Annotated in this window: 50 protein-coding genes (2 of these 50 running past the window's edge); 25 read left to right on the forward strand and 25 right to left on the reverse strand. The window is 58.9% G+C overall.

Annotated features, from left to right (window positions below):
* Window positions 1-904, forward strand: partial view of a universal stress protein UspE gene (gene uspE, locus G5367_RS01040; RefSeq protein WP_245096637.1) — the 3' portion only. It extends 44 nt beyond the left edge of the window; 904 of the gene's 948 nt are visible here — the last part of the coding sequence; its start codon lies beyond the left edge, outside the window; its stop codon occupies window positions 902-904.
* A 74-nt stretch (window positions 905-978) separates the two neighbouring features.
* On the forward strand, window positions 979-1887 hold the full coding sequence (gene ttcA / locus G5367_RS01045; protein WP_005336634.1) for a tRNA 2-thiocytidine(32) synthetase TtcA: 909 nt from the start codon (window positions 979-981) through the stop codon (window positions 1885-1887).
* A gap of 102 nt (window positions 1888-1989) precedes the next feature.
* Here ttcA and G5367_RS01050 read toward each other — a convergent pair whose 3' ends face one another.
* Window positions 1990-2676: a DUF2987 domain-containing protein gene (locus G5367_RS01050; RefSeq protein WP_421243583.1), complete on the reverse strand. Its 687-nt coding sequence runs from the start codon at window positions 2674-2676 to the stop codon at window positions 1990-1992.
* Window positions 2677-2692: 16 nt separating this feature from the next.
* Window positions 2693-3430 carry a hypothetical protein gene (locus G5367_RS01055; protein ID WP_421243584.1) on the reverse strand — a complete coding sequence of 246 codons (738 nt, stop codon included), beginning with the start codon at window positions 3428-3430 and terminating at the stop codon, window positions 2693-2695.
* Between the two features lie 201 nt (window positions 3431-3631).
* Here G5367_RS01055 and potA point away from each other — a divergent pair, with 201 nt between their 5' ends.
* The 4 genes from potA to G5367_RS01075 all read left to right on the forward strand — a co-directional run bounded on the left by potA (window position 3632) and on the right by G5367_RS01075 (window position 7525).
* Window positions 3632-4735 carry a spermidine/putrescine ABC transporter ATP-binding protein PotA gene (gene potA / locus G5367_RS01060; RefSeq protein ID WP_203119152.1) on the forward strand — a complete coding sequence of 368 codons (1104 nt, stop codon included), beginning with the start codon at window positions 3632-3634 and terminating at the stop codon, window positions 4733-4735.
* Window positions 4722-5609, forward strand: a complete 888-nt coding sequence (gene potB, locus G5367_RS01065; RefSeq protein ID WP_019446371.1) for a spermidine/putrescine ABC transporter permease PotB — start codon at window positions 4722-4724, stop codon at window positions 5607-5609. The genes potA and potB overlap by 14 nt, the downstream gene beginning before the upstream one ends.
* Window positions 5606-6376, forward strand: a complete 771-nt coding sequence (gene potC / locus G5367_RS01070; RefSeq protein ID WP_005345410.1) for a spermidine/putrescine ABC transporter permease PotC — start codon at window positions 5606-5608, stop codon at window positions 6374-6376. The genes potB and potC overlap by 4 nt, the downstream gene beginning before the upstream one ends.
* 81 nt (window positions 6377-6457) lie before the next feature.
* Entirely contained in the window at window positions 6458-7525 is a 1068-nt protein-coding gene (locus tag G5367_RS01075) for an extracellular solute-binding protein (RefSeq protein WP_421243585.1), read from the forward strand.
* 215 nt (window positions 7526-7740) lie between these two features.
* Here the strand turns inward: G5367_RS01075 and G5367_RS01080 are convergent, their stop codons facing one another.
* Window positions 7741-8886 carry a hypothetical protein gene (locus G5367_RS01080; protein WP_421243586.1) on the reverse strand — a complete coding sequence of 382 codons (1146 nt, stop codon included), beginning with the start codon at window positions 8884-8886 and terminating at the stop codon, window positions 7741-7743.
* Window positions 8887-9352: 466 nt separating this feature from the next.
* Here G5367_RS01080 and G5367_RS01085 point away from each other — a divergent pair, with 466 nt between their 5' ends.
* The 7 genes from G5367_RS01085 (at window position 9353) to G5367_RS01115 (ending at window position 16083) form a co-directional block, all read left to right on the forward strand.
* The gene (locus G5367_RS01085; RefSeq protein ID WP_421243587.1) at window positions 9353-9970 is read left to right on the forward strand and encodes a glutathione S-transferase family protein; all 618 of its coding nucleotides are present in this window, start codon (window positions 9353-9355) and stop codon (window positions 9968-9970) included.
* 207 nt (window positions 9971-10177) lie between these two features.
* On the forward strand, window positions 10178-10597 hold the full coding sequence (gene rbsD, locus G5367_RS01090; protein ID WP_144713133.1) for a D-ribose pyranase: 420 nt from the start codon (window positions 10178-10180) through the stop codon (window positions 10595-10597).
* A 35-nt stretch (window positions 10598-10632) separates the two neighbouring features.
* Window positions 10633-12162, forward strand: a complete 1530-nt coding sequence (rbsA, locus tag G5367_RS01095) for a ribose ABC transporter ATP-binding protein RbsA (protein ID WP_421243588.1) — start codon at window positions 10633-10635, stop codon at window positions 12160-12162.
* The gene (gene rbsC, locus G5367_RS01100) at window positions 12159-13127 is read left to right on the forward strand and encodes a ribose ABC transporter permease (protein ID WP_041207818.1); all 969 of its coding nucleotides are present in this window, start codon (window positions 12159-12161) and stop codon (window positions 13125-13127) included. Before rbsA ends, rbsC begins: the two co-directional genes overlap by 4 nt.
* Window positions 13128-13162: 35 nt before the next feature.
* Window positions 13163-14038, forward strand: a complete 876-nt coding sequence (rbsB, locus tag G5367_RS01105; RefSeq protein WP_041207819.1) for a ribose ABC transporter substrate-binding protein RbsB — start codon at window positions 13163-13165, stop codon at window positions 14036-14038.
* Between the two features lie 108 nt (window positions 14039-14146).
* Window positions 14147-15079 carry a ribokinase gene (gene rbsK, locus G5367_RS01110; RefSeq protein ID WP_320654700.1) on the forward strand — a complete coding sequence of 311 codons (933 nt, stop codon included), beginning with the start codon at window positions 14147-14149 and terminating at the stop codon, window positions 15077-15079.
* Complete coding sequence (locus tag G5367_RS01115; RefSeq protein WP_421243589.1) at window positions 15079-16083, forward strand: substrate-binding domain-containing protein; 1005 nt, start codon at window positions 15079-15081, stop codon at window positions 16081-16083. Before rbsK ends, G5367_RS01115 begins: the two co-directional genes overlap by 1 nt.
* Before the next feature lie 87 nt (window positions 16084-16170).
* Here the strand turns inward: G5367_RS01115 and G5367_RS01120 are convergent, their stop codons facing one another.
* From G5367_RS01120 to G5367_RS01185, 14 genes are all read right to left on the reverse strand, one after another.
* Complete coding sequence (locus G5367_RS01120) at window positions 16171-17820, reverse strand: diguanylate cyclase domain-containing protein (RefSeq protein WP_421243784.1); 1650 nt, start codon at window positions 17818-17820, stop codon at window positions 16171-16173.
* Entirely contained in the window at window positions 17820-18296 is a 477-nt protein-coding gene (locus G5367_RS01125; protein WP_421243590.1) for a hypothetical protein, read from the reverse strand. The genes G5367_RS01120 and G5367_RS01125 overlap by 1 nt, the downstream gene beginning before the upstream one ends.
* Window positions 18297-18387: 91 nt before the next feature.
* The gene (cobB, locus tag G5367_RS01130; protein ID WP_005351956.1) at window positions 18388-19161 is read right to left on the reverse strand and encodes a Sir2 family NAD+-dependent deacetylase; all 774 of its coding nucleotides are present in this window, start codon (window positions 19159-19161) and stop codon (window positions 18388-18390) included.
* Window positions 19162-19221: 60 nt separating this feature from the next.
* Window positions 19222-19863: a GNAT family N-acetyltransferase gene (locus tag G5367_RS01135; protein WP_421243591.1), complete on the reverse strand. Its 642-nt coding sequence runs from the start codon at window positions 19861-19863 to the stop codon at window positions 19222-19224.
* 3 nt (window positions 19864-19866) lie between these two features.
* Entirely contained in the window at window positions 19867-21111 is a 1245-nt protein-coding gene (locus tag G5367_RS01140; protein ID WP_421243592.1) for a response regulator, read from the reverse strand.
* On the reverse strand, window positions 21098-25087 hold the full coding sequence (locus G5367_RS01145) for a response regulator (protein ID WP_421293787.1): 3990 nt from the start codon (window positions 25085-25087) through the stop codon (window positions 21098-21100). The genes G5367_RS01140 and G5367_RS01145 overlap by 14 nt, the downstream gene beginning before the upstream one ends.
* 15 nt (window positions 25088-25102) lie before the next feature.
* Window positions 25103-25399, reverse strand: a complete 297-nt coding sequence (gene ihfA, locus G5367_RS01150; protein WP_005300715.1) for an integration host factor subunit alpha — start codon at window positions 25397-25399, stop codon at window positions 25103-25105.
* 3 nt (window positions 25400-25402) lie between these two features.
* Window positions 25403-27790, reverse strand: coding sequence for a phenylalanine--tRNA ligase subunit beta (gene pheT / locus G5367_RS01155; protein WP_421243594.1), 2388 nt, complete (start codon window positions 27788-27790; stop codon window positions 25403-25405).
* A gap of 12 nt (window positions 27791-27802) precedes the next feature.
* Window positions 27803-28786, reverse strand: a complete 984-nt coding sequence (pheS, locus tag G5367_RS01160) for a phenylalanine--tRNA ligase subunit alpha (protein ID WP_139459358.1) — start codon at window positions 28784-28786, stop codon at window positions 27803-27805.
* 365 nt (window positions 28787-29151) lie between these two features.
* Window positions 29152-29508 (reverse strand): 50S ribosomal protein L20, encoded by a 357-nt coding sequence (rplT, locus tag G5367_RS01165; protein WP_005300683.1) that lies wholly within the window; start codon window positions 29506-29508, stop codon window positions 29152-29154.
* Window positions 29509-29523: 15 nt separating this feature from the next.
* On the reverse strand, window positions 29524-29721 hold the full coding sequence (gene rpmI, locus G5367_RS01170) for a 50S ribosomal protein L35 (protein ID WP_005300673.1): 198 nt from the start codon (window positions 29719-29721) through the stop codon (window positions 29524-29526).
* An 86-nt stretch (window positions 29722-29807) separates the two neighbouring features.
* Complete coding sequence (gene infC / locus G5367_RS01175) at window positions 29808-30338, reverse strand: translation initiation factor IF-3 (RefSeq protein WP_196783562.1); 531 nt, start codon at window positions 30336-30338, stop codon at window positions 29808-29810.
* 21 nt (window positions 30339-30359) lie between these two features.
* Window positions 30360-32288 (reverse strand): threonine--tRNA ligase, encoded by a 1929-nt coding sequence (gene thrS, locus G5367_RS01180; protein WP_005336690.1) that lies wholly within the window; start codon window positions 32286-32288, stop codon window positions 30360-30362.
* A 233-nt stretch (window positions 32289-32521) separates the two neighbouring features.
* Complete coding sequence (locus G5367_RS01185; protein WP_421243595.1) at window positions 32522-33109, reverse strand: tetratricopeptide repeat protein; 588 nt, start codon at window positions 33107-33109, stop codon at window positions 32522-32524.
* 173 nt (window positions 33110-33282) lie between these two features.
* On the opposite strand from G5367_RS01185, the gene G5367_RS01190 reads away from it, so the two are divergent.
* Window positions 33283-34338 (forward strand): PA0069 family radical SAM protein, encoded by a 1056-nt coding sequence (locus G5367_RS01190; protein ID WP_421243596.1) that lies wholly within the window; start codon window positions 33283-33285, stop codon window positions 34336-34338.
* 33 nt (window positions 34339-34371) lie between these two features.
* Here the strand turns inward: G5367_RS01190 and G5367_RS01195 are convergent, their stop codons facing one another.
* A complete protein-coding gene (locus tag G5367_RS01195) occupies window positions 34372-34527 on the reverse strand; it encodes a hypothetical protein (protein ID WP_185227164.1) in 156 nt (51 codons plus the stop codon).
* Between the two features lie 297 nt (window positions 34528-34824).
* On the opposite strand from G5367_RS01195, the gene G5367_RS01200 reads away from it, so the two are divergent.
* Window positions 34825-36222, forward strand: a complete 1398-nt coding sequence (locus G5367_RS01200) for an alpha-amylase family protein (RefSeq protein WP_421243597.1) — start codon at window positions 34825-34827, stop codon at window positions 36220-36222.
* Between the two features lie 110 nt (window positions 36223-36332).
* On the opposite strand, the gene gyrA is transcribed toward G5367_RS01200, so the two are convergent.
* Complete coding sequence (gene gyrA, locus G5367_RS01205; protein ID WP_216978758.1) at window positions 36333-39080, reverse strand: DNA topoisomerase (ATP-hydrolyzing) subunit A; 2748 nt, start codon at window positions 39078-39080, stop codon at window positions 36333-36335.
* A 198-nt stretch (window positions 39081-39278) separates the two neighbouring features.
* Between gyrA and ubiG the strand changes: the two genes are divergently transcribed.
* From ubiG to yfaE, 5 genes are all read left to right on the forward strand, one after another.
* Window positions 39279-39995: a bifunctional 2-polyprenyl-6-hydroxyphenol methylase/3-demethylubiquinol 3-O-methyltransferase UbiG gene (gene ubiG / locus G5367_RS01210; RefSeq protein WP_042053701.1), complete on the forward strand. Its 717-nt coding sequence runs from the start codon at window positions 39279-39281 to the stop codon at window positions 39993-39995.
* Window positions 39995-40690, forward strand: a complete 696-nt coding sequence (locus G5367_RS01215) for an HAD family hydrolase (RefSeq protein ID WP_113739506.1) — start codon at window positions 39995-39997, stop codon at window positions 40688-40690. Before ubiG ends, G5367_RS01215 begins: the two co-directional genes overlap by 1 nt.
* Window positions 40691-41311: 621 nt before the next feature.
* Window positions 41312-43579 carry a class 1a ribonucleoside-diphosphate reductase subunit alpha gene (nrdA, locus tag G5367_RS01220; RefSeq protein ID WP_323908400.1) on the forward strand — a complete coding sequence of 756 codons (2268 nt, stop codon included), beginning with the start codon at window positions 41312-41314 and terminating at the stop codon, window positions 43577-43579.
* 80 nt (window positions 43580-43659) lie between these two features.
* Complete coding sequence (nrdB, locus tag G5367_RS01225; protein WP_005336708.1) at window positions 43660-44793, forward strand: class Ia ribonucleoside-diphosphate reductase subunit beta; 1134 nt, start codon at window positions 43660-43662, stop codon at window positions 44791-44793.
* A complete protein-coding gene (gene yfaE / locus G5367_RS01230; protein ID WP_421243598.1) occupies window positions 44790-45113 on the forward strand; it encodes a class I ribonucleotide reductase maintenance protein YfaE in 324 nt (107 codons plus the stop codon). Before nrdB ends, yfaE begins: the two co-directional genes overlap by 4 nt.
* 130 nt (window positions 45114-45243) lie before the next feature.
* On the opposite strand, the gene mltA is transcribed toward yfaE, so the two are convergent.
* Window positions 45244-46395, reverse strand: coding sequence for a murein transglycosylase A (mltA, locus tag G5367_RS01235; protein ID WP_421243599.1), 1152 nt, complete (start codon window positions 46393-46395; stop codon window positions 45244-45246).
* Between the two features lie 150 nt (window positions 46396-46545).
* Between mltA and G5367_RS01240 the strand changes: the two genes are divergently transcribed.
* A complete protein-coding gene (locus G5367_RS01240) occupies window positions 46546-46797 on the forward strand; it encodes a DUF1289 domain-containing protein (RefSeq protein ID WP_421243600.1) in 252 nt (83 codons plus the stop codon).
* 105 nt (window positions 46798-46902) lie between these two features.
* Here the strand turns inward: G5367_RS01240 and fruA are convergent, their stop codons facing one another.
* The 3 genes from fruA to fruB are packed head-to-tail and all read right to left on the reverse strand — an operon-like array spanning window position 46903 to window position 50713.
* Window positions 46903-48627: a PTS fructose transporter subunit IIBC gene (gene fruA / locus G5367_RS01245; RefSeq protein WP_421243601.1), complete on the reverse strand. Its 1725-nt coding sequence runs from the start codon at window positions 48625-48627 to the stop codon at window positions 46903-46905.
* A complete protein-coding gene (pfkB, locus tag G5367_RS01250) occupies window positions 48624-49613 on the reverse strand; it encodes a 1-phosphofructokinase (RefSeq protein WP_421243602.1) in 990 nt (329 codons plus the stop codon). Before pfkB ends, fruA begins: the two co-directional genes overlap by 4 nt.
* On the reverse strand, window positions 49613-50713 hold the full coding sequence (gene fruB / locus G5367_RS01255; RefSeq protein WP_421243603.1) for a fused PTS fructose transporter subunit IIA/HPr protein: 1101 nt from the start codon (window positions 50711-50713) through the stop codon (window positions 49613-49615). Before fruB ends, pfkB begins: the two co-directional genes overlap by 1 nt.
* Before the next feature lie 296 nt (window positions 50714-51009).
* Between fruB and cra the strand changes: the two genes are divergently transcribed.
* The 3 genes from cra (at window position 51010) to G5367_RS01270 (ending at window position 54363) form a co-directional block, all read left to right on the forward strand.
* Window positions 51010-51996: a catabolite repressor/activator gene (cra, locus tag G5367_RS01260; protein WP_421243604.1), complete on the forward strand. Its 987-nt coding sequence runs from the start codon at window positions 51010-51012 to the stop codon at window positions 51994-51996.
* Window positions 51997-52562: 566 nt separating this feature from the next.
* The gene (locus G5367_RS01265; protein ID WP_421243605.1) at window positions 52563-53756 is read left to right on the forward strand and encodes an aromatic amino acid transport family protein; all 1194 of its coding nucleotides are present in this window, start codon (window positions 52563-52565) and stop codon (window positions 53754-53756) included.
* Between the two features lie 220 nt (window positions 53757-53976).
* The gene (locus G5367_RS01270; protein ID WP_216978747.1) at window positions 53977-54363 is read left to right on the forward strand and encodes an MAPEG family protein; all 387 of its coding nucleotides are present in this window, start codon (window positions 53977-53979) and stop codon (window positions 54361-54363) included.
* A 113-nt stretch (window positions 54364-54476) separates the two neighbouring features.
* Here G5367_RS01270 and G5367_RS01275 read toward each other — a convergent pair whose 3' ends face one another.
* Entirely contained in the window at window positions 54477-55880 is a 1404-nt protein-coding gene (locus G5367_RS01275) for a DEAD/DEAH box helicase (protein ID WP_421243606.1), read from the reverse strand.
* Between the two features lie 348 nt (window positions 55881-56228).
* On the opposite strand from G5367_RS01275, the gene G5367_RS01280 reads away from it, so the two are divergent.
* Window positions 56229-57071, forward strand: coding sequence for a substrate-binding periplasmic protein (locus G5367_RS01280; protein WP_421243607.1), 843 nt, complete (start codon window positions 56229-56231; stop codon window positions 57069-57071).
* Window positions 57072-57182: 111 nt separating this feature from the next.
* Here G5367_RS01280 and aroC read toward each other — a convergent pair whose 3' ends face one another.
* Window positions 57183-57671: the 3' portion of a chorismate synthase gene (aroC, locus tag G5367_RS01285; protein WP_421243608.1), read on the reverse strand. Its footprint extends 600 nt past the window's final position; only the last 489 of its 1089 coding nucleotides appear in the window; the start codon falls outside the window, past its right edge — the gene reads right to left on this strand; the stop codon is at window positions 57183-57185.

A 57671-nucleotide genomic window follows, 5' to 3' on the forward strand; every position in this document is an offset into this window, starting at 1 on the left:
GGAGCGTCAAATCGCCCTCGAACGGGCAGTCAAAGTCGCCGAGCTGGACGAAAACGCCCATCTGACCCTGCTGCTCACCATCTATGACTTCTCGTATGAAATGACCGCCATGCTCTCGGTGGACGAGCGGCAAGAGATGCGTGATGGCGTCATTTCACAGCGACGTGAGTGGCTGGACGAAATCCTGACCCCCTATCGGGCACAGGGGATCGAATGCGAAGTGAAAGTGGTCTGGCACAATCGTCCTTTCGAGTGCGTCATTCAGGAAGTGCTGGAGCAGCGACACGATCTGGTGGTCAAAGCCACTCACCATCACAGCTTCCTGCAAACCTTCATCTTTACCCCCACCGACTGGCACCTGCTGCGCAAATGCCCCTGTCCGGTGCTGCTGGTCAAGGAGGGTCACTGGAAACGGGGCGGCAACATCATCGCCGCCATCAACTGCTCAAGCGACGATCCGGATCAGAAAGTGCTCAACGAACGGATCACCCAGGAGGGAAGCGACATCGCCGAGCTGCTGGGCTCCAATCTCTATCTGGTCAACACCTACCCGGGCACCCCGGTCAACGTGGCCATCGAGCTGCCAGAGTTTGATCCCAACGCCTACAACGAAGCGATCCGCAAGCACCACGAAAGCCTGCTGCTAAGCCATGCCGACAAGTTCGGGATCGGTCATCTCTGGACTCGGGTAGCAGAGGGGCTACCGGAAGAGGTGTTGCCGGATATGGCCGAAGAGCTCAAGGCGACCCTGATGATCATGGGCTGCGTCGGCCGTACCGGGCTTTCTGCTGCTCTGCTCGGCAATACTGCCGAACATGTGATTGACCGCCTCTCCTGCGACATCCTGATCCTCAAACCGGCGGACTACAGCTGCCCGGTCGACAGTCGTCGCAATCAATCATAAGGTGCCTGGCACCTTGCCCTCCCCCGGGACATGGCTATAATAACGCGCTTATTTGTGTCCCGGGTTTTACGAGCATGCTAGAAGAGCTGAACGCCAAAGAAAAATACAGTTTTAACAAACTGCAGAAGCGCCTGCGGCGCAACGTGGGTCAGGCCATTGCCGACTTCAACATGATTGAAGAGGGCGACAAGGTCATGGTCTGCCTCTCCGGCGGCAAGGACAGCTTCGGTATGCTCGACATACTGATGAGCCTCAAAGCCAGCGCCCCCATCCATTTCGATCTGGTTGCCGTCAACCTGGATCAGAAGCAGCCCGGCTTCCCCGAGCATGTGCTGCCCGAGTATCTGGATTCTCTCGGTATCGAGTACAAGATCGTCGAGGAAGATACCTACTCCATCGTCAAGGAGAAGGTACCGGAAGGCAAAACCACCTGCTCTCTCTGCTCACGGCTGCGCCGCGGTATTCTCTACCGCACCGCCCAGGAGCTGGGTTGCACCAAGATTGCCCTTGGCCACCACCGCGACGACATCCTCGAGACCCTGTTCCTCAACATGTTCTACGGTGGCAAGCTCAAGTCCATGCCGCCCAAGCTGGTGAGCGACGATGGCAAGAACGTGGTGATCCGCCCGCTGGCCTACTGCAAAGAGAAGGATCTGATCCGCTACGCCGACGTCAAAGCCTTCCCTATCATTCCGTGCAACCTGTGCGGCTCGCAGGAGAACCTGCAGCGTCAGGCCATCAAACAGATGATGCAGGATTGGGATCGCCGCTTCCCGGGTCGTATCGAGACCATGTTCACCGCCATTCAGGACGTGATCCCGAGCCACCTGCTCGACCACAAGCTGTTTGACTTCAAGAGCATCAACCGCGACTCCGGCATCATCGATGGTGGCGACAAGGCGTTTGATCCGCCCGAGATGCCAAAGGCGCCGCTGCTGGACATCGACGAGATGGACATGCTGGATGTGATTGAAGTGCGCTAAGCCGCGCTCACAGGGCAAACGCCACGCAATAAAAAAGGAGCGATGATCGCTCCTTTTTGCTTTCTGGATTGGCCTTTCACTGCGGTGACAGCGCGACCGATCTCACCCTTTATGCAGCCAGGGGGTCAGCCGCAACACGTCACCCTGCAGGCGCAGTTGCCCGGTCGCGAACGCGGCCAGTTGCTCATTGCTCAGCAGCAGGTGGCCTTCCTGCCAGAGCAGCGCCTCCTGACGGGCACCATCAATCAGATAAGCAGTGCCGCTCTGCTGCACCAGGGTAATGCGTACCCCTTCCATCTTCGGCAGGAAGTGCTTGCCGACCATGCCCGCCATCTTGTCGAGCAGCGACTGCATCTGCAGCTGACGGGCCGCCAGCTCGGCAACCGGCAGCTCGGGCCCGTTCGGCGCATCGGCCATCACCTGTACCGTCATATCGCAAGTGGCGTGCTCTTCTTTCAGGCCAACGGTCACGATCCCCTTGTCGAGGTTGAGATCCTCATCAAAAGGCAGGCGCAGTTCGCTATCGACCGTTACCTCGCCCGCCACTTCCTTGCTGTCGGTTGCAACCCGGGCAAAGGTGAGGCCACAGCGCTGACCATTTTGCGGATCGGTCAGATAAAACCCCAGTCTGGCGTGACCAAACTCCCCTTTAGCAAAGGTCTTCATCTGGCTGTAGAAGGTGCTGTATTGCAGATCCAGCACCGGCTCAGCCAGCGCCAGCCCTGGCAGCAAGAGCGTGCCCAGCAGACTCTGGCGCACAGCCTTGGTCACTCCATATCGACGGGTCATTCAACGTCCTTTTGCATCATGCATTGAAATGGTTGGGGCCTTCTGTCACCTCGTTAACCTCTACCCCCACCCCGCAGAGATCCCGATAGAGGATCCCCTTGCAGTTGAAATAGAGCGGTGCCACCCAGATAAGCCCCAACCCCATGGGGATCAGAGCCAGGAAGAAGAGCGCGGTCATCACGCCGTGGAACAGCACAATGCTGGGCCAGCCGCGTGCAAAGAGCTTGAGAGAGACCAGAATGGCCTGGGGCGGCGTCAGGCCACGCTCCAGCACCAGTGGGACGGTAAAGAGCAGCCCCATGCCGATCAGGGCCGAGGGAATGAAAGAGAGCACGGCGGGCAAACCCAGCAGATCGAATAGCGGGCCAAACAGGCTGGTGAGCAGACTGCCAAGCAGGCTCAACATGCCGAGGCGTACAAAGTGGCGGAAGAAGTCGAACACCTGGTTGGCACGGGCACACACCCCGACCGACTGTTGCAACCCCAGCATATCGAGGGAGCTGGTCATGGGGGCCATCACCACCGTCATCAGCAGGCTCAGCACCATGGCCACATTCATCTGGTTGTCATCCCCCAGATAGGGCAACAGCAGCACATTGCTAAGCAGGATCCAGATCGCCGTCACCCCGACAATCGCCAGCAGCAGGCCAAATCCGGTACGGCGGGTCTGTTGCCATCCCTCCTGGATGACCCCTTTCAGATCAAGGCGGTAGCCCTGGTTCAGAGACTGCTCAAGGGAGCCGCCAATACGCATTTTATTACTCAATTGACTATCCAATATCGAAAACGACCAAATCAGGTGGCACATTATAGCGATTTGGTCTGCTATTCGTAGCCGTTTTTCCTGCGCACTTGCGGCTAATTCGGGCCAAAAAGCCTTTAATTTCATGTGTCGGCTGCATAGAATGCGGCCCTCTTTCAACACGATGGCCACTGGCTGGGGTGAGACTGGCGGATGATGAACAATCCACAGGTAATTGTCGCGCTGAACAAGATCAGCAAAAAATACGATGGCAAGGTGATCCTGAGTGACCTTGACCTTGAAATCTATGACGGTGAATTTCTTACCCTGCTGGGCCCTTCCGGCTGTGGCAAGACCACCCTGCTGCGCCTGCTGGCCGGGCTTGAATCGGTCGATGGTGGCACCATCCATCTGGCCGGTGACGAGATCACCCATATCCCCGCCGAACACAGGCACATCAACACCGTGTTCCAGAGCTATGCGCTCTTCCCCCATATGACGGTGTTTGAAAACGTCGCCTTTGGCCTCGAGATGCAGAAAGTACCGGCCAGCGAGATCCGCCAGCGGGTTGAGGAGACCCTCGCCATGGTGCAGCTCACCGAGCTGGCCAACCGCCGCCCGGATCAGCTCTCCGGCGGCCAGCAGCAACGGGTCGCCATCGCCCGCGCCGTGGTCAACAAGCCCCGCCTGCTGCTACTCGACGAATCCCTCTCGGCGCTCGACTACAAGCTGCGCAAGCAGATGCAGAGCGAGCTCAAGGCGCTACAGCGTCGCCTTGGCATCACCTTTGTCTTCGTCACCCATGATCAGGAAGAGGCGCTCACCATGTCTGATCGCATCCTGGTGATGGAGGGCGGCAAGATCATCCAGCGCGGCACCCCGCGCGATATCTACGAATCGCCAGCCAACCTGTTCGTGGCCCGCTTTATCGGCGAGATCAATGTGATGGATGGCAAGCTGATCAGCCAGCGCGAACCCGGTATCTGGCAGGCCGAGGTGGAGGGGCGCGAATGCCTGCTCCATACCACCCTGCCATTCCAGCCAGACGACAAGGTACTGGTGCTGCTGCGCCCGGAAGATCTGCGCATCCTCGATCAGGATGACGATCAGAGCAGTGCGCTGCGGGGCAATATCCGCGAGCGCAACTACAAGGGGGCGACGCTGGATTCGGTGATCGAGCTCGAAAGCGGCAAACAACTGCTTATCTCCGAGTTCTTCGACGAGGATGACCCCGATTTTGACTACCGTCTGGGTCAGGAGGTGGCGATCCACTGGGTTGACAGCTGGGAGGTGGTGCTGCCCTATGAGCCTCACTAATCTGCGGGTAGCGCACAGCTTTGCCCACAATGGCTTTCGCAACGGGGCCATCGCGCTGATCCTGGGCTGGCTGACGCTGTTTGTCTTCCTGCCCAACCTGATGATCATCGGTGTCAGCTTCCTCACGCGCGATGAGTCCGAGCTTATCGCGCCGCTCTTTACCCTGAGCAACTATGGCCGCCTGCTAGACCCCCTCTATTTCGAGGTGCTGCTCCACTCCCTCTGGCTGGCGCTGCTCGCCACCGCCATCTGCTTGCTGGTGGGTTACCCCTTTGCCTGGCTGCTGGCCCATCTGCCAGCGCGTATCCGCCCGCTGCTGCTGTTTCTGGTGGTGGTGCCGTTCTGGACCAACTCCCTGATCCGCACCTATGCGCTGAAAGTGCTGCTCGGCACCCGGGGGCTGATCAATGGCTGGCTGCTGGATCTGGGGCTTATCGAGCGGCCGCTGCAGATGATGTATACCGAGGTGGCCGTCATCATCGGGCTGGTCTATGTGCTGCTCCCCTTTATGGTGCTGCCGCTTTACTCCAGCATCGAGAAGCTGGATGGCCGTTTACTGGAGGCGGCACGGGATCTTGGCGCCAACGGCTGGCAGCGGCTGGTGCGGATCATCTTGCCCCTCACCCTGCCCGGCATCATCGCCGGTTGTCTGCTGGTGTTCCTGCCCGCCATGGGGATGTTCTACGTCTCCGACTTGCTGGGGGGCGCCAAGCACCTGCTGATCGGCAACCTGATCAAGACCCAGTTCCTCAACAGCCGTGACTGGCCCTTTGGCGCCGCCATCAGCGTGATGCTGACGGTGCTGATGGCGCTCTTGGTCTACTGCTACTGGCGGGCAGGCAAGCTATTGAGCAAGAAGGGGGAGCTGGCATGATGCGCGCACTGAAAGCCCTCTTTCTGCTACTGGTGTTTGGCTATCTCTATGTGCCCATCGGGGTGCTGATCGCCAACTCCTTCAACCTGTCGAAATATGGCATCGACTGGCGCGGCTTTACCCTTGGCTGGTATGAGAAGCTGTTTGCCAGCGCAAGCCTGATGCAGGCGGCCCAGCACTCCCTGACCATCGCCGCCCTCACCGCCACCGCAGCGACCCTGATCGGCACCCTCACCGCCGTGGCGCTGTTTCGCTACCGCTTTCGCGGCAAGCAGTACGTCAGCGGCATGCTGTTTGTGGTGATGATGTCCCCCGATATCGTGATGGCCATTTCGCTCTTGACCCTGTTTGTGGCCACCGGCATTGCGCTGGGCTTCTGGTCGCTGCTGATCGCCCACATCACCTTCTGCCTGCCGTTCGTGGTGATCACCGTCTACTCGCGGCTGTGTGGCTTCGATGTGCGGATGCTGGAGGCGGCGCGGGATCTGGGGGCTGGCGAGTGGATCATCCTGCGCCGCATCATACTGCCGCTGGCCCTGCCGGCGGTGATGGCGGGCTGGCTGCTCTCCTTTACCCTGTCGCTGGATGACGTGGTGGTGAGCTCCTTTGTTACCGGCCCGGCGTACGAGATCCTGCCGCTCAAGATCTACTCCATGGTCAAGGTGGGGGTCTCCCCCGAGGTCAACGCCCTGGCCACCCTGATGCTGGTCGCCTCCCTCGGGATGGTGCTGCTGGCGCAACTGTTACTGCGTAAACGGCAGGGTTGACCCTGCCCGTTTCGTCCCCGCCACCTTTGGCGAACTCTGTCACGGTGGGCCGCAAGGCCCCATAACCCCAAGGAGTTGTTGATGACAATCCAACACAAGGCCGGCGCCCTGCTGGCAGCCGCCCTCACCCTCACCACCCCGCTGCTGAGCCAGAGCGCTCACGCGGCCGACGACAAGGTGGTCTACTTCTACAACTGGTCGGAATATGTGCCGGACGGCCTGCTGGAGCAGTTCCAGCAAGAGACCGGTATCAAGGTGATCTACTCCACCTACGAAGCCAACGAGACCCTCTACGCCAAGCTGAAAACCCATGGTGACGGCTATGACGTAGTAGTGCCCAGCACCTACTTCATCTCGAAAATGGCCAAAGAGGGGATGTTGCAGCCGCTGGATCGCGCCCAGCTGCCCAACTTCAAGCATCTCGACTCCACCCTGCTCAACCACGAGTACGACCCGGACAACCGCTACTCCATCCCCTATATCTGGGGCGCAACCGGGATCGGCACCAACACCGACATCATCGAGCAACCGGTTACCAGCTGGAAGCAGCTCTGGGCACCGGAGTGGAAAGAGAGCTTGCTGCTGATGGACGATGCCCGCGAGGTGTTCCATATCGCGCTGGTGCAGCTGGGCTACAGCCCCAACACCCGGGACAAGGCGCAAATTGCCGAAGCGTTCGAATACCTGAAAAAGCTGATGCCCAACGTCAAGGCGTTCAACTCCGACAACCCGGCCGACCCCTTTATCGCCGGTGAGGTCAATATCGGCATGCTGTGGAACGGCTCGGCCTACGGCGCCCAGCGCGAATACCCCTCCATCCAGATGACCTACCCCGAAGAAGGCGCCGTGCTCTGGATGGATAACCTCGCCATCCCGGCCAAGGCCAAGCATGTGAAAGAGGCCCACGCCCTGATCAACTTCCTGATGCGCCCCGATGTAGCCGCCAAGGTGGCCGAGGCGATTGGCTACCCCACCCCGGTCAAAGATGCCATTCCCCTGCTCACCCCAGCGTTTCGCAACAACCCCATGGTCTTCCCGAGCGACGAGATCAAACGCAAGGGGGAGTTCCAGTCCGATGTAGGGGATGCCTCCCGCCTCTACGAGCAGTACTTCCTGCAACTGAAAGCCATGGTGGCCAAGGCGGGTTAAGTGGCGGTTAATCGGCCCTTATGGGCTTAATGGATTAAGGGGGCAATATTTGCCCCCTTCTCTTTTTAGCCATCAGCACCGAGAGGCATGGGAAACTCGGTGTATTTATTTAGAATAAGTGCCGATAATGTCTAAGCCACGAATATCATACTGTTCCTTCTGTAATACTGAAAATCTACTTGCTGAATAATAAATTCTATTTGCCAAAGCGGCCTCTAACTAAAAATATAAAATGAATATATTAAAGATAGAATGAATGGGGTTACCAATCTATTTAATATAATTATTTTGGTGACATACCCGAACACTACTAATCTACGTGGAGACTCGCTGGGATATCTTTTAAAGAAAGCACTTAATATTTTCTTTCTGACCAAAGCAGTTATTACCTTTGATGGAAAAAGGACAATAAAAACTCCTGGCATCGCTTTAGACAAAAAAGATGTTAGATTACTTAACGACTCGGGGAAACAAAATATGCATACCGAAGTAAATGTGACAATATATATTAATAAGGATGATACCATCGTCGATATGGCTTCTTTTTTTGAACTTTCATCAACCATCTTCCCCATGAGAACCTGGTATTTTTCAGGCTCATCTCTCTTTATTTCTTCTAATTTAAAAAGGTTGTTGTTATCAACTTCAGGCATGGGCAGCTGAATTATTATCACCAACCAAGAAAATAGTATGGCTGAAATTGAAACCAATAGCACGAATGCGTTAAAATACTTCGAAGAAGATGGATTTATCGCTATATCATAAATTACATTAATTTGAATAAAAAACGACCCAGCCAATAAGCTAAAAAATAACAACATTAATACCACGACAAACGAAGTCAACAAAAACAATGTAAACCCATGCCAATAAACATGTTTTTCCATAGGTCGATTTGGTAGCCATTCAAAATATCCATCTACAAATCTAAGAGAGTAATACTTTCGTGTTATAGCATCTGGGGATAATTTTTTAATACATTCATTTATCAATGCATTCAAGTAATTTTGATAAGCGCTATAGACAGCAGATATAGGTGAAGTAATCGCAGCTAGTAACAGTAGGAGTTCTTTATACTCGCTCAGATTTTTAAATCCATAACCCAAAAACTCAAATTCAGAATCATTGATGTTTTGAGCGACAAATAATGACACCATCAACAAAGAATATATTAATCCGAGTCTAAAGACTAATTGAGCAATCGCTTTTGACTTAACCGTCAACTCGTTTATATAGTTCTCACCAAAGTATTGATTAAACACTTTATCATCACTAATTAATCTTGAAAAATCTTCAATCTTACGAGATATTGGTGATTTCCATCTAACCTGGCGTAACTTTGTAAGTTCTGTTTCGTTCATATTAAAAAACTTCCTCGGTGATATTTTTATCATTGACATATAAAAACATGATATCAATCAAATAATATTGGCTATCGCACAAATTTCAGCCCCCTGCGTACTGCTTGGCAACCAATTTGAGAAGAGAAATAGCTATCACGTATACCTCGGTAGTTTTTGGAAGGATCAAAACCAGATAAATAGGTTATCAAATGATAACTATCTTAGTGAGTAAAAATTTATCTATCGCGTAAATTTTCCCTGATTTATTCATAGGGTTCTACAAAGTTGAAAGAGAAGGTTAAGGTATGGGCAAACGACAAGTTGGTCAGAAACGATTAATTCTGTACTTTTTCATCACCCCTTAGGGGTGTAGATTGGTCGGGGGCAAGCGTTGCCCCCTCTCTTTTTTCATGACTGCCCGTGGTGCTGTGCGAAGCAATCTTTCGCCGATATCGCGGGTGGCCTGAGCCAATCAGGAGTATTCATGTCCGATCTGACCCTCTTCTTCGCCCCCGGCTCCTGCGCCGTGGCGGTCCAAATCGCACTGCTGGAAACCGGCGCCCCATTTACTGCCCGCCAGCTCAATCTGGCTGCCGGTGAGCAGCGTTCGCCCGAATACCTCGCCATCAACCCCAAAGGGCGGGTGCCTGCCCTTGTCACCGAGCAGGGCACCCTGACCGAGACCCCGGCCCTGCTGCTCTATGTGGCGCAGCGCTTCCCCAATGCCAAACTGGCGCCGCTGGACAACCCGTTCCTGCTGGCCCGCATGCAGGAGGTCAACAGCTTCCTCGCCTCCACTGTGCATGTCTCCCACGCCCACGGTCGCCGTGGCAGCCGCTGGGCCGATGACGAACAGGCCATTGCCGCCATGCAGCAGAAAGTCGCCAGCAATATGCGTGACGGCTTTGCCCAGATTGAGCAGCACTATCTGGCTGGCCCCTGGGTACTGGGTGAGCAGTTCAGCGTGGCGGACATCTATCTGTTCGTGGTCGCGGGCTGGCTGAAAAGCGATGGGGTCGAGATCAGTGAATTCCCCAAAGTGGCCGATCATTATCGCCGGATGCTGAGCCGTCCGGCCGTGAACAAAGCCCTCTCCAACTAAGTAAAAAATCAATAGAAAGGGTGCCGAGGCTCTGCTGGCACCCTTCTTTCTCTCTCCTCCCCCTCCTTTGAGATCGTTTTCACATTTCCGTGGTTTTGCCATGGCTCTTCCATCCTAAAAAGCCTATCTTTGCGCCATAACGCAACCGGTTGCGTAACCGGTTGCCTGATAAGAAACTGCGATGGCGAAAGCCTGATGAGGTGCTGTATGAAACGAGGCGTACTGCTCAATGCTCCCCTGAGTGCTCTGGTGGCACAGATGGGCCACACCGACGAGATCACCGTCTGCGATGCGGGGCTGCCCATTCCGGCAGGGCCGGAGCGGATCGATCTGGCGTTGATGGCGGGCACCCCCAGCCTCGAAACCGTGCTGACTGCCCTGCTCACCGATCTGGTGGTGGAGAAGGTGATCATGGCAACCGAGATCAAGCAGATCAGCCCCGCCGCCCATCAGGCGCTGGTCGATCAGCTCGAGGCCCACGCAGCCGCCCAGGGCAAACCCATCGCCATCGAATACTGCCTGCACGAGGAGTTCAAAACCCGCTCCCGCCAGAGCAAGGCAATCGTGCGCAGCGGCGAGGTGACTCCCTACGCCAACCTGATCCTCTGCGCCGGTGTGGCGTTCTGAATCCTTCAAAGAAGGCCTCTTCAAGGAAGCTGCAAATGAGCACAACCTCCCCCCTCTCCCCCATTCTGGAGCTGACCGGGATCGTCAAGACCTTCCCCGGTGTGCGCGCCCTCGACGAAGCGGGTCTGCGGGTCTATCCGGGCCAGGTGATGGCCCTGCTCGGTGAAAATGGCGCCGGTAAATCCACCCTGATGAAGGTGCTGACCGGCATCTATCAGGCCGATGCGGGCAGCGTCAGCTATCGCGGTCAACCGGTTCACTTCAAGGGGCCGCGCGACTCTCAGGATCAGGGGATCAGCATCATCCACCAGGAGCTGAACCTGCTGCCGGAGTTGTCGATTGCCGCCAACATCTTCCTCGGTCGCGAACCGCGCACCCGTTTTGGCAGCATCGACCACAAACAGCTGCGCGAACGGGCGAGCGGTCTGCTGGCGCGACTTGGCGTCAAGCATGGCCCGGATACCCGGCTCGGGGATCTCTCCATCGGCGAACAGCAGATGGTGGAGATCGCCAAGGCGCTGTCGTTCGATGCCAGCGTCATCATCATGGACGAGCCGACCGATGCGCTGACCGATACCGAGACCGAGCAGCTGTTCAAGGTTATCCGCGAGTTGCGTGAGCAAGGTTGCGGCATCGTCTATATCTCCCACCGCCTCAAGGAGATCTTCGAGATCTGCGATCGGGTCACCGTGCTGCGCGATGGCAAGTGGATTGGCGAGAAGGCGGTGAGCGACCTGGATGAAGACAGGATCATCGAAATGATGGTGGGTCGCCGTCTGGAAGAGCAGTACCCTCGCCTTGAACGCGAACTCGGCCCCGTCAGCCTGCAGGTGAAGGATCTGGCCGGTCCCGGTGTGCGCGGGGTGAGTTTCTCCCTGCGTCAGGGGGAAATTCTGGGCTTTAGCGGCCTGATGGGCTCCGGCCGCACCGAACTGATGAAGCTTATCTACGGCGCCAGCCCCATCAGCGCCGGTGAAGTGGCAGTGGACAGTCATGCTCTGGTGCCCAAAAGCCCAGCCGATGGTCTGGCCGCCGGCATCGCCTATATCTCCGAAGATCGCAAAGGTGATGGGCTGGTGCTGGAGCTGTCGGTGCGCGAAAACATGAGTCTCTGCGCCCTCGACGAGTTCATCAGCAACGGCAAGATCGACGGCAAGGCCGAACGGCAGGCGGTGAGCGACTATGTGCGCCTCTTCAACATCAAGACCCCGAGTCAGGATCAGCTGATAAAACTGCTCTCCGGCGGCAACCAGCAGAAGGTGGCCATCGCCAAGGGGCTGCTGACCCGGCCCAAGGTGCTGATCCTCGACGAGCCGACCCGCGGCGTCGACGTGGGGGCGAAAAAGGAAATTTATCAGCTGATCAACCAGTTCAAGAAAGAGGGGATGAGCATCATTCTGGTCTCCTCCGAGATGCCGGAAGTGCTCGGCATGAGCGATCGCATCATGGTGATGCACGAAGGGCGCATCAGCGCAGAGTTCAACACCCGCGATGCCAATCAGGAGAAGCTGATGGCGGCGGCAGTCGGTAAACAGTGGCAAGCAGAGCAAGAGGCAGCACAATGACAACCCAAACCCTTCCCCGCCGCGGCATCATGAACAAGGCCTGGTGGATCGAGAACAAATCCCTGGTCGCACTGCTGGTGCTGATTGGTGTCGTCTCCGCGCTCAATCCCAACTTCTTCAGCGTCGACAACCTGCTCAACATCCTGCGCCAGACCTCGGTCAACGCCATCATGGCGGTCGGCATGACGCTGGTTATCCTCACCGCCGGTATCGATCTGTCGGTCGGCTCTGTGCTGGCCCTGTGCGGCGCGCTGGCGGCCACTATGGTGGCGATGGAGCTGCCCATCTGGCTGGTGGTGCCCCTCACTCTGGGTGCCGGCGCCCTGCTTGGCGGCGTCAGCGGCCTCATCATTGCCAAGGGCAAGGTGCAAGCCTTTATCGCCACCCTGGTCACCATGACCGCCCTGCGCGGCATCACCATGGTCTATACCGAGGGTCGCCCCATCTCCACCGGTTTCAGTGATGGCGCCGACCACTTCGCCTGGCTCGGTACCGGCTATCTGCTCGGTCTGCCGGTGCCCATCTGGCTGATGGCCATCGTCTTTCTGCTCGCCTGGTTCATGCTCAACCACACCCGCCTCGGTCGCTACATCTACGCGCTGGGCGGCAATGAATCGGCCACCCGTCTCTCAGGCATCAATGTGGATCGGGTGAAGCTGGCGGTGTATGGTCTGTGCGGCGCGCTCTCGGCACTGGCAGGGCTTATCGTCACCTCCCGTCTCTCCTCTGCCCAGCCGACCGCCGGCATGGGTTACGAGCTGGACGCCATCGCCGCCGTGGTACTGGGTGGTACCAGCCTGATGGGTGGCAAGGGCCGCATCATGGGCACCCTGATTGGTGCGCTGATCATCGGCTTCCTGAACAACGCCCTCAACCTGCTCGATGTCAGCTCCTATTACCAGATGATCGCCAAGGCCAGCGTGATCTTGCTTGCCGTGATGGTCGACAACAAAAGTACCCGATAACAACGTAAAACACGCCACACACAAGGAATGAAATGATGAAAAAGCTCAATACCCTGCTCGCTGCCGCCATCATGTCCGTGCTGGGCACCGCCCAGGCTGCTGACCATACCCTGGCGATGGTGGTCTCCACCCTCAATAACCCCTTCTTCGTCACCATGAAGGAGGGTGCCGAAGCCAAAGCCAAGGAGCTTGGCTACGAGCTGGTGGTGCTGGACTCCCAGAATGACCCGGCCAAAGAGCTCTCCAACATGGAAGATCTCACCGTGCGCAAGGTCAACGCCATCCTGATCAACCCGACCGACTCCGAAGCGGTGGGCAACGCCATCCGTCTGGCCAACCGCGCCAACATCCCGGTACTGACTCTGGACCGCGGCGCCGCGCAGGGTGAGGTCAAGGCCCATATCGCCTCCGACAACGTGGCGGGCGGCAAGCTGGCCGGTGACTTCATCACCGAAAAACTGGGTACCGGTGCCAAGGTCATTCAGCTGGAAGGGATTGCCGGCACCTCCGCCGCTCGTGACCGTGGCGAAGGTTTTGCCCTGGCCGTGGCAGCCAACAAGCTGCAGGTGCTGGCTTCCCAGCCGGCCGACTTTGACCGCACCAAGGGTCTGAACGTCATGGAAAACCTACTGGCGGCCCACCCGACCGTTCAAGCTGTGTTCGCCCAGAACGACGAGATGGCGCTGGGTGCCATCCGTGCGGTGCAGGCCGCCGGCAAAGAGGTGATGATCGTCGGCTTCGACGGCACTGACGATGGCAAAGCCGCCGTTGCCAAGGGTAAACTGGCCGCCACCGTGGCCCAGCAACCGGCCCTGATCGGTGCCATCGGTGTCGAGACTGCCGACAAGGTGCTGAAAGGTCAGCCGGTCGAGAAATCCATTCCGGTACCGCTGCAAGTGGTCAGCAAGTAAGTTCTCGAGGGGAGGTTCGCCTCCCCTTTTCCCCTCAATTGCGGTGCCTCCCGGCTTGAGCTCACTCAGTTATTGTGTTCAAGCCAAGATGCATCAGGAGTAGTCAACATGAATCGTCTCGTCGTTCTGGGCAGTGTCAATGCAGACCATGTGCTGCGCGTTCCCCACTTTCCTCGCCCGGGTGAAACCCTGACCGGCCACAGCTATCAGGTGGTGCCCGGTGGCAAGGGGGCTAATCAGGCAGTCGCTGCCGCCCGCCTTGGCGCCCCCGTCTCCTTTATCGCCCGCATCGGTGATGACGCCATCGGCCACCAGATGAAGAGCGGTTTTGCCAAAGACGGTATCGATGTGAGCGCCGTCGAACTCGATCCCAAGCTCCCGACCGGGATCGCCATCATCTATGTGAGCGATGAGGGGGAGAACAGCATAGGTATCTCCGCCGAAGCGAACGGGGCCATCACCCCTGCCGTGGTGAAAAACCACGAAGCGATGATCGCTGACGCCCACACCCTGCTGTTGCAGCTGGAAGTGCCGCTCGAGAGCGTCCACGAAGCTGCACGCCTGGCTCGCGCCCACGGCACCCGGGTGGTGCTCAACCCCGCCCCTGCCCGTCCGCTCTCAAGCGAACTGTTGGCACTGGTCGACCTTATCACCCCCAACCAGACCGAGGCCGAGCTGTTGACCGGCATCAAAGTCACCGACGAAGCGAGCGCCCGCGAGGCGGCTGCCCGTTTCCACCAGATGGGCATTGCGGACGTGATGATCACCCTGGGCGCGCAAGGGGTTTACTGCAGCAACGCCCAGCAACAACAGCTGATCTCGGGCTTTCGGGTCAAGGCGGTGGATACCACTGCCGCGGGCGATACCTTCAACGGCGCCCTGCTGGCGGCGGAACTGGCCGGTGCCGATTTCCACAGCGCGGTTCGCTTTGCCCACGGGGCTGCGGCGCTCTCCGTCACCCGATTCGGCGCCCAGAGTTCTATCCCGAGCAAGCAGGAGGTCGACACCTTCCTGCTTGAGCAGACTGCGCAGGGGCACTGATGGCCAATATCAAGGAGGTGGCGGCGCTGGCGGGGGTGTCGACCACCACCGTCTCCCATGTCATCAACGAGACCCGCTTTGTGGCCGAGGAGACCCGCGAGCGGGTCTTTGCGGCCATGCGTGAGCTCAACTATGCCCCGAGTCTGGTGGCCCGCAGCCTCAAGGTGAAGGAGACCAACAGTATCGGCATGCTGGTCACCACCTCCAGCAACCCCTTCTTTGCCGAGGTGGTGCGCGGGGTTGAGCGTTACTGCTTCGAGCAGGGCTACAACCTGATGCTGGGCAACACCGAGGGGCAAGCCGAGACGGCCCTCTCCTACCTCAAGATGATGCTGCGCAAGCGGGTCGATGGCCTGCTGATCATGTGCAGCGAAGGACAGCAAGAGGTGTTCAACCAGCTCGACTGGCTCAAGAGCCTGCCTGTGGTGGTAATGGATTGGGGGCTGGTCAGCGAGGATGTGGATCTTATCGCCGACAACTCCTTCCACGGCGGTTATCTCGCAACCCGCCATCTGATTGAGCTCGGCCACATCGCCATCGGTTGCATCACTGGCCCCCACAGCCGCGCCCCCGCCAACCAGCGGCAGGCAGGCTTCGAGCAGGCGCTGCAGGAGGCCGGGCTCACTGTCAATCCTGACTGGATCCAGGAGGGGGACTTTGACTGCGCCAGCGGCCATCAGGCGATGACCCGTCTGCTGGCATTACCCGAGCGGCCCACCGCCCTCTTTGTCTGCAACGACATGATGGCGATGGGGGTCATCAGTGCCGCTCATCAGGCGGGTCTGGTGATCCCGCGCGACCTCTCCATTGTCGGATACGACAATGTGGCGCTGGCCGAATTCATGTCGCCGCCGCTCACCACCGTCAATCAGCCCAAAGAGGAGCTGGGGCGCCTCGCCGTCACCCGCCTGCTGGCGCGGATCAACGGCGAAGCGGTGGAGAATCACCTGATCACCGTCGACCCGGACCTGGTGATCAGGCAATCCTGCGCCCCTCGCACCTGACGTTCAGGGGCAATAAACGAAACAAGGCGACCCCGAGGTCGCCTTGTGTCATTTTGTCTCTTGCCAGTGCAATACCGCTTTTTGCCCTCAGGCCAGCGACCGGGTCTCCCTGGCTGCCAGCACTTGCAGTGGCACCAGCCCCAATCGTCTGGCCAGAGGTTGCAATAACCCACCATCTTCATCACCCTGCGGCAGCCAGTAGCGGACAGGCCAGCCAGCTGCCAGCTGCGCCGAGGTGGTGCTGCCAATCTCTCTGAGCGCCAGAGTGCAACCCTGCTGGCGCAATCCCGCCAGCAAGGCACCATCCGGCTGCAGCGTCGGTACCAGCAACACCAGCGGCGTACGGGAAGCCTCCGGCAAATAGGCCTGTAGATGGGTCAGCTGGGCCTGATTGTCGAGCGGGACCAGCAGTGCCCGGCCATCGGCATACTGCGCCTCGTGCGCTTGCAGCACACGGGCCAACACGGGCCCAAGCACACCGCACTCCTGCAGCCAGCGCATGTGGCAAGGCACTCCCTGCTCACGCCACTCAAGCGCCAATTGCCACATCTCGTTGCCCTGTCCGTCCGTCAGCGCCTGCAATGCCACTCGCAGCGGCGCTGGCTCGCGCCCCGCCAACCACTCTCGCAGCTGATGAAGCTGCTGCTGACTCAACTGCAACTGCTGCAGCATGGCGGGCTCAAACCAGCGGATCGCCCCCTCCTGGCTACGCTTGGCCTGGTTGAGGGCCAGGATGGCCTGATCCAGCAACCGGGCGGCATCCTGTTGCTGCGCCTTGGCGACCCCGAGCCGACAGGCCAGATCGAAGCTGCACTCCCGGGTCACGAACTCGAAATGGAGCAGATCCACCAGCTCATGAATGGCGGTTTCCAGCGCATCATTCGCCTTGGTCAGCACCACGGCAAATTCATCTCCGCCGAGCCGGTAAGCGTGGCTGCCATGGGCCTGCTGCAGCTTGTTGGCCACCATCTGCAACAGCCGATCACCGACCTGATAACCCAGCAGATCATTGACCTGCTTGAAGCGCTTGAGATCGAGCACCACCAAAGCGCTCACCTCGCCAGCATGCAGATCGCGAGAGAGCTGCTCCTGCAGGGCACGGCGGTTGCCAAGCTGGGTCAGGGGATCGAGCAAGGCAAGCCGGCGGTTCGCCAGATTGGCGCGAATGAGGGCAGCGACCAGAGCGCCACCGGTCAGTAGCAGGATCAGTTGCCAGATCTGCAGCCAGAACAGGCTGTTGCGGATTTGGCTGACCGAATGCTCCCGCTCCTGGCCGGAGAGGATCTGATCCCCTATCTGTTCGATGAGACGGGTCTGGCTGGCGATCGCCTCCTGCAAGCGGGCAAGCTCAGCCCCCTCGCGCAGCGCACCGGCCTCCATCTGGGGTTCGAGCTGCTTGATCTGCTCGAACAGGGTGGCCAGCACCTTGCCGAGCCCGTGCCGCTGGCGCATCTCGGCGGTCTCGCTACTGATGAGGAAGATGTCGAGCCGGTTCCACAGCAGATCGTAATCGAGGCTCAGGGTCTCCATCGTCACTCTGCCAGCCCGATAGAGCTGCAGCTCGTAGAGGAAACGCTGGGATTCGAGCATCACCTGGCTGATGTTCCAGTGAACATTGCGGTAGAAAGTATCGACCAGCTGCTCCTGCCGATGCTGCAGATAGAGGCTGCTGCCCGACGAGAGCAGAAACAGCAGCGACACCGCAACCAACAGCAGTTTGTGGCGGGACAGCCCCATCAATCGACGATCTCGATGCGGGTCACCTGCCACACCATGCAGTTATGAATGGCAGGCACGTCCAGCTTGGGATAGGTGGTGAACGGGATGAGCAGCCAGAGCGGCCCTTTGTTGCGCCGGGTCAGCGGTTTGCCGTCCTCCTGACGCACCAGGGTCAGCGGCACGCCGTCGAACAGGGCCAGATACACCACCTGCTGATAGCCGTTGAGGGCCGAGACGGCGATCTTGCGAGCATCCGGGATCCCTTGCGCCGCCAGCACGGCTGACAGGGTCGGCCCGCGATAGTGGTGGGCGCCCTGAGTCCAGGGGGTAGTGGTGGTGAATTCGGTCTGTGGCAAGGCGGAGAGAGCCGCCTCATCGAGGTTCACCTGCTGGCCATCTGGCAGTATCAGGGTCATCAGGGGGATGGAGGCCGATGCACTGGCACTGGCCAGCACCAGGAGAAAAAAAGCGATCCATTGCTTGACTGCGGTCATGGTAATTTGCGCCAACTGCGTCCCATTTTTTAAATGGTTGCCAGTGTGGCGATTTCACCGAACCATTGCAACTGTCCCGTCGCACAGTAGCTCAGGGACCGCGCATCTCCATCCAGTTGTGCCCCTCGACTTGCCTCGGTTGATGAATGCCGCACGCCTCCAGCAACTCATCGACATAGGCGGGCACCAGCAGGGAGGCTGGGCCATAGCGTTTTTCGTCAAACTGGCTACCCACCTCGCTCGGCTCGAGATTGAGCTCGATGGTGTGCGCCCCGTTCAATCCCGCTTCGTGCACGAAACCGGCGGCCGGATAGACGGCGCCCGAGGTGCCGATGGAGATGAAGAGATCGCACTGGGCCAGCGCACTATAGATGCGATCCAGCCCGAGCGGCATTTCGCCAAACCAGACCACATGGGGGCGCATCGGCTGGGGGAACTGGCAGCAGGAGCAGAGCTCGTCCTGATGGAGATCGCCGCGCCACTCGATCACCTGACCGGACTCGGGGCAGCGGGCCTTGAGCAGCTCGCCGTGCATATGGATAAGGTTCTTGCTGCCAGCGCTCTCGTGCAGATTGTCGATGTTCTGGGTGACCAAGGTGACCGTGCCGGGCAGCAGTCGCTCGAGGCGGGCCAGCGCATAGTGGGCCGGATTAGGATGGACCTGGGGCTGTTGCAGCTGTTTGCGGCGGGAGTTGTAAAAGCGCAGCACCAGTTCGGGATCCCGGGCATACCCCTCGGGGGTCGCCACATCCTCGACCTTGTGCTCTTCCCACAAACCATCGCAGGCACGAAAAGTCTTGATGCCGGATTCGGCAGAGATCCCCGCGCCGGTCAGGATCACGATATGTTTATATGACTGCGCCATAAGCTGCTCCGTCTATCCCCGCACAATAAATGTGACCTTAGCACAGGGAAAAAAGTGTCACTATTCGCCCTTGGTCTTAAGCGGCGCCGCTGGCGGTGCGGGTAACCAGGCATCCAGTACCGACAGATCCAGCCTGACAAAGACCATCTCCCGCCCGGTCACCAGGGTCAGCGGCAAGCCAAGGCGCTTGAGCAGGGTCAGCATGGGCCGGTTCTGGGCCAACACTTCCGCCGTCCACTCCCGGATCCCGTCCGCCCTGGCCAGCAGTGCCAGCGCCAGCAGAATGCGCCGCCCCGCCCCCTTGTGCTGGAAGTGATCCGCCACGATGCAGGAGAACTCCGCCCGATCGGGATGAAGGCGGCGGCGGATTGATTGCGCCTGAGCCAGCGGCTCACCAGCCAGATCGGTCAGCAACAGCGAAATCTGTTGTTCAGGATGGTAATTGAGAAATTGGGCTACCTGTTCCGGTGGCGGTGTCCGTTTCGGACGCATAAAGCGCAGATAGATGCTCTCTTCACTCAATGCATCGTAAGCGGCCAGCATGCGGGCAGGCGCCACCCCATGCAGCTCGCGCAGCAAGCACGGCACCTCGGAGACCTGCATCGCCAGTGGCAGCTCGGCCCGGGAAACCGGATGGGGCCAGCCCTCCAGCCCTTTGCCAAGGCGCTCCCGGTGCATGGGCCAGCAGAGGTAGCGCGGCATGGCTTACCAGCGCCCCGTCATACCGCGCTCTCGCCACACCTCGACGTCGAGCAGGTTGTAAGGATCATCCAGATAGACGGCGATCCCCAGCTCCCGAACCCGGGCCATAAAGCGTCCCAGCAGGGAGTCACCAGTCAAGGACTCCATCTCCGGCAAGATCCCCTGCCCCAGCAGCAAGGCTTGCAGCGGCAAACGCTCCAGCAGATCGAATGGCAGATGCTGGCTGTTATCGAGCAGCAGCGCCAGCTTGCTCCCCGCCAGACTGGCTTGCAGCACCAGCGCGAAGCGATCTGCATTGCCGAGCAGGTGGTCACGACGGTGGATCAGCAGGGTCAGTTCGGCTGGGGTACGCGACTGCTCCGTCAGCCAATCCTTGAGCGCCTCCCAGCGGCTGGGTAAACCCGTTACCGCCAGCCAGACCGGATGAGGGGTCGCGGGACTGGAGAGCAGCCCAAGCTGACCCTGCACTTCCCCTTGCCACCGGCGGATGGAGCGGCGCTGGCCGCTCAAGCGCTGCTGACGCAGCGGGCCAAGATAGAGTCGGCGTAGCAATCTGAGTAGTTCGTCGCCATCAAGAGGCTTGGCAAGTGCCGCCAATATATTGAAACCGGCATCGTGGAGCAGACGGCGGGCACCGTCGATCAGTGTCTGCTCATGGGCGGAGAGCAGCACAATGGGCAGTCCAGCATCTTGCAACTGAGGCTGGCTCATCAGCAGACTGATGGCATCTTGCTCCACCAGACTGAGATCACACACCAGCAGGCTGATGTCACCCGCTGCCAACGCAGCAAGACAGGTCGATTCATCTTGCACCCACTGGCAGGATAGCCCCAACGCGGCGATGGCTTGTTGCAACTGCATGCCCTGAAACGGGTGGTCTTCAAGCAGCAGCACCTTGTTAGCGGCCAGCCAGTTGCACCATTTACGGTAACTGGCGGCAAGCCCCCCCAGCCAATCCTCGCCAATAGCGTAAATTCCCTCATGCTGCTGCAACTGGGGGAAGTAGTCCGCCTGCTGATGAGCGGCGGGGTCGTAAAGTGCGATGGCGCCGGCCGCAAACAGCCCTTCCCACTGCCAGCAGGCATCCGGTCGGGTACGGTGCAGCGTGACATAGGAGGGCAATGTCATGGTGCTGGCCAACTCATGGGCGGTACTGTCGAGGGCATAGAGTACAATGGGGCAAAATCCTGCCGCCTCATGCTCTTCCGAATCGAGCAACGCCAGTAATTCTTCATCAGTGATGATCATCTTGAGCCCTCTTTGAAAACTGCTGGCTGAACTCATCCAGTGCCCGGTTCAATCTGGCTTGCAGCATCGGATGGGGCGCCTGTTGCCACTCTTCAATGACCGCCACCAACGCAGTCGCCCCTACCATTCTGGCGGCCCCCTTCAACTTGTGTAAAGCAGCATTCACGCCAACTTCATCTTCTTCTGTGCTGCAGCGCTCAAGTTCGGCCAAATCATCACGGGTAGCCTTCAGATAAAGGGCGGCCAGTTCATCGGTCAGCAGCGAGGCAACCGGTGTCGGGGCAACAACATTGCTCCCCTCTTTGGCAATATGGCGCAACAAGGTCGCCAGCTCCTTGAGGGCGACCGGCTTGTCCAGATGGCCATCGCAACCGCAGGATTGCAGCTCCCTTGCCGCCTGATCACTGAGATCTGCGGTGATCACATAGACCGGCAGACGGGCCCAACGGGCGGATTGGCGCAATTGCCTGCACAGCTCGGCCCCGTTCATCACCGGCATCTGCAGATCGGTCAGCACAAAATCCACCTCTTGCTGCGCCAGCATCTCCAGCGCCAGCTGCCCGTTGGCGGCAGTGATAACGCTGGCACCAAGTTGCCCCAGTTGCAGGCTGATCAGCTCGCGATTGACATCGTGATCTTCAACCAGCAGTACCCGCATGCCAAGCCCTGGCTGGGTGCCGGCGACCGGTTGATCCGGGGTCAAGCGTGGTTGCAGCAGGGTGATGATGGTCCCTGGCACCCAGGACTCCCCTTGCCAGGCCCAATAGTAGAGCCCCTTCTCGTCCACCTCCGCTTGCAGCGTATCAACGGCGTTGCTGACGGTGGCGATCCCCAATCGACTGAGCCAGGGCGAGAGAGCTTGCGCCTCATCGTGGGGTAAAGAGAGTGCCAGCTGCCGCACATTGGGCTGCCAGTCCGGCTCCTGCTGCACCCGCTTCAGGGGCAACTCGCAATAGAAGCGGCTACCACCACCGGCACGCCCCTCGACATCGATAAGCCCCCCCATCTGATCGACCAGCTGCTTGCAGATCGCCAGACCAAGACCGGTGCCCGGCGCCCGCAGCTGCCCTTCAACGGCAAACTGCTCGAACGGCATAAAGAGCGTGGTACGCATCTTGGCGGTGATCCCCGGTCCCTGATCATCCACACCGAAGCGCAAGGTCGATGCGACCACCTCGGCCCACAGCACCACTTCCCCACGCAGGCTGAACTTGATGGCATTGGAGAGCAGGTTGTGGAGCACTTGCCGTACCCGGTGAGGGTCGAGGGTCTGCAGGGCTGGCAGAGCTGGATCCAACTTAAGGCGCAGTTGCAATCCCTTGGCCCGCGCCTTGGTCCAGTGCACTGCCGCCACGTGCTCACACAGCTCGGCAAAATCGGTGGGCTGGGGCGAGAGGGAGAGTTTGCTGTTTTCGTTGCGGCTAAAGTCGAGCACATCGTTGAGCAGGCCGAGCAGCTCATCCCCCGCCTGACGCACCCGCGCCAGCGCCGAATCCTGCTCTCTGGACAAAGGGGTGCTGGCCAGCCACTCCAGCAAGCCGAGCATGGCGTTCATCGGCGTGCGGATCTCGTGGCTGATGGCGGCCAGAAAGCGCCCCTTGGCCAGAACTGCCTGTTGCGCCTGCTCATGGGAGTGCTGCAGTGCTTGATCCTGCTCGACCCGGGCAGTGGCATCCTGCATCACCGCATAAATTCGCCAACCCTGCGGTTGACTGCGGCCACGACCATAGAGCTGCAACCAGCGCACACCCTTGGTCGGATGGTGATAGCGCATGGTGAATGCGAAGGGTTTGCCAGCCTGCAACATGGCGAACATCTCACGGCTTACCCGACGGCGATCCTCGCGCTCCAGCATAGTGAGCACCCGTTTGGGCTCACGTCGGATCTGCTGGCTCGCCAGCCCCAGCAGCTCGTAACAGCCCCGGCTGATAAACTCGATACCCCCTACCCGTCCCCGCTCGAACATAAACTGCAGCACCACGCCGGGGACGGTATTGGTCAGGGCGCGCAGGCGGCGCTCTGCCTGACGCAGAAAACGGGCCTGCTCACGCAGCACACTGATATCCGACAGGGCGATAAGATCGGTGGCGGGTGCTTGCTTGTCCAGCCGCAGCGGATGCTGGGCATAGGCGAAGACCTGATCCCCCAGCACCAACTCCCCTTCACTCTTCTGAGGTTGCACCGGCGGCAGCATCAACTGCTGCGAATAGCGCAGGGCCAGACGTCGCCCCTGTTTATTGGATTTGATCACCTTGCCCTGGCTGTTGCGCAGATAGACGGGCACCGGCAACGCCTGAAACATGGTCTCCCGCAGCTCGCTCTCGATGGCCAGCGCCTTCTCGGCGGCGTGACGCTGGGCCACTTCCCGTGCCAGTTGCTGGCGGGAACGCCAGATCCCGCCGATGACGATACCGCTGATCAGCAGTGCCATGGCAATGGAGCCAAACCAGGCGGCGTAGCTCACGCCAGGCTGCTGCACGACGAGCAAGCGGCGCCAGCGCTGGTTAAGTTCGTCGATCTGGGTGCTGGTCAGGGCCATCAGATTGCGATCCATCACCCCGGCCAGTTCGGTCTGACTCTTGTTGATGGCAAAGCCAAGGCTGAAGCGATCTTCCAGCTCCTCAATATCGAGCCCTTCCAGCAAGTTGGTACGCTGGGGATATTGCAGCTGATATAGCTCGCTCAGCATGGCGTCAGCCTTGCCCTGTTTAATCGCGGCAAGCCCCTGCTCGATGCCGTCTGTGCGAACCCACTCCTGATCACCGAGCAGGGCGAGCAAGGAGGGATCGTAGAGGGATTCCGGCACCAGAATACGCTGCCGCTTGAGTTGGGTGATGCGATCGGCAGCCAGCTTGCGCTTGCTGATCAAGGCAAACCGGTTGGTGGAGATCGTCCGACTGAAAATGAACTGATCCGTCAATGTCGGGGATTCCGGTAAGCCGGCCATCATATCCGCCTCACCACGGCGCAGCTTTTCTACGGCCTCCGCCTTGCTAGCGGCAGGCACCAGCTTGTATTTCAGGCCGGTCTCCTGGGTGACCCAGCGCAGCACATCCGCGCTCCACCCCTTCGCCTCCCCCAGATCATTGACGCCGCTATAGGGCATCAACTCGGGATTGACCACCAGGCGAATGGTACGCCCGCGGCCGGATAACCAGGCCTGCTCGGTATCGCTGAAGTGGGGTTGGTTGACATATAGCGACCCCTGATCGAGATAGCGGGCCAGATCGGTATAGATAGTACCGGCGGGCATATGACGGATCAGGGTGTCCACCAGATTGGCCAACTCCGGCTGATCACGCATCATCAGGCGATAGCTGATGATCCGATCCTCACCAAACAGGCGGCGCAGGCGCAAACCATCGGCAGGAAACTCGCGCATCAGATAGCGCAGTTGCAGATAGTCCCCCAGATAGGCATCACCCTTGCCGCTCTGCAGCGCGTCGTAGACCTTCTCTCCGCTTTTTAGGGAAATAATGCGCGCCTGGGGATAGAGCTCGTGCAGCAGGCGGGCTGAGTCTGCCACCGAGTAGACCAGAAAGCGGGCCTGTTTGAGATTTTCACCCTTGTAGAGGATGGCGGCATCGGTCTCCATCATCGGACGACTTAACCGCATGCCCTCCACGGCCTTCTTGCGGGTTCCGACATAGGGAATGATGTCACAGTCACCCTCTGCGAGCCCGTGGCGCAATGTCTGCCAATCGGGCAACTCTTTGAGCACGAGGGGAACCGGGAATAGCTCCTGCAACCGGGCGAGACGATCCTTGAGCAGTCCCCCCTCGGCCATCAGGTATGGTGGAGGAAGCGTCGCAGGATAGCAGAGCGAAAGCTGACTCAGTGAATTTACATAAGCCTGGGTCGCCGGCGCCAACGGCAGCACTGTGGTCTGCAAAGGCTTGGCGTGCAATGGCAGTGCCAGTACGGCACCCAGAAGAAAAACGGGGAATTTGGTCATCTGAAAACAAAAGCCAGGCATCAGCCTGGCTTTTTATCACTCGTTGGGTTCAACATTTTCTACCCTGGCCTTGAGCTTCTGGCCAGGCCGGAAGGTCACCACGCGGCGGGCGCTGATAGGAATATCCTCGCCCGTCTTGGGGTTGCGTCCGGGACGCTGATTCTTCTCACGAAGGTCAAAGTTACCGAAGCCTGAAATCTTGACTTGTTCACCACGCTCAAGCGCCTGTCGGATTTCCTCAAAGAAGGCTTCCACCATATCTTTGGCTTCACGCTTGCTCATCCCGAGCTGGGTGAACAGGTGCTCTGCAATGTCGGCTTTGGTAAGCGCCATAGATCAATCCCTCAAGGATGCATTCAACTCTTCACCAAGGGCCCGCACGACATTGTCTACGGTCTCGGCAATCTCTTTCTCCTCCAGGGTGCGCTGGGTGTCTTGCAATATAAGACTGATGGCCAGGCTCTTCTTGTCCTCTGCCATACCAGCACCCTGGTATACGTCAAACAAGTTTATTCCAACTACCTGATTTCCGCCAACTTTTTTAATTACCGCAAGCACATCACCTGCCAGAACCTGACGATCGACCACCACGGCAATGTCGCGACGGTTCGCCGGGAACTTGGAAACTTCGGCAGCCACAGGCACCTTGGCCGGGGTCAGCTTGTCCAGCTCCAGCTCAAACATCACCGCGCGGCTCTTGAGGCCCAGCTTCTTCTCGAGGCTCGGGTGGATCACGCCGATGTGGCCGATGATCTCGCCATTGCGCAGGATGGCTGCGCTCTGGCCCGGGTGCAGGGCGCTGTGCTCGGTGCGCTCGAAGGTAAAGGTGGCCCCTTCGGCGGTCAAGTCCAGCACCGCTTCCAGATCCCCTTTCAAATCAAAGAAATCGGCTGCGCGAGTTTTGATATCCCAGTGCTCGTCGCTCTGGTTGCCAGTGATGATACCGGCCAGCATCGGCTCCTGACGGATGCCGTTCTCGGCGCTTTCATCCTTGATGAAGCGCAGACCCTGCTCGAACAGACGCACGCGCGGCTGCTGACGGTTCTGGTTGTAAACGACGGCCTGCACCAGACCCGGGAACAGAGAGACGCGCATGGCGGACATCTCGACCGAGATCGGGTTCGGCAGTACGATGGCATCGCTCTGCGGGAACAGGGTTTGCTGGGTCTTGGGATCGACGAAGCTGTAGGTGATCGCTTCCTGGAAACCGCGGTCAACCAGCAGATCGCGTACGCGCTTCAGGGTCACCTGCCCTTCTGCCTGCTCCACCATCGCCAGAGAGGCGGTGGGTTTCAGGTTCGGGATATTGTTGTAGCCGTAGATGCGGGCCACTTCCTCGATGAGATCTTCCTCGATGGCGATATCGAAACGCCAGGAGGGTGCCAGAGCCGTCCAACCGTCAGCATCCACAGTGACTTGCATGCCGAGGCGGGTCAGGATCTCGACCACCTGAGCATCCGCCACGCTGATACCGATCACCTTGTCGAGCTTGGCGCGACGCAGCTTGATGGGGGCAGCTTTCGGCAGATGGGCATCGGATTTGACCTCGATGACCGGACCCGCTTCACCGCCGCAGATGTCCAACAGCAGACGGGTGGCTCTGTCCATCACCTTGGCTTGCAGCTCGGGATCAACACCGCGCTCGAAGCGATGGGAAGAGTCGGTGTGCAGACCGTAAGCACGGGCACGACCTGTGATGGAGAGCGGCGCGAAGAAGGCGCACTCCAGCAAGATGTCGGTAGTGGTCTCGGATACACCGGTGCGGTTGCCGCCGAAAATACCGGCCATGCAGGCAGGACCTTTGGCATCGGCAATCACCAAGGTGGTCTCTTTGAGCTTCACTTCGTTACCGTCGAGCAGGGTCATCGGCTCGTCAGCGTGGGCGCGACGTACCACCAGTTCCCCTTCCAGGGTAGCCAGATCGAAGGCGTGCATCGGCTGACCGTATTCCAGCAGCAGATAGTTGGTGATGTCGACGATGGCGTCGATGGAGCGAATGCCGCCACGGCGCAGCTTCTCTTGCATCCAGAGCGGGCTCTGGGCCTGCAAGTTCAGCCCCTTGATGACGCGGCCCAGATAACGGGGGCAATCAGCTGGTGCTTCAACCCGGATCGGGAAAGTTGCATCAATGGTGGCAACAGCTGGTGCCCAGGTCGGCTCGACCACGTCCACGCTGTTAAGCACGCCAATTTCACGGGCCAGACCGGCGATACCGAGGCAATCGGCACGGTTCGGAGTCAGATCCACATCGATGGAGACGTCGTTCAGATTGAGGTAGTCGCGAATATCGGTACCGATGGGGGCATCGGCCGGCAGCTCAATGATGCCATCGGCTTCAACGTCGATACCCAGCTCGCCGAAGGAACAGAGCATGCCGTGGGACGGCTGGCCGCGCAGCTTGGCTTTCTTGATGGTGAAATCACCCGGCAGGGTCGCCCCTACTTTGGCCACACACACTTTCAAGCCCTGACGGCAGTTCGGTGCACCGCAGACAATGTCCAGCAGCTCGGCCTCGCCCACGTTGACCTTGGTCACCCGCAGCTTGTCGGCGTCCGGATGCTGGGCGCACTCGACCACTTCACCCACCACCACATTGTTGAACTGGCCGGCAACCGCTTCCACGGCGTCCACTTCCAGACCGGCCATGGTGATCTGCTCGGCCAGTGCGTTGTCACTCAACTCGGTGCGGACCCACTCCATCACCCAGGATTTACTGAATTTCATGTTCTCTCGCCCTTACTTGAACTGCTTGAGGAAGCGCAGGTCGTTTTCGAAGAAGGCACGCAGGTCGTTGACCCCGTAACGCAGCATGGTCAGGCGCTCAACGCCCATGCCGAAGGCAAAGCCGGAGTATTTTTCCGGATCGATGCCAACCGAACGCAGTACATTCGGGTGCACCATGCCGCAGCCCAGCACTTCCAGCCACTTGCCGTTCTTGCCCATCACGTCGACTTCGGCGCTAGGCTCGGTGAACGGGAAGTAGGAAGGACGAAAGCGAATGGTCAGATCTTCCTCGAAGTAGTTGCGCAGGAAGTCGTGCAGAATGCCCTTCAGTTCGGTAAAGCTGGCATGTTCGTCGACCAGCAGGCCTTCGACTTGGTGGAACATCGGGGTATGGGTCATGTCGTAGTCGTTACGATAGACGCGGCCCGGCGCGATGATGCGGATCGGCGGCTGCTGATGCTCCATGGTGCGGATCTGCACACCGGAGGTGTGGGTACGCAACATCAGATCAGGATTGAAGTAGAAGGTATCGTGATCGGTACGCGCCGGGTGATGAGCCGGAATGTTCAGCGCATCGAAGTTGTGGAAGCCATCTTCAATCTCGGGACCACGGGCAACCTTGAAGCCCATCTCGCCAAACAGGCGCTCGATGCGCTCGATGGTGCGGGTTACAGGATGAAGACCGCCATTCTCGATGCGGCGACCCGGCAGGCTGACGTCGATGGTCTCGGCGGCCAGCTTCTGATTCAGCACGGCGATTTCGAGCGCTTCACGACGCTCGTTCAGCGCATCCTGAACCTGCTGTTTGGCCTGGTTGATCACGGCGCCCGCGGCGGGACGCTCTTCGGCAGACAAGGCACCCAGGCCCTTCATCTGCTCGGTAAAAAAGCCCTTTTTACCCAGATATTTGACCCGGATCTCGTCGAGGGTAGCGATATCGCTCACGCCCTCAATTTCGGCTCTGGCTTGGCCGACTACTTCTTCAAGCTGTTGCATGTCTTCCTCGTCACCACTCCCGGTACAGGAGCCTTTAGGCTAAATAAGGTCAAGAGGGGAATAATACAAAAAAAGCCCCTTCGCTGACCATAGTTAAGGTGGGCTTTTCTCCCTACAAATCATTTTGTTATATCAAGTGAGTCTCACCAGCTCACCTACGCTTTCAAATAATGGAATAAAAAATTAGTTTGTTGGCATATCTGATGTTTGTAGAACTAGACATCTCTCACATATCACCTTCTGTGGAGAATGTGTTAACCGGCTGACAGATGTAGCAAGAGAAAGGACTATGTGATGTAGCGCTGCGGATTACAGATACAAAAAAGGAGGCCTGAGCCTCCTTTATTTTTTATAACAGAGCTGGATTAGACCAGAGCTGCTTTAGCTTTTTCAACCAGGGCGGTGAAAGCCAGCTTGTCGTGAACGGCGATATCGGACAGGATCTTGCGATCGATCTCGATAGAAGCCTTCTTCAGACCGTTGATCAGACGGCTGTAGGACAGACCGTTCTGACGGGCTGCAGCGTTGATACGTGCAATCCACAGCTGACGGAACTGACGCTTTTTCTGGCGACGGTCACGGTAGGCGTACTGACCAGCTTTGGTTACCGCTTGTACCGCTACGCGGTAGACACGGGAACGGGCGCCGTAGTAACCCTTGGCGGCTTTCATTACTTTCTTGTGACGAGCACGAGCAGTCACACCACGTTTAACTCTTGGCATTTTTCACATCCCCCCTTATGCGTACGGCAGACAAGCGACAACACGTTTGTGGTCGGCAGCGGAAACAAAGAACTTCGGTCCCAGCTGACGCTTACGCTTACTGCTCTTCTTGGTCAGGATGTGACGCAGGTGGTTGTGCTTGCACTTGAAGCGACCTGAGCCAGTCTTCTTGAAGCGCTTTGCGGCGCCCCGGTTGGTTTTCATCTTCGGCATTTCATACTCCGCATTGTGAGTGACAACAAAATCGCAAGGCGAACCGACTCATGGGGATAGCCCCATGAGTCAATTTCTTGTGGGCCTTAAGATTTCTTCTTAGGTGCGAGGACCATCACAGCTTGACGGCCTTCGACTTTCGGGAACGACTCGACTACGGCCAACTCTTCCAGATCGTTCTTGACACGCTCCAAAACCTTGATACCAAGATCCTGGTGGGCCATTTCACGACCACGGAAGCGCAGAGTGACCTTAGCCTTGTCCCCGTCTTCCAGAAAGCGAACCAGGTTGCGTAGTTTTACCTGATAGTCGCCTTCGTCAGTGCCAGGACGGAATTTGATTTCCTTGACCTGGACGACTTTCTGCTTTTTCTTCTGTTCTTTGGTTGTTTTGCTCTTTTCGTAGAGGAATTTGCCGTAATCCATGATCCGGCAAACGGGCGGCTCAGCATTTGGACTGATCTCGACCAGATCAACTCCGGCCTCTGCGGCCAAGTTCAGAGCATCCTGAATGGAGGTGATGCCAATGGCTTCACCATCCAGACCAGTCAGACGAACTTCTTTCAGACGGATCTCTTCATTGATCCGGTGAGCGCGGGCTTGCGGTTGCTTACCCAGTTTTTTTCCGCCTTTTATAGCTTATTCCTCCACTTTCTTTTGTCCGCGGGTCTGAACTTCCTGGGTCAACAGAGCGATGAACTCTTCAACAGGATAAGTGCCCAGGTCAGCCCCTTTACGAGTACGTACTGCAATCTTACCGGCTTCAACTTCTTTATCGCCGCAGACCAGCATGAAAGGTACTCGCTTCAAAGTATGCTCGCGGATTTTAAAGCCAATCTTCTCATTTCTCAAGTCCGCTTTTGCGCGAAGACCCGCATCATTCAATGCTTTGGCTACTTTCACAGCATAATCGGCCTGATTATCCGTGATATTCATGACCACAGCCTGAGTCGGTGCCAACCAGGTCGGGAACAGACCGGCGTACTCTTCAGTCAGAATACCGATGAAACGCTCGATAGAACCCAGGATGGCCCGGTGGATCATCACAGGTACGTGGCGATCGTTGTTTTCGCCCACATAAGTGGCACCCAGACGACCAGGCAGGGCAAAGTCGAGCTGCACGGTACCACATTGCCACGCACGATCAAGGCAATCGTGCAGAGTAAATTCAATTTTGGGACCGTAGAACGCCCCTTCACCCGGCTGCAAATCGTACTTCAGACCGTTGAGCTCCAGCGCTTCGGCCAGGGCTTTCTCGGCGCGATCCCACATCTCGTCGGAGCCGATACGCTGCTCGGGACGAGTGGAGAGCTTGACCACGATGTTCTCGAAGCCAAAGGTGCCGTAGACGTCGTAGACCATACGAATACAGCCGGAGACCTCTTCCATGATCTGCTCTTCGGTACAGAAAATGTGAGCGTCATCCTGAGTAAAGCCGCGCACCCGCATCAGACCGTGCAGGGAACCGGACGGTTCGTTGCGGTGGCAGGAACCAAACTCGGCCATACGCAGCGGCAAATCACGGTAGGACTTCAGCCCCTGGTTGAAGATCTGGACGTGACCCGGGCAGTTCATCGGCTTGATGGCGTACTCGCGGTTTTCGGACTGGGTGGTGAACATGGCCTGGGCATACTTCTCCCAGTGACCTGAACGCTCCCACAGAACGCGGTCCATCATGAACGGACCTTTCACTTCCTGATAGTCGTACTCTTTGAGCTTGCCGCGGATAAAGGTTTCCAGCTCGCGGAAGATGGTCCAGCCATCGTTGTGCCAGAACACCATACCAGGTGCTTCTTCCTGCATGTGATACAGGTCGAGCTGCTTGCCGATCTTGCGGTGGTCGCGCTTGGCGGCCTCTTCCAGGCGCTGCAGATAGGCCTTGAGCTGCTTCTTGTCAGCCCAGGCAGTACCGTAAATACGCTGCAGCATCTTGTTGTTGGAGTCACCGCGCCAGTAGGCGCCGGACATCTTCAGCAACTTGAAGTGGTGGCAGTGGCGCATGTTGGGCACGTGCGGGCCGCGACACATGTCGATGTACTCTTCGTGATGATAGAGACCTGGCTGATCATCACGGGCAATGTTCTGATCCAGGATTTCGACTTTGTAAGACTCGCCGCGCGCTTCGAATACATCACGCGCTTCTTGCCAGGAGACTTTCTTCTTGATGACGTCGTAATCCTTGGCTACCAGCGCCAGCATGCGCTCTTCCAGGGCAGCCAGATCTTCATCAGTCAGGGTACGGTCAAGATCAACGTCATAGTAGAAGCCGTTGTCGATGACAGGACCGATGGCCATCTTGGTCTGGGGCCAGAGTTGCTTGATAGCATGACCCAGCAAGTGAGCGCAGGAGTGGCGCAGGATGTCCAGACCTTCTTCGTCTTTGGCGGTGATGATGGCCAGCGCAGCATCGGCTTCGATCAGCTCGCATGCATCCACCAGTTCACCGTTTACCCGACCGGCAATGCACGCCTTGGCGAGACCGGGACCGATGTCCGCAGCCACATCCATGACGGAAACAGAGTGGGCAAATTGACGTTGGCTGCCGTCAGGCAGAGTAATGATTGGCATTATGTGTTTCCTTATACAGTGGTGACCCCTACCAAAGGTCACATGCGGGATGGAAAAGAGATTCAAAAAGGTGATGTTCTGGTTCTCCACAGCACTTTGCGAAGACGGCCTGACACGCAAACAGCATGTCTAACATGACAAACCAAGCCAAAACGGCCCCCATGCTACCAGAAGTCGGGCGTGCTGTATCGGATTTGCAGATATTTTCTACAGCCAAATGAGTCGCCTGCCGACTATTCACCAAGCAGGGATTGCCAGTTGAAGTCAAAGTCACTGCTCCCCTCCTCTGCCAGCGCCAACTCTTGCAGCACCTGAAGCGCCAGCTTGTTGCCCTTTTGTGCCGCCTGATAGAGCCACTGTTTCGCCTGAGGCAGATCGACCCTGCCGCTGACCCCCATCAGATGAAGCACACCGACTTTCAGCATGGCCGGGACATCACCATTGCGGGCAGCCTGCTCCATCCAGTGAAAGGCTTGGCGCAGATCTCGCTTGACCCCGACACCGCGCAGATAGAGCTCTGCCAGCCGATATTGGCCGAAGGGATCTCCTGCCTGCGCCGACTGGCGATAGAGGCTGATGGCCTGATGGATATCCTGCTCGCTCCCCTGCCCCACCTCATGACTCCAGCCCATCAGGGCTTGCGCCCGAGGTTGGCCTTGATCGGCCAGTGGCGACCAGATCCGGGTCGCCTCATCAAAGTGACCGGTACGCCAGGCACGGTTGGCGGCAGCCATCTCCTGCTCGGTGGAGAGCGGAAGCAGACGCCAGATAACCAGCGCAAACAGACCGATAAACAGCCAACGGGAAGTGGTGGGGCTCATGATGATTTCCGTGATCCAGTTCTCATTTCGTCTATGTAAACGAAATGTAGCGTTGCGATCAAGCAAGAGATCCCTACGACAACCCTTTTTGCACCCGGTCGATCAGCAGTTGTTGTCATTTATCCGGGGTACCTGCAAAATAACTGTATGTATAAACAGTGTCGGTGCACACCATGGCAGGACGAGGCAGCCCCAACAATATCGATCACCGTTTTAGCGGCCCCCTTGTCGAAGCGGTCGATGACGGCTGGCAATCGTCCGATTGGGATGCCGCCTTCACTTCTTCTGTGCCTGGCACCGAGGTGCGGGAGATCGATGCACGCAGTATCATCAGCTACAACAGCTCGCCGGATGTCCCCTTTGGTCGCTCCATCAACCCCTATCAGGGGTGCGAACACGGCTGCATCTACTGCTATGCCAGACCCAGTCACGCCTATCTGGAACTCTCCCCTGGTCTTGATTTCGAGAGCAAGCTGTTTGCTAAACGCAATGCAGCCGATCTGCTGCGTCGGGAGTTTGCCAAACCGGCCTATCAGCCACAGACCATCTTCATTGGCGCCAATACCGACCCCTACCAGCCTGTTGAGCAGCGCTATCGTCTCACCCGTCAACTGCTGGAAGTGATGCTGGCCCATCGCCATCCGGTGGGGCTTATCACCAAAAGCGCCATGATATTGCGAGATCTCGACTTGCTGAGCGAACTCGCCAGCGAAGGGCTCTGTCAGGTGATGGTGTCGGTGACAACCTTGAATGAAACCCTGCGGCGACAGCTGGAGCCCCGAGCAAGCACGGGCGCCGGTCGCTTGAAAGTGGTCGAGAAGCTGGCCAGCGCCGGGGTACGGGTTGGCGTGCTGGCAGCCCCGATGATCCCGCGGCTCAATGAGCCGGAGCTTGAGCAGATCATCAAATCGGCTGCCAATGCTGGCGCCTGTTGCGCCGACTATATCCTGCTGCGCTTGCCTCACGAGCTGGCGCCGCTGTTCAGTGACTGGTTGGATGAGCACTATCCCGGCCAGAAGGAGGCAATTCTGAACCAGCTGCGGGCCAGCCGCGGTGGCGGGCTCAACAGTGCAGCCTTTGGCACGCGGATGCGTGGTGAGGGACACTTTGCCGACCTGTTGTCCCAGCGCTTTTGCCTGATCAGCAAGCGGCTGGGTCTTGGCAAGCGCCATGTTCAATTAAGGGAGGATCTCTTTATCCGCCCGGGCGAACAGCTGACACTCTTCTAAAAAGCCAAAGGCTGCGATGTAACATGCAAGCCTTCAGGGTGCGCGCTCATCCCTGCCCTGCTCCAACAGTTCTGCCGGGAGTCGTGACGGCTCATGGGCCACTTCCAGCGACTCTTCACCACGGGTTGGCAACTCTGCTTCACCCCATACCCGACTCCACCAGATCTCCCAGGTTATCCAACTGGTCATATGCAGCTCCTGTGCGGTCAATGTGAACCACGCTGAGTGTGATGTCAGGATGCATCACTCGCCGGACAAGATAACGCGCTGTGATGACAAGCCAGTGACAAACAAATTACTAAAAAACGTCACCTCGGCAGCATAGCAACCAGAACCATTGAAATCTGAAACTGCTCACAACTTCAGCGAACTCACCTTGAAATCCATCACAAATCCACCGGAATACGATTGCGATTGACCCTGGTTGTGCCAAAGCTGTTCTACCCATTTCAGGCATAGTCACAACAACAAGAAAGGGAAATAACAATGAAACACACAGCGGGAATGCTGGCGATCGCAGGTATGCTGATCGCCCCCTTGGCGCACGCCGATGTCATACTGCACGCCTTCAACTGGAAGTACAGTGAAGTGACCGCCAAAGCTGATCTCATCAAGAGTGCCGGCTATAAACAGGTGCTCATCTCACCGCCACTGAAGTCCTCGGGCAACGAGTGGTGGGCCCGTTACCAACCCCAGGATCTGCGCCTTGTCGACTCCCCCCTTGGCAACAAGCAGGATCTCGAGCAGCTGATCACCGCCATGAAGGCGCGAGGTATCGCCGTCTACGCCGATGTAGTGCTCAATCACATGGCCAACGAAAGCTGGAAGCGCAGTGATCTCAACTATCCCGGCAACGAGCTGCTGCAGAGCTACGCCAGCAACCCCAGCTACTTCGAGCGCCAGAAACTGTTTGGCGATCTTGTGCAAAACTTCCTCTCCGGTCAGGATTTTCATCCGGAAGGGTGCATCACCGACTGGAACAATCCGGGCCATGTCCAGTACTGGCGGCTGTGCGGCGGACCAGGTGACAAGGGCTTGCCGGATCTGGATCCCAACAACTGGGTGGTGAGCCAGCAGCAGGCCTACCTGCAGGCGCTCAAGGGGATGGGAATAAAGGGCTTTCGGGTCGATGCGGTCAAGCACATGAGTGATTACCAGATCAACGCCATCTTCACTCCCGAAATCAAACAGGGGATGCACGTCTTTGGCGAGGTGATCACCACGGGGGGCGCCGGCAACAGCGACTATGAAAACTTCCTCAAGCCCTACCTCGACAGCAGTGGTCAGGGCGCCTACGACTTCCCGCTCTTTGCCTCTCTGCGCGGCGCCTTCAGTTACGGTGGCAGCATGAACCTGCTGGCCGATCCGGGTGCTTATGGTCAGGCACTGCCTGGCAACCGTGCGGTCACCTTCGCTGTCACCCACGACATCCCCACCAATGACGGCTTCCGCTACCAGATCCTGAACCAGACAGACGAGTCGCTGGCCTATGCCTACCTGCTCGGCCGCGATGGAGGCTCGCCACTGGTCTACTCCGATCATGGCGAAACCCGAGACAAGGATGGCTTGCGCTGGCAGGACTACTACCTGCGCGCCGATCTCAAGGGGATGATCCGCTTCCACAATGCGGTTCAGGGCCAACCGATGCAGCTGATCGGCAGCGACAACTGCTTCGTACTGTTCAAACGAGGCACACAGGGGCTGGTTGGTATCAACAAATGCGGGCAGGAGCAGGAGTACTGGCTCGATACCACCAAATACGAGATGAACTGGTATCGCAACTACCGGGATGTGCTCGATCAGAATGCGGTAGTCAATGTGCAGAGTCAGTGGGTACGGCTGGCGATCCCTGCTCGCAGCGCCAGAATGTGGCTGCAGGAGTAATGATGATGCCACGGCAGCTCGGGCCAAAGTGAAGAAAACATCCAAACGAAGAAAATAAAAGAGCGACCGCAAGGTCGCTCTTTTTATCTGCTGCAGCAAGGGGGGAACGATTACTCGTCGCCCGGCTCGCCATCAACGGAACCGGCGGCGTCTGCTGCGGTATCAGTGCCTTCGGACACCTCACCCTCAGCAACCACTGCATCGTTCTCGTCTTCATCGCTTTCGGCGATGCGCTGCAAACCGACGACGGTTTCGTCTTCGCCGGTACGGATCAGACGCACACCACCGGTGTTGCGACCGATAATGCTCACCTCGGCCACACGGGTACGCACCAGAGTGCCGCCGTTGGTGATCAGCATGATCTGATCGGTCTCTTCAACCTGGATGGCATCGATGACCTTGCCGTTGCGATCGTCCACCTTGATTGAGATAACGCCCTGGGTACCACGGCTCTTGGTCGGGTACTCGTCGAGTGCGGTACGCTTGCCGTAACCGTTCTCGGTAGCGGTGAGGATGGCACCTTCGCCGCGCGGAACGATAAGGGAAACCACCTTGTCGCCAGCAGCCAGCTTGATACCACGGACACCGGCGGCGGTACGGCCCATCGGACGCACGCCCTTGAAGGTACCCTTGCTTTCAGTGCCTTCGCCGTTGTCGCTGCCATCATCATCGTTGCCGGCATCGTCGTCGGTTTCGACCTCATCATTGGCATCCGCATCGGCGCGACCACTGCCTTCAGCGAAGCGAACAACCTTGCCCGCATCGGAGAAGAGCATGATCTCGTTACTGCCATCGGTGATATCCACCCCGATCAGCTCATCGCCCTCTTTGAGGTTGATGGCACGGATACCGGAGGAGAGCGGACGGCTGAAGTCGGAGAGACTGGTCTTCTTCACGGTACCGTTGGCGGTCGCGAAGAATACATACTTCTCGGCATCATATTCCTTGACCGGCAGAATGGCGGTGATGCGCTCACCCTCTTCCAGCGGCAGCAAGTTGATGATGGGACGACCACGGGCGCCACGGGACGCTTCCGGCAGCTGATAAACCTTGAGCCAGTAGACCTTGCCGCGGGTAGAGAAGCACAGAATGGTGTCGTGGGTGTTGGCCACCAGCAGACGCTCGACGAAGTCCTCTTCCTTGATCCGGGTGGCCGACTTGCCACGACCGCCGCGGCGCTGGGCCTCGTAGTCGGAGAGCGGCTGATACTTCACATAGCCCTGGTGAGACAGGGTAACCACCACGTCTTCCGGGGTGATCAGATCTTCGATGTTGATCTCGGCACTAGACATGCTGATCTCGGTGCGACGCTCGTCGCCATACTGCTCACGCACGGACAGCAGTTCATCGCGGATCACTTCCATCAGACGAGCCGGACTCGCCAGGATGTGCAGCAACTCGGCAATCAGATCCAGCAGAGACTGGTACTCTTCCAGGATCTTCTCGTGCTCGAGGCCAGTCAGCTTGTGCAGACGCAGGTCAAGGATGGCCTGGGCTTGCTGTTCGGTCAGGAAGTATTGACCTTCACGGATACCGAACTCCGGCTCCAGCCACTCTGGCCGTGCCGCGTCGTCGCCCGCTTTTTCCAGCATGGCGGCCACGTTGCCGAGTTCCCAGCCCTTGGCAACCAGGCCCGCTTTCGCGTCGGCCGGGGTCGCGCTGTGGCGGATCAGCTCGATGATGGGATCAATGTTGGCCAGCGCAACCGCCAGACCTTCCAAAATGTGCGCCCGATCCCGCGCCTTGCGCAGTTCAAACACGGTCCGGCGAGTTACCACTTCACGGCGGTGTAGCAGGAACGCATCCAGGATCTCTTTAAGGTTCATCACCTTGGGCTGGTTGTTATCGAGCGCCACCATGTTGATGCCGAACGTGGTCTGCATCTGGGTGTGCTTGTAGAGATTGTTCAACACAATCTCGCCGGACTCGCCGCGCTTGATCTCGATAACGATGCGCATGCCGTCTTTGTCAGACTCATCGCGCAGGGCACTGATGCCCTCGATCTTCTTCTCTTTGACCAGCTCGGCGATCTTCTCGATCAGTCGAGCCTTGTTCACCTGATAGGGGATCTCGTGAACGATGATGGTCTCGCGACTGGTCTTCTCGTCCACTTCCACTTCAGCTTTGGCCCGCACATAGATGGAGCCACGACCGGTACGGTACGCCTGCACGATGCCGGAACGACCGTTGATAATGCCGCCGGTGGGGAAATCCGGGCCGGTGATGTAGGTCATCAGCTCGTCAATGGTGAGGTCGCCGTTTTCGATCAGCGCCAGGCAGCCGTTGACAATCTCGGTGAGGTTGTGAGGCGGAATGTTGGTCGCCATACCCACCGCGATACCGGAGGAGCCGTTGACCAGCAGGTTGGGAACCTTGGTAGGCATGACCGCCGGGATCATCTCGGTGCCGTCATAGTTCGGCACCCAGTCCACGGTCTCTTTGTCCAGATCAGCCAGCAGCTCGTGGGAGATGCGGGCCATCCGCACTTCGGTATAACGCATCGCCGCGGCGCTGTCGCCGTCGACTGAACCGAAGTTGCCCTGACCATCGACCAGCATGTAACGCATGGAGAAATCCTGCGCCATCCGGACAATGGTGTCATACACAGCGCTATCGCCGTGCGGGTGATATTTACCGATTACGTCACCGACCACACGGGCCGATTTTTTATAGGGCTTGTTCCAGTCGTTCCCCAACTCGTTCATAGCAAACAGAACGCGGCGGTGAACCGGTTTCAAGCCATCACGCACATCCGGCAGAGCTCGTCCTACGATCACGCTCATGGCGTAATCAAGATAGGAACTCTTGAGCTCTTCTTCGATGTTGACCGGCGTGATCTCTCTGGCCAGATCGCTCATAGAAAGCCTTATCCCTAATTAGTTGTTCTTTGGCTTAAACAGCGCGACATGGTAACACACTGAGCCAAATACCTTAAGCCACAAATCGGGTATCAGATCGGGCTGGTGTGACAAAGTCCGTCCGTTATAATGCCCGCCAGGACAATAGATTGCGCCCATGACTCAGAAGCGGGCGCCCTGCCACAGGATCTTCGAAAAATGAACAGTGATGCCAATGTCGATCTGACAGAAATCGCCAAGTTTGAAGCCATCGCCTCCCGCTGGTGGGACATGGAAGGTGAATTCAAACCCCTGCATCAAATCAATCCGGTACGCCTTGACTGGATCACCGACAAAAGTGGCGGTCTGTTTGGCAAGCGCATTCTCGATATCGGATGTGGTGGCGGTATTCTCTCCGAGAGCATGGCCCGCCGTGGTGCCAGGGTCACCGGCATCGACATGGGCAAGGAGCCCCTCGGCGTCGCCCGCCTCCACGCTCTGGAGCAGGGTGTCGAGCTCGAGTACCGCCAGATCACTGCCGAAGCCCATGCCGCCGAAGTGCCGGGCCAGTATGACGTGGTCACCTGCATGGAGATGCTGGAGCATGTGCCGGACCCCGCCTCCGTGCTGCGCGCCATCGCTACCCTGGTGCGCCCGGGCGGACGGGTGTTCGTCTCCACCATCAACCGCAACCCCAAATCCTATCTGATGATGATCATCGGGGCCGAATACCTGATGAAGATGGTGCCCAAGGGTACCCACGATCACAAAAAATTCATCACCCCGGCCGAACTGTGTCGCATGGGTGAAGCCGCGGGCCTGTTGGTGCGCGACATGAGCGGCGTCCACTACGCCCCCCTCACCAACCAGTTCAAGCTCGGCAAGAATGTCGACGTCAACTATATGGTGGAGTTTGTCCGCCCGGAGCACGGCTGATGAGCGCCTCTCGCCCTCTTCCCCTGCGCGGTGTGCTGTTCGATCTGGACGGCACCCTGCTCGACACAGCCCCGGATCTGGGAGCCGCCGTCAACCATGTACTGATCAGCGAAGGCTTTGCACCGCTCTCTGACGACATCATTCGTCAGACCACCTCCCACGGAGCGCTCGGGCTGCTGAAAGCGGGCCTCGGCGATGAACTGCTTGAAGAGCTGGGGGCCACCCGCCTGCGCAATGCCCTGCTCGACTACTACGCGGCCAATCTCTGCGTCGGTACCCGTCCCTATGAGGGAATGGTGGATCTTATCGAGTGGCTCGACGAGAAACAGCTCCCCTGGGGCATCGTCACCAACAAGCCGGGCTTTCTCACCGAGCCACTGCTGGCAGCCCTGCCACAGCTTGCCAGCTGCGGCGTCACCGTCAGTGCCGATACCCTGCCAGTACGCAAGCCCGACCCCGCCCCCATGTTCTTTGCCTGTGAGAAGCTGGGGGTCGAGGCGGCTCACTGCCTCTATGTGGGGGATCATGTGCGGGATATCGAAGCGGGCCGCAATGCTGGCATGCGCACCGCCGTCGCTGGTTGGGGGTATCTCAATGATGAGGAAGACCCCGCCCAGTGGGGCGCTGATCTGCAGTTTGATACCGTGCAAGCCCTGCACCACTGGCTGCGCTATGAGTTGACGGCCAAGGTGTAACGGCAGCCTTACCGGCTGACATGTGATAACGGGGTGGAGAGACTCTCCGCCCCCTGAATCTCTTCCTTTACGCTCCCGCGTCCTGCGCCACCGTCACTCCTCTATTGATGGATAATAAAGGCAACTTACCGCCTGTTGGATACCCATTTGACAAGCTCATAGCCGTCACAAAGCGGCCACAACCCCCCATCGTCTGATGCAAAGCCCTTGCCACGCTGAGCCCGCGGCTAGAACAACTGGACAGCTTTTGACCCTTATTGCATAAGGGATAATCAGCCGCCGTTTGCTAGTAAAAAGCACCCTGTTCCGCAAGCAAAAAAAGTTATTTAAATTTTCCATCTTCGATCGGGAGACTTGCATTTAGCGGAGCGGACGAATGAAAACCCGCTCACTGTGAGCGGTCACTAACTGAGGTGGCAAGACTCACAATTTATCCACAGCTCGTCACTTATCCACACATTGCAATGGCGGGCTGACCTCACTATCTTGTAGCTCGAACTTAAAATAACACTACATCTTGTGATTCATCGCACAATCTCTACCCAATACCTGCACATCGCCGGGCAAGGGTGGTGTCATTGTGCGATGGTTTTTCGGGAATCAACTAAAGGTCATCAGCCAATGAACTTGTTTGTGACGAAGCGTAACGGACACAAAGAACCCATCGATCTGGATAAAATTCACCGCGTGCTGGACTGGGCCGCCGAGGGTCTGGACAACGTGTCGGTCTCTCAGGTGGAACTCAAGTCCCACATCCAGTTCTATGACGGTATCCGTACCGCAGACATTCACGAAACCATCATCAAGGCGACGGCTGACCTCATCTCCGAGCAGACCCCGGACTACCAGTACATGGCCGCCCGTCTGGCCATCTTCCACCTGCGCAAGAAGGCCTACGGCCAGTTCGAACCGCCCCACCTCTACCAGCACGTGGCTCGTCTGGTGGACATGGGCAAGTACGACAAACACCTGCTGGAAGACTACACCCAGGCTGAATTCGAAGAGCTGAACGCGCACATGGATCACTGGCGCGACATGAACTTCTCCTACGCGGCGGTCAAGCAGCTGGAAGGCAAGTATCTGGTACAAAACCGTGTCACCGGCGAGATCTACGAGAGCCCGCAGTTCCTCTACATCCTGGTAGCGGCCTGCCTCTTCTCCAAGTACCCGAAAGATACCCGTCTGGACTACATCAAGCGCTTCTATGATGCGGTCTCTACCTTCAAGATCTCCCTGCCGACCCCGATCATGAGCGGCGTGCGCACCCCGACCCGTCAGTTCAGCTCCTGCGTACTGATCGAGTGCGACGACAGCCTGGACTCCATCAACGCCACCGCCAGCTCCATCGTGCGTTACGTCTCCCAGCGCGCCGGTATCGGCATCAACGCTGGTCGCATCCGCGGTCTGGGCAGCCCAATCCGTGGCGGCGAGGCGTTCCACACCGGTTGCATCCCCTTCTACAAATACTTCCAGACTGCCGTGAAGTGCTGCTCCCAGGGCGGCGTGCGCGGCGGTGCGGCCACCCTGTTCTACCCACTGTGGCACACCGAAGTGGAAAGCCTGCTGGTTTTGAAGAACAACCGCGGCGTGGAAGAGAACCGTGTCCGTCACATGGACTACGGCGTGCAGATCAACAAGCTGATGTACCAGCGCCTCATCAAGGGCGGTGACATCACACTGTTCTCCCCGTCCGATGCGCCGGGTCTGTACGATGCGTTCTTCGCGGATCAGGACAAGTTCGAAGAGCTCTACGTCAAGTACGAGCAGGATCCGGCCATTCGCAAGAAGACCCTCAAGGCAGTCGATCTCTTCTCCCTGATGATGCAGGAGCGTGCCGGTACCGGTCGCATCTATATCCAGAACGTCGATCACTGCAACACCCACAGCCCGTTTGATCCGAGCGTGGCGCCAGTGCGCCAGTCCAACCTCTGCCTCGAGATTGCGCTGCCGACCAAGCCGCTCAACAACATCGACGACGAGAACGGCGAGATCGCCCTGTGCACCCTCTCCGCCTTCAACCTGGGTGCCATCGAGAAGCTGGAAGATCTGGAAGAGATGGCCGATCTGGCCGTACGCGCCCTCGATGCCCTGCTCGACTATCAGGACTACCCGATTGCCGCCGCCAAGAAGGGCAGCATGGGTCGTCGTACTCTGGGGATCGGCGTCATCAACTACGCCTACTACCTTGCCAAGAACGGTGCCCGCTACTCTGACGGCTCAGGTCTGGCCCTGACTCACCGCACCTTCGAGGCGATCCAGTACTACCTGCTGAAAGCCTCCGTGCAGCTGGCCCGCGAGTTCGGCCCCTGCCCGCTGTTTGGCGAGACCACCTATGCCCAGGGCATTCTGCCGATCGACACCTACAAGAAGGATCTGGATGCACTGTGCAACGAGCCGCTGCATCTGGATTGGGAAAGCCTGCGCGAAGAGATCAAATCCGTGGGCTTGCGCAACTCCACCCTGACCGCCCTGATGCCGAGCGAGACCTCCAGCCAGATCTCCAACGCCACCAACGGCATCGAGCCGCCGCGCGGTCTGGTGTCGGTCAAGGCGTCCAAAGACGGCATTCTCAAACAGGTGGTGCCCGAGTATGATCGCCTGAAAGATCAATACGAACTGCTCTGGAAGCAACCGAGCGTTGACGGCTACCTGCAGCTGGTCGGTATCATGCAGAAGTTTGTGGATCAGGCGATCTCCGCCAACACCAACTACGATCCGGCCCGTTTCGAAGGCAACAAGGTGCCGATGAAGCAGCTGTTGAAGGACTTGCTGACCGCCTACAAATACGGCCTCAAGACCCTCTACTATCACAACACCCGTGATGGTGCAGACGACACCCAGACCGACCTGCAAGATGACGGTTGTGCTGGCGGGGCTTGCAAAATCTAAGTCACGACAAGATCTGATAACCGGGCGGGAGCGACAAGCTCCCGCTCTCCTGTTTTCTCCATACAGACATTCTGGTAACCATGGCCTATTCAACTTTCTGCCAAACCCAAAACGACCAGCTCAAAGAGCCGATGTTTTTTGGCCAATCGGTCAACGTAGCCCGTTATGACCAGCAAAAGCACGAAGTGTTCGAGCGGCTGATCGAAAAGCAGCTCTCCTTCTTCTGGCGCCCGGAAGAGGTGGATGTCTCCCGTGATCGCATCGACTACCAGGCCCTGCCGCCCCACGAGCAGCACATCTTCATCTCCAACCTGAAGTACCAGACCCTGCTTGACTCCATTCAAGGTCGCAGCCCCAACGTGGCGCTGCTGCCGCTGGTCTCCATTCCGGAGCTGGAAACCTGGATCGAGACCTGGGCTTTCTCCGAGACCATCCACTCTCGCTCCTACACCCATATCATCCGCAATATCGTCAACACCCCCGCCCAGGTGTTCGACGACATCGTGACCAACGAGCAGATCTTGAAGCGCGCCGGCTCCATCAGCCACTTCTACGACGACCTGATCGAAGCGACCGCCCTCTACAACCTGCACGGTGAAGGGACCCACACCGTCGCTGGCCGCGAGGTGACCATCACCTTGCGCGAGCTCAAGAAGAAGCTCTATCTGTGCCTGATGAGCGTCAACGCGCTGGAAGCAATTCGCTTCTACGTCAGCTTCGCCTGCTCCTTTGCCTTCGCCGAGCGTGAACTGATGGAAGGCAACGCCAAGATCATCAAGATGATCGCCCGCGACGAAGCGCTGCACCTCACCGGCACCCAGCACATGCTGAACCTGATGCGTACCGGCCAGGATGACCCGGAGATGGCCGAGATCGCCGCCGAGTGCGAACAGGCCTGCTTCGAGATCTTCAAGGAAGCGGCCATTCAGGAGAAAGAGTGGGCCGAGTACCTGTTCCAGGACGGCTCCATGATCGGCCTGAACAAGGACATCCTCTGCCAGTACGTGGAGTACATCACCAACCTGCGCATGAGTGCGGTCGGCCTGCAGCCAGCCTTTGCCGGCACCAAGCAGAACCCGATCCCCTGGATCAACACCTGGCTGTCATCCGACAACGTACAGGTCGCCCCGCAAGAGGTAGAGGTCAGCTCCTATCTGGTCGGTCAGATCGACAGCGAAGTCAATGCCGATGACCTGGGTGATTTCGAGCTGTGAGTGACGCCACCAACATGCGGACCCCTGCCCCGCACGCGCCTGCCGAACAGCAAGCGGTCGTGGCACCACGGGTACATACCCGGGATGGTGCCGTGCTGCACGCCCATCCCGGCGAAAGCGTGTTGGAGACCCTGGAGCGCCATGGGCATCATGTGGAGTTCCAGTGTCGCAGCGGCTATTGCGGCGCCTGCCGCACTCCGCTGATGGCCGGCAAGGTGCACTACCCCAATGTGCCGCTGGCATTCGTCGCCCAGGGGGAGTGCCTCCCCTGCTGCTGCAAACCGGTCGGCGCCATCCGGCTGGATATCCAGAAGAGCTGACGCAGCCACTGACTGGCAACTCGCACAAAATATAGAAAGCCGCCGGAGCAATCCGGCGGCTTTTTTGTCTCTTCATCTTTGCTCGGGTTTGCTCGGGCGCCCGATTACAGACGCCCAACCCCTCAGAGGATTACAACCAGGGGGCGGCAGTCGGCCCGTGGTGCAGGCCCAGTTTCCAGACCCGGCCGAAGTGCTTGTAGTGACCGGCTGCGACGCCAGCCTTCTCGCCCATGCCGTGGTAGAGGTCGAGGTGGCCCTTCTTCACCGCCCCGCCCACATCCAGCGCAATCAACAGCCGCAGCTGGTGCTTGCCGGTCCAGTTGCCCTCTTTGTCGAGCAAAGGCACTTCCGCCAGGATCGGCGTCCCCATCGGCAACAGGGTCTTGTCGGCAGCGACGGCCGCCATCGGCAGCAGCGGGATACCGGCTGCGCCGATCACATCATTGGTGGGTCGACGCTCGAAGAAGACATAGGAGGGGTTCTGCTCCACCAGCTCCTTGACGCTCTCCTCCGGCTGGCGGCTCGCCCAATCTTTGATGGCTTTCATCGACATCTGCTCTTTGGGCACTTCACCGCGGTCGATCAGCACCCGGCCGATACTCACGTAACCGTGGCCGTTCTTGCCGCTATAGCCCAGATATTGCAGCCGATCCTCATCGCCATAGTGGACAAAGCCCGAGCCCTGCACATCCATCAGGAAGTTGTCGATAAGGGATTTGCTGTAACCCAGCTCCAGTCCGCGGTTGGCCAGGGCCCCCTGATGGATCTCGGCCCGGGTCGGACAGCGACCACCACATTTGGGCATGGCATAGATGGGATATTTGTACTTGGCATCCGGGCGGTGGCGCACTTCCAGCACTGGCGAGTAGTAACCGGTAAAGAGCACGTTACCCATGCGATCCGCGCCGCCCAGCTGAGCCAGGCTGATACCGTAACGGGTAATGTCGGCAGGATTGCCGCCGCCCGCCACCCAGCGGGAGAGCTGATGATAGAGCTCGCCATAACGGCGAGTCATCTTGCCGGAGCGCTCCAGTACCAGTCGGCTCTGCGGGCCAAACTTGCTGTAGTCGGCACGCGCACGGCTATTGACCCGCTCCACCCTCACCAGATCCTCTGGCAAGGTCCCGTCCAGATACTGCTTGCCCAGATTTTCCGGCACCTCGCAGTTAAGAAAGCATCTGTTGTCGGTCTGTTTTTTGGGCACTTCTGCTTTGTCAGAGTTGCCCGCACAACCGGCCAGTCCCAGCACTGCGGCGGTCAGCCAGTACGCGTGTTTGTTCATATGTCCTCATATAACGCCAAGAGCCATGCTCGGCGGGGAAGATGCCAAATTTGCAGGGGGAAAGCAAACGACATCAATCACTTGAAGCAGGATTTCTCCAAAGGGGATCCGCTGGGTTATAACAAGGTGACAGGATGTGCGAGGTGATGGATGGAACAGCTCGAAATCTTCCCGCTGCAGAGCCCCTGCATCGGGGTCTGCGAAGTGAACAACAAGGGCTACTGCAAGGGGTGCCTGCGCAATCGCGAAGAGCGTTTCAACTGGCTCGCCATGACCCCCGCCCAGCAGCAGGATGTGATGCGTCTGTGCCGGGATCGCAAACGCCGGGTCGAGGCTGCGCGGCGCAAGGCTCATGAAGGCGATCAACCCGAACCAATACCGCAATCTGGCTGGGATTTCTGACCTCGGCCTACCAGCAATCCTCCTCATAGCTCATCAATTCCCCAGCAAAACAAAAAGCGGCCCGCAGGCCGCTCTTGGTTATGACATGTTGCCGGGTGGCAAGGCTTATGCCGTGGCCAGTTTGGCCTGCTCTTCGCCGCGCTTGAGCATGGCGTAGGAGACACCGGTCAGCAGCGAGCCTGCCGCAATCGCCACGATATACATCATGACGTTGCTGATGGCGTGCGGGATAAAGAGCACGAACAGACCGCCGTGGGGAGCCATCAGTTCGCAGCCAAACAGCATGGAGAGCGCACCAGTCAGGGCGCCGCCTACCATACAGGCCGGGATGACGCGCATCGGATCCTTGGCGGCAAACGGGATGGCGCCCTCAGAGATAAAGCACAGGCCCAGCACGAAGGAGGCTTTGCCCGCTTCCTGCTCCGCCTTGATGAACTTGGTGCGAGCCAGGAAGGTCGCGATCCCCATCCCCAGTGCCGGCACCATACCAGCGGCCATCACCGCGGCCATCGGGGCGTAGGTTTTGGAGGCCAGCAGGCCGACACCGAAGGCGTAGGCCGCCTTGTTGACCGGGCCGCCCATGTCAAAGCACATCATGGCACCGATGATTACGCCCAGCAGCACGGCGTTGGCAGAGCCCATGTTGTTGAGGAACTCGGTCATGGCATTCATGATGCCGGCCACCGGCCCCCCCACCACATAGATCATCACCAGACCGGTAAAGAGGCTGGCAAAGAGCGGAATGATCAGGATGGGCTTGAGCGCTTCCAGGGTTACCGGCAGGCGCACCTTGTCACTCAGGTATTTGGCGCTGTAACCGGCCAGGAAACCGGCCACGATGCCGCCAAGGAAACCGGCCCCCAGCGAGCTTGCCAGCATACCGCCGATCATGCCGGGAGCGAGACCCGGGCGGTCAGCGATGGAGTAGGCAATGTAACCGGCCAGCACCGGGATCATCAAGGCAAAGGCGGAGCCACCACCGATCTTCATCAGAGCGGCGGCCAGAGTGCCTTCCACCTTGAACGCTTCGATACCGAACACAAACGAGAGCGCGATGATAAGGCCGCCCGCCACCACCATGGGCAGCATGAAGGAGACGCCGGTCAACAGGTGCTTGTAGGGGCCGGCTTTTTCCTCTTTCTTGGGTTGGCTGGCACCGCTGTGGCGATACTGTGTCGCCTCATTCCACGCCTTGTCGAGCTCGGCGCGAGTTTTCTTGAGCGCCGCACCGGTACTGGTGCGATAGACCTGCTTGCCATCGAAACGGGCCATGTCCACCTCGATATCGGTGGCGAGGAACACCAGATCGGCAGCTGCAATCTCCTCGGCGGTCAGGGCGTTCTGGGCACCGACCGAGCCTTGAGTCTCGACGCGGATCTGATAACCCAGCTGTTTGGCCATGGTCTCCAGCGCTTCTGCCGACATAAAGGTGTGGGCCACCCCGGTCGGGCAGGCGGTCACCGCCACGATGTGCTTGCCAGCGGCGGCCGGTTTGGCAGCAGCAGGCGCGGCTTGATGGCGATAGAGGCTGGCACCGCTGGTTGCGGCTTTCAACAAGGCGGCGGGATCCTGAAGGGCGAGATCCATGCTGCCCTGATAGACCCGCTTGCCATCATAGGCGGCGAGATCCACCGGGGCACTGGCGACAACCAGCACCAGATCGGCGGCAGCAATCTGCTCCTTGTTCGGCACTTGGCGGGGTTGCACGCTGAAGCCGACGTCGAGGGTGAGTTCCCAGCCAGCCAGTTTGGCCTGCTGTTCTATCCGTTTTGCAGCGAGAAAGCTGGTGGCAATGCCCGCCGGGCAAGCCGTAACCAAGATTGCTTTCATTGGGCATCTCCTGAGTTTTCCATTGAGGGGGTATGGCACTGAACCGGTGCCAGCTCATCCAGAGGCTGTACGCGCACCTGTTCAAGTAAAGGGTTGAGCACACTGATATCGTTAAAGCCTACCGCGACCTGACTGACCGCCAAGGCCGAAACGGCGGTAGCCAGCCGCAGGGTCTGCTCCGGCACCCAGCCAAGGCTGAGGCCATGGGCGAGACCAGCCACCAGCGAATCGCCAGCACCCACAGTGCTGACCACCTGCATCCGCGGCGGAATGGCCTGCCAGACGGCATCCGGGGCAAACCAGATGAGGCCATCGGCACCGTTGGAGATCACCACGTTGGGGATCCCGCTGGCTTGAAGCGCGCGGGCACACTCGGCCTGCTCGCTCAGCGTCTTGACGGGGCGGCCCGCCCACTGGCTCAGCTCCTCCAGATTGGGTTTGACCAGGGTCGGCGCCGCCTTGATCCCTTCGCTTAGCGCCGCACCGCTGCAATCGAAGATCACCTGCTTGCCCTTGGCCTTGAGCAGGCGGATCAGATGGGCGCAGTAATCGGGGGCCACCCCTTTGGGCAAGCTGCCCGCCAGCACAAACCACTGTGCATGCGCAGCCAATTGGTCGATGGCCTGCTCCAGCGCACTCACCTCCCCTTGCTGGATGGTGAGCCCCGGCAGGTTGAGATCGGTGACCCGACCGGATTGCTCGGAGATCTTGACGTTGATGCGGGTGCTGCCCGCGACACGGACAAAGTGATCATCCAGCGCCCGCTCTGCAAACAGAGAGACAAAGCTCTGTTCATTGTCAGCGCCCAGCCAGCCGGTGACGCCTACCTCGCGGCCCAAATCCTTGAGCACCATGGCGACGTTGATCCCCTTGCCCGCCGCACGCAGGTTGGCCTCGCTCACCAGATTGACCTCGCCAAGGCTCATCGCCTCGAGACGGGTGGTGAGATCAAGGGCGGGGTTGAGGGTAATGGTGACAATCTTCATCAATGTGCCCCCTCGCCGAGACCGGCGGCGATCGCCTCACCGATCCCCTTGAGGGCGGCTTCGGCATCTGCCCCTTCGGCGCGAAATGCCAGACGATGCCCGCACTTGACCCCAAGGCCGATCACCTTCATCAGGCTCTTGGCGGAGACTGCCTCGCCGCTGCCATCCAGATTGGCAACCCGGATGTCTGATTCAAACTCTTTGGCCACCTTGACCAGCATGGCACCCGGGCGGGCGTGAAGACCGTGAGGGTTGATGATGGTGAAGGTTTCGGAAAGACCGCTCGCGTGGCCCGCTTGCAGCATGGCCAGTCCCTCACCACCCGCCAGCGTAGCGAGTTGGCCGGCAGCCGCCAGTTTGGCCAGATTCTCCAGCTGCGGCAGATGGCTGCTATCTGCGGCACACAGCAGCAGCATGGCGCTGACCGGCAGATCCCCTGTCATGAGGGGGCTACTCGGGGTAGCCAGCACCCAGCCGGTCTGGGCTGCTTGCGCGCGGGCCAGCCAGACGCCCTCGCCCAGATAGGCAGGTTCGCTTGCCAGCAGGGCGCTCACCATGGCGGCATCACCCCAACCGGCGGACTTGGCGCGGGCAGCGGCTCCCAGCAGCAGTTGGTCGCGATCATCGGCCGGGAAGTCGGCCAGGGTCAGGTATTGCACCTCTTTGGCGGCAGTGGCGCCGGTCAGGATATTGATGATGGTGTCGGCGTCGGTGGCCTCTTTGAGCTGGGCTGCCGCCTGCTCGTCACCCAACACGTGGGTGAGCTGGCGCAAGATGCCCAGATGCTCGTCTGACTTGGCAGCGATACCGATGGCGACGTAGGCGATCTGCCCCTCATCCCACTCGATACCATTGGGGAACTGGGCCACCATGACGCCGGTGCTCTTCACCAGATGACGGGTGTCGGTGGTGCCGTGGGGAATGGCGATGCCGCTGCCAAGATAGGTGGCATGCTGCGCTTCACGGGCCAGCATCCCATCCACATAGCCCGCTTCCACCAGACCGGCTTCGGTCAGTTTGCCTGCCAGCAGGGCAATGGCGCCCGACTTGGTCGCCACCGACTGTCCCAGCAAGATCTGCTCTCGCGCCAACTTCAACATAGAGACTCTCCATCAGGTTCCGGCCGCGCCGGTACGTCACAATTGAACATTCGGATAACTCGCCAGCTGACAATAGACCCGAGCACGGTTCACTGTGATCGGGGCCCGATTTTCAGGCCACAGGGTCTCTTCGTTGCTGACAGGCTGAATCGTTTCACTTACACTCAGACTGAATCGTTTCAGCGAATTGATCAAGTACCCACAAAGAGTGCTTTTCAATGATATGATCCCGCGCACACTTTTCGGTGCCCTCACCCGGCAGTGACCGTGGGCCTTGCAACTCAAACAGAGCCAATATGATGAAACTGGATGAAATCGCCGCCCTCGCCGGTGTCTCGCGCACCACGGCAAGCTATGTGATCAATGGCAAGGCCGACCAATACCGCATCAGTCAGGCCACCCGCGACAAGGTGATGGCCGTAGTCACCGCCCATAACTACCAGCCGGACAGCCGCGCCGCCTCCCTGCGCGGCGGCCAGACCAAGACCCTTGGCTTTATCCTGCCCGACCTTGAGAACGCCAGTTATGCCAAGCTGGCCAAACGGCTGGAACAGGGGGCCCGGGCGCAGGGCTATCAGCTGCTGATCGTCTGCTCGGAAGATGATCCCGCCACCGAAAAAGAGCTGGCCCAGATGCTGGTGAGCCGCCATGTGGATGCCCTGCTGGTGGCCAGCTGCCTGCCGCCGGACGACCCCTTCTACGGTAAATTGCAGGCGCAAGGCAGCCAGATCCTCGCCATCGACCGGGCGATGGCCGCCGACAAGTTCGTCACCGTCGCCAGTGAAAACGAGAAAGCGAGCTTTGATCTCACCAGCTCCCTGCTTACCCCGACCTTGCGCCATATCGCCTTGATCACCGCGCTGCCGGCACTCACGATCAGCAAGGAGCGCAAAGCCGGTTTCGAGCAGGCGGTCGCCAGTCATAGCACGGCTCGCCACCTGTGTGAGGGGGATCACTTCTCCCGTCTTGAGGGGTATCGCCTGATCAAAGATCTGCACCAGCAGCTGGGCCAGTTGCCCGAAGCGCTGATCACCACCTCCTATATCCTGATGGAGGGGGTACTCGACTACCTTTTGGAGCAAGAGATCGACATGAGCCAGCTCGCCATGGCCACCTTCGGGGACGATCGCCTGCTCGACTTCCTCCCCTTTGGCATCAACTCCCTGCCCCAGCAGCACGACGCGCTGGCCAACCAGGCGCTGGAGCTAGCGCTCAAGGCGGTGAACGGCGACTACCAGAGCGGGCTGCACTATGTGAGCCGCACCCTCAAGCGCCGTCGCTAACCTGACCGCAGCAGACCCGATTTTCTGTCAATGGGTGGGTAAAGCGAACAGATGACAATAAGGCTGCCAGCATCGGCAGCCTTATTGTTTTCCCCCACAACCCTACCCGCCCGCTTTGCTTTCTCTACAGGTTTGACCGACCAAGCAACCGGCCGCCACACCCCTGTTGTCCCTCAACGCCACGCCAGCGTTCATACAACACCCTCCCCGCTCCCCTATCTGCGCTGCTGCCACTTGGCTGACCTGTATCAATGCGCCCCTGCCAGTCATTTTTTCGGTGCTTTTTTCTGCAATTAGCCATCACTGTCATCATTTATTTCCACTTTCTGCCACAAGCCAGCACAAGATCCGTATAAAAGGGGTTGTTTCCGCTATTTTGATCCGCTAACGTGGCAACCATCTTTTACAACTGACAGGTTTTAGGTACAGATGTTCCCGTTCCGATATTGCTAGCCTCCGGTCCTATCACCGGAGGCACCTTCTGATAACGCCAATCGGCCCCTCTTGTTGACGTCACTGCTGACATCGCCTGTTTGCACTGACACCGCTACGTTCGGATGGATAACATGAATACCAAAACCCTGGGTTGTACCCTGTTGATTGCCGGCACCACCATAGGCGCCGGCATGCTGGCCCTGCCGCTGGCCTCCTCCTCCCTCGGCGGCCCCGCCACCCTGCTGCTGATGGTTGGCCTCTGGGCCCTGATGGCCTTCACCGCCATGCTGCAAGTAGAGGCAAGCCTCAACACCGGCAAATGGTACCTGCACCAGCTGGCGGATCATTTGCTCGGCCCCTGGGGCAAGCGCATCGCCTCCTTCTGTATCCTGATGCTGTTCTACTCGCTGGCCTCCGCTTACATCAGCGGTGGCAGCAGCCTGCTGGCACAGGCGCTGGCCGATGCGGGCATGACTCTCAGCCAGGAGCAGGCCGCCTGGGCCTTTACTCTGCTGTTTGGCGGCATGGTCTGTGTCGGCACCCGCTCGGTGGATTACCTCAACCGGCTGATGTTCACCGTCAAACTGGTAATCATGGTGGTGGTGCTGGCGTTGCTGCTGCCCCGCACCGAAGGGCAGCATCTACTTTCGATGCCGCTGGGTCAGGGCCTGTTGCTGGCGGGCCTGCCGGTCATCTTCACCTCGTTCGGCTTTCACGGCTCCATTCCGAGTGTCATGCTCTACCTCGGCGATTGTCCCAAACAGCTGCGCCGGGTCTTTGTCTGGGGCTCCGCCCTGCCGCTGATCCTCTACGTGCTGTGGCAGGTAGCGATCCTCGGTCTGCTCGGCCAGCAAGCCCTGCTGCAAACCGGCGGCGCGCTGGACAGCCTGCTGGCCAACGTCGGCAAGCTGGTGAGCTGGCCGGCCTTCAATCAGGCTATGCACCTGTTTGCCGATCTGGCGCTCGCCACCTCCTTCCTCGGGGTGACGCTGGGGCTGTTCGACTTTATGGCCAAGGTAACCCGCCGCAAGGACAACTGGCAGGGCCGCAGCCAGACCGGTCTTATCACCTTCGTGCCGCCGCTGCTGTTTGCCCTCTACTTCCCGCAGGGCTTTATCATGGCGCTTGGCTACGCTGCCATTGCGCTGGCGATCCTCGCGGTACTGCTGCCGGTAGCGCTGGTATGGCAGAGCCGCAAGCAAGCTCCCGCCCACCACTACCGCGCCCCGGGTGGCGTGGTGGCGCTGGGAGTGGCTGCCGCCATGGGCGCATTGATTGTCGGCGTCCAGATCAGCGTCAGCCTTGGAATGCTGCCCGCGCTGTAATCTTTGCTGCAATTCAATACGCCAGATAGGCAAAAGCCCCGCCAATCAGATTGGCGGGGCTTTTGCTATTGGGGTCTGCATAACGTGCGCCATATCGCAATATGACGGCTCAATCTGGTACTAATGGCTGCTACCCTCAAGGCAAGACCTTGAGATGCCGAGCAATGTGGCGTCTCTCAACACCAGCCACCCGATATCATCACACCGGGAGCCAGATACCATGACCATACTGCCTGTTTACGCGGCCCTGCTCGCTCTGCTGTTTGTGTTGCTGAGCATTCGTACCATTCGCACCCGTCACCGCCAGAAAGTGGCGCTCGGCCATGGCGATGATCCCGCCATGCTGCGGGCCATGCGGGTGCACGCCAACTTTGCCGAGTATGTCCCCCTCGCTCTGCTACTGATCTATTTCGTCGAAACCGGCAGCCATGCCCCTTGGGTGGTTCATCTGCTGGGGAGTGCCTTGCTGCTTGGTCGCCTCTGTCACGCCTTTGGCATGAGTCGCACACCGGAGAATTTCCGCTATCGGGTGGTGGGAATGGGGCTGACCTTCACGGTGATCCTGGTGAGCGCGGCCTGTCTCCTGCTCACCGCCCTGCTCTCCTGACCAGAGCAGGTCAGCCAAACGCGGAGCCGCCGAAACAGAAATAGAAAAGCCCTGCCGATATGGCAGGGCTTTTCGTTTAACCGTTCAGAGCGGGAGAGTGACTCTCCTTGCCCTTACTGGTTGTGGCTGGCGCGACGGGGACGACGGGCCTGAGCCGGCTTGGCGGCGCCATCAGCCGAACGCTGACCACCCTGGGGCTTGGGCTTGCTGCCGTTGCCAGATCGGTTAGCGCCTGCGTTGCCACCGTTGTTGCCAGAGCGAGTGGCACCCTGACGCTGGCCTTGACCTTGCGGACGCGGCGCACGGCGCTGCTCGCTCGGATCACGAGGCTCTTTGCGCAGCGGCGCGCCGATACCACGGCTTATGTTATCGAGGGTCTCGCGGGAGGCTTCAAAACCGGCCACCTGCTCGCACCGAATGCTCTGCTTGGTCAGACGCTCGATCGCCTTGATAAGCTTGCCTTCATCGGCAGCCACCAGGGAGATGGCGTGACCGGCAGCACCGGCACGGCCGGTACGACCGATGCGGTGAACATAATCTTCCGCCACGTTGGGCAACTCGAAGTTGACCACTTGCGGCAACTTGTCGATGTCCAGACCACGAGCGGCGATGTCGGTCGCCACCAGCACCTTGACGCTACCATCCTTGAAACCGGCCAGCGCGCGAGTACGGGCACCCTGGCTCTTGTTACCGTGGATGGCAGCGGCGCTGACGCCGTTCTTGTCGAGGGTCTCGGCAACACGGTTGGCCATGTGCTTGGTACGGGTGAACACCAGTACCTGCTGCCAGTTGTTGCTGGTGACCAGATGACTCAGCAGCGCGATCTTGTTGGCCTTGTCGCACGGGTGCACCAGCTGCTCGATACGCTCGGCAGTGCTGTTGCGCGGGGCCACTTCGATCACCGCCGGGTTATCCAGCAGACCAGTGGCCAGTTCGCGGATCTCATCGGCGAAAGTCGCGGAGAAGAGCAGGTTCTGGCGCTTCTTCGGCATCAGAGCCAGGATGCGGCGGATGTCGCGGATAAAGCCCATGTCGAGCATGCGATCCGCTTCGTCCAGTACCAGGATCTCCACCTCGTCAAACTTGACGGCATTCTGGTTGTAGAGATCGATCAGACGGCCCGGACAGGCCACCAGCACATCCAGACCACGGCGAGTCGCCATCATCTGCGGGTTGATGCTCACGCCACCGAATACCACGTGGCTGCGCAGGGGCAGATGCTTGCCATAGTTGCGCACGCTCTCGCCCACCTGGGCGGCCAGCTCGCGCGTCGGGGTCAGTACCAGCGCACGGACGCGGTTCGGAGAGACCTTGCGCTTGCTCTCCATCAAACGTTGCAACATCGGCAGGGTAAAGCCTGCGGTCTTGCCGGTCCCTGTTTGGGCCGCCGCCATCAGATCGCGGCCAGCCAGAACGGCGGGGATCGCTTGCTGCTGAATGGGAGACGGGGTGTCGTAGCCTTGCTCGGCAACGGCACGCAACAAGGGTTCGGCCAGACCGAGGGAAGTAAAACTCATAATTACCTGCTAGAGATAGGGGCGCCGGGGATTTGTGGTGGGGCTCCTCTGCTGAGCCGATGCCATCTCACAAGATCTGGGCCTATTGAGAAAACAACGATTTCCCCGGGGAGCAGAGCAAAGGGGAAAGAATAGAGGCGCAGTCTAACGGAGTTGCCCGGGATAAACGAGAAAAATGTGATGCTCCTCCCAGCACGAACAGAAAATCCCCCTCCTGCCCCCCGAATAATCCCGTTGATTGATGTAGCACGCACCACACTATTAACTGGCAACACAATATCAGCCCTCGCAGGCATGTCTAGCGGGGCAAAAGCACGGGATAGAAGAACACAATAACGAGGTTTAGCGATGACAACCCGATATCGTTCACGGGGCAATGCCTGCAGCAAATGGCAGACAAGGATTGGCCTGCTGCTTCTGCTGCTAAGCCCTGCGCTGCAGGCCAGTCAGACCCTGACCGTGGCCTGGAGTCACTGGCCCCCCTTCAGCCAAATCAACAACCAGGGTGAGCTTGATGGGCTGGATGTCAGCCTGACCCGCCAGATCCTCACCCAGGCTGGCTTTGCCCCCAAGTTTCGCGAACTTCCCTGGGCGCGGGCACTGCATCTGGTAGAACACGATCAGCTGGATGTAGCGATGGCCGCGCTACCACTACCAGAGCGGCAAAAGTATGCCCGCTTCTCTGCCCCCTATCGCCAGAGTGCCTATGTGCTGTTGAGTAATAACCCTATCCCCGGCCATCAGGATCGCTGGGGAAAGCTCGATACCTTGTCCAAACTGTGCCACAACAAGGAGCTCAAAATTGGCAAACTACGCGGTACTCGCCCCATTCATCAAATTGAGGGATGTCCTGCCCTCAAAGTGGCGACCGAGTACAATGCAGATGATCGGCTGATCGATCTGCTGCTAGCCCGCCGCCTCGATGGCATCATCATGGAGTGGCAGTATGCTCGCTATCGGCTCTCCCAATTGGGTGCCGAGGAATTTATCAGCTGCCAGCTATTACTACACCACCAGCCGGTCAGTCTGATGTTTGCCAAAAACAGCGTGAGCGAAGAACAGATCCTCAAAGTCAACGAGGCCATTCATGCCTTGCCCAAACCCCACAACAAGTTCTCGCCCCCAAGGTGTCGCCTCAATGCCGATCCGGGCGCCGCGGATCTGCTGACCCGCACTCTCCGCAAGCATTGACGGGATAAGCCGCCACCTGAAATAGCAAAGGCGACCCGAAGGTCGCCTTTTTGGTATTGTCGAACTTGTTCCCCAAACAGGGAGCGATCAGTCGATAAGCAGCAACAGCGATCAGCGCAGCTGCGGGGTATGGGTCAACACCCCCTGATTCTGGGCGCGATGGCGCAGCAGGTGATCCATCAATACCAGAGCCAGCATGGCTTCGGCGATGGGCACGGCGCGAATGCCAACGCACGGATCGTGACGACCCTTGGTGATCATCTCGATTGCCTCGCCTTCGGTATTGATGGTCTTGCCCGGCACAGTGATGCTGGAAGTCGGTTTGAGCGCCATGCTCACCACAATATCCTGACCCGACGAAATGCCGCCGAGAATGCCGCCCGCATGGTTGCTGGCAAAGCCCGCCGGGGTCATCTCGTCGCGATGTTCGGAGCCTTTTTGCTCCACCACCGCAAAGCCGTCACCGATCTCCACCCCTTTCACCGCATTGATGCCCATCATGGCGTGGGCAATGTCGGCGTCGAGGCGATCAAATACCGGCTCACCCAGGCCCACCGGCACATGGCGCGCAATGACCTGCACCTTGGCACCGATACTGTT

This window comes from Aeromonas sp. 604282, from assembly GCF_049170575.1.
In the GTDB taxonomy this organism is placed as follows: domain Bacteria; phylum Pseudomonadota; class Gammaproteobacteria; order Enterobacterales; family Aeromonadaceae; genus Aeromonas; species Aeromonas veronii_A.

Bases quoted from the DNA above. Each gene is read 5' to 3' on its own strand.
- G5367_RS01240 (WP_421243600.1), top strand. From the start codon at position 46,546: ATGGAACAGCTCGAAATCTTCCCGCTGCAGAGCCCCTGCATCGGGGTC.
- rbsD (WP_144713133.1), top strand. From the start codon at position 10,178: ATGAAACGAGGCGTACTGCTCAATGCTCCCCTGAGTGCTCTGGTGGCA.
- pfkB (WP_421243602.1), bottom strand. From the start codon at position 49,613: ATGAAGATTGTCACCATTACCCTCAACCCCGCCCTTGATCTCACCACC.
- G5367_RS01275 (WP_421243606.1), bottom strand. From the start codon at position 55,880: ATGAGTTTTACTTCCCTCGGTCTGGCCGAACCCTTGTTGCGTGCCGTT.
- potA (WP_203119152.1), top strand. From the start codon at position 3,632: ATGATGAACAATCCACAGGTAATTGTCGCGCTGAACAAGATCAGCAAA.
- gyrA (WP_216978758.1), bottom strand. From the start codon at position 39,080: ATGAGCGATCTGGCCAGAGAGATCACGCCGGTCAACATCGAAGAAGAG.
- cobB (WP_005351956.1), bottom strand. From the start codon at position 19,161: ATGGCGCAGTCATATAAACATATCGTGATCCTGACCGGCGCGGGGATC.
- G5367_RS01055 (WP_421243584.1), bottom strand. From the start codon at position 3,430: ATGCGTATTGGCGGCTCCCTTGAGCAGTCTCTGAACCAGGGCTACCGC.
- G5367_RS01120 (WP_421243784.1), bottom strand. From the start codon at position 17,820: ATGGGGCTGTCCCGCCACAAACTGCTGTTGGTTGCGGTGTCGCTGCTG.
- G5367_RS01050 (WP_421243583.1), bottom strand. From the start codon at position 2,676: ATGACCCGTCGATATGGAGTGACCAAGGCTGTGCGCCAGAGTCTGCTG.
- G5367_RS01140 (WP_421243592.1), bottom strand. From the start codon at position 21,111: ATGATCATCACTGATGAAGAATTACTGGCGTTGCTCGATTCGGAAGAG.
- pheT (WP_421243594.1), bottom strand. From the start codon at position 27,790: ATGAAATTCAGTAAATCCTGGGTGATGGAGTGGGTCCGCACCGAGTTG.
- G5367_RS01200 (WP_421243597.1), top strand. From the start codon at position 34,825: ATGAAACACACAGCGGGAATGCTGGCGATCGCAGGTATGCTGATCGCC.
- G5367_RS01085 (WP_421243587.1), top strand. From the start codon at position 9,353: ATGTCCGATCTGACCCTCTTCTTCGCCCCCGGCTCCTGCGCCGTGGCG.
- G5367_RS01190 (WP_421243596.1), top strand. From the start codon at position 33,283: ATGGCAGGACGAGGCAGCCCCAACAATATCGATCACCGTTTTAGCGGC.
- G5367_RS01135 (WP_421243591.1), bottom strand. From the start codon at position 19,863: ATGCCGCGCTACCTCTGCTGGCCCATGCACCGGGAGCGCCTTGGCAAA.
- ubiG (WP_042053701.1), top strand. From the start codon at position 39,279: ATGAACAGTGATGCCAATGTCGATCTGACAGAAATCGCCAAGTTTGAA.
- G5367_RS01075 (WP_421243585.1), top strand. From the start codon at position 6,458: ATGACAATCCAACACAAGGCCGGCGCCCTGCTGGCAGCCGCCCTCACC.
- ttcA (WP_005336634.1), top strand. From the start codon at position 979: ATGCTAGAAGAGCTGAACGCCAAAGAAAAATACAGTTTTAACAAACTG.
- potB (WP_019446371.1), top strand. From the start codon at position 4,722: ATGAGCCTCACTAATCTGCGGGTAGCGCACAGCTTTGCCCACAATGGC.
- thrS (WP_005336690.1), bottom strand. From the start codon at position 32,288: ATGCCAATCATTACTCTGCCTGACGGCAGCCAACGTCAATTTGCCCAC.
- fruB (WP_421243603.1), bottom strand. From the start codon at position 50,713: ATGTTGAAGTTGGCGCGAGAGCAGATCTTGCTGGGACAGTCGGTGGCG.
- G5367_RS01195 (WP_185227164.1), bottom strand. From the start codon at position 34,527: ATGACCAGTTGGATAACCTGGGAGATCTGGTGGAGTCGGGTATGGGGT.
- rpmI (WP_005300673.1), bottom strand. From the start codon at position 29,721: ATGCCGAAGATGAAAACCAACCGGGGCGCCGCAAAGCGCTTCAAGAAG.
- rplT (WP_005300683.1), bottom strand. From the start codon at position 29,508: ATGCCAAGAGTTAAACGTGGTGTGACTGCTCGTGCTCGTCACAAGAAA.
- potC (WP_005345410.1), top strand. From the start codon at position 5,606: ATGATGCGCGCACTGAAAGCCCTCTTTCTGCTACTGGTGTTTGGCTAT.
- nrdB (WP_005336708.1), top strand. From the start codon at position 43,660: ATGGCCTATTCAACTTTCTGCCAAACCCAAAACGACCAGCTCAAAGAG.
- G5367_RS01280 (WP_421243607.1), top strand. From the start codon at position 56,229: ATGACAACCCGATATCGTTCACGGGGCAATGCCTGCAGCAAATGGCAG.
- G5367_RS01270 (WP_216978747.1), top strand. From the start codon at position 53,977: ATGACCATACTGCCTGTTTACGCGGCCCTGCTCGCTCTGCTGTTTGTG.
- rbsB (WP_041207819.1), top strand. From the start codon at position 13,163: ATGAAAAAGCTCAATACCCTGCTCGCTGCCGCCATCATGTCCGTGCTG.
- rbsA (WP_421243588.1), top strand. From the start codon at position 10,633: ATGAGCACAACCTCCCCCCTCTCCCCCATTCTGGAGCTGACCGGGATC.
- G5367_RS01215 (WP_113739506.1), top strand. From the start codon at position 39,995: ATGAGCGCCTCTCGCCCTCTTCCCCTGCGCGGTGTGCTGTTCGATCTG.
- G5367_RS01115 (WP_421243589.1), top strand. From the start codon at position 15,079: ATGGCCAATATCAAGGAGGTGGCGGCGCTGGCGGGGGTGTCGACCACC.
- rbsC (WP_041207818.1), top strand. From the start codon at position 12,159: ATGACAACCCAAACCCTTCCCCGCCGCGGCATCATGAACAAGGCCTGG.
- pheS (WP_139459358.1), bottom strand. From the start codon at position 28,786: ATGCAACAGCTTGAAGAAGTAGTCGGCCAAGCCAGAGCCGAAATTGAG.
- cra (WP_421243604.1), top strand. From the start codon at position 51,010: ATGATGAAACTGGATGAAATCGCCGCCCTCGCCGGTGTCTCGCGCACC.
- rbsK (WP_320654700.1), top strand. From the start codon at position 14,147: ATGAATCGTCTCGTCGTTCTGGGCAGTGTCAATGCAGACCATGTGCTG.
- fruA (WP_421243601.1), bottom strand. From the start codon at position 48,627: ATGAAAGCAATCTTGGTTACGGCTTGCCCGGCGGGCATTGCCACCAGC.
- G5367_RS01265 (WP_421243605.1), top strand. From the start codon at position 52,563: ATGAATACCAAAACCCTGGGTTGTACCCTGTTGATTGCCGGCACCACC.
- nrdA (WP_323908400.1), top strand. From the start codon at position 41,312: ATGAACTTGTTTGTGACGAAGCGTAACGGACACAAAGAACCCATCGAT.
- ihfA (WP_005300715.1), bottom strand. From the start codon at position 25,399: ATGGCGCTTACCAAAGCCGACATTGCAGAGCACCTGTTCACCCAGCTC.
- G5367_RS01185 (WP_421243595.1), bottom strand. From the start codon at position 33,109: ATGAGCCCCACCACTTCCCGTTGGCTGTTTATCGGTCTGTTTGCGCTG.
- G5367_RS01080 (WP_421243586.1), bottom strand. From the start codon at position 8,886: ATGAACGAAACAGAACTTACAAAGTTACGCCAGGTTAGATGGAAATCA.
- G5367_RS01125 (WP_421243590.1), bottom strand. From the start codon at position 18,296: ATGACCGCAGTCAAGCAATGGATCGCTTTTTTTCTCCTGGTGCTGGCC.
- G5367_RS01145 (WP_421293787.1), bottom strand. From the start codon at position 25,087: ATGCCTGGCTTTTGTTTTCAGATGACCAAATTCCCCGTTTTTCTTCTG.
- mltA (WP_421243599.1), bottom strand. From the start codon at position 46,395: ATGAACAAACACGCGTACTGGCTGACCGCCGCAGTGCTGGGACTGGCC.